The sequence below is a fragment of the Oxyplasma meridianum genome (genome assembly GCF_038024865.1).
Lineage (GTDB): Archaea > Thermoplasmatota > Thermoplasmata > Thermoplasmatales > Thermoplasmataceae > Oxyplasma > Oxyplasma meridianum.
In genome coordinates this window covers 807,401-865,071 of sequence record NZ_CP133772.1, presented here as the reverse complement: position 1 = coordinate 865,071, position 57,671 = coordinate 807,401, and the positions used below count along the sequence as shown (strand labels likewise).

The 57,671-nt window shown below is 40.3% G+C and carries 58 protein-coding genes and 3 tRNA genes (2 of these 61 running past the window's edge); 29 read left to right on the top strand and 32 right to left on the bottom strand.

The annotated features are described in order from the left end of the window. The 5 genes from OXIME_RS04420 to OXIME_RS04400 form a co-directional block, all read right to left on the bottom strand. Positions 1-935, bottom strand: the 5' portion of a protein-coding gene (locus OXIME_RS04420; RefSeq protein WP_393970648.1) for a helicase HerA domain-containing protein. The gene continues 685 nt to the left of window position 1, outside the view; the window shows 935 of its 1,620 coding nt (coding positions 1-935); its start codon is at positions 933-935; its stop codon lies off the left edge, out of view. Positions 936-945: 10 nt separating this feature from the next. Further along, positions 946-1,674 (bottom strand): hypothetical protein, encoded by a 729-nt coding sequence (locus OXIME_RS04415; protein WP_393970647.1) that lies wholly within the window; start codon positions 1,672-1,674, stop codon positions 946-948. Next, a complete protein-coding gene (locus OXIME_RS04410; RefSeq protein WP_393970646.1) occupies positions 1,661-2,713 on the bottom strand; it encodes a hypothetical protein in 1,053 nt (350 codons plus the stop codon). The genes OXIME_RS04415 and OXIME_RS04410 overlap by 14 nt, the downstream gene beginning before the upstream one ends. A gap of 4 nt (positions 2,714-2,717) precedes the next feature. Beyond that, positions 2,718-3,008 (bottom strand): hypothetical protein, encoded by a 291-nt coding sequence (locus tag OXIME_RS04405; protein ID WP_393970645.1) that lies wholly within the window; start codon positions 3,006-3,008, stop codon positions 2,718-2,720. Positions 3,009-3,277: 269 nt separating this feature from the next. Next, positions 3,278-3,778, bottom strand: coding sequence for an acyl-CoA thioesterase (locus OXIME_RS04400; RefSeq protein WP_393970644.1), 501 nt, complete (start codon positions 3,776-3,778; stop codon positions 3,278-3,280). 155 nt (positions 3,779-3,933) lie between these two features. Here OXIME_RS04400 and rpiA point away from each other — a divergent pair, with 155 nt between their 5' ends. Beyond that, positions 3,934-4,608 carry a ribose-5-phosphate isomerase RpiA gene (rpiA, locus tag OXIME_RS04395; protein ID WP_393970643.1) on the top strand — a complete coding sequence of 225 codons (675 nt, stop codon included), beginning with the start codon at positions 3,934-3,936 and terminating at the stop codon, positions 4,606-4,608. Positions 4,609-4,626: 18 nt separating this feature from the next. On the opposite strand, the gene OXIME_RS04390 is transcribed toward rpiA, so the two are convergent. From OXIME_RS04390 to OXIME_RS04380, 3 genes are all read right to left on the bottom strand, one after another. Next, on the bottom strand, positions 4,627-4,992 hold the full coding sequence (locus tag OXIME_RS04390) for an SMC-Scp complex subunit ScpB (RefSeq protein ID WP_393970642.1): 366 nt from the start codon (positions 4,990-4,992) through the stop codon (positions 4,627-4,629). A 144-nt stretch (positions 4,993-5,136) separates the two neighbouring features. After that, positions 5,137-5,394, bottom strand: a complete 258-nt coding sequence (locus tag OXIME_RS04385; RefSeq protein WP_393970641.1) for a UPF0147 family protein — start codon at positions 5,392-5,394, stop codon at positions 5,137-5,139. 4 nt (positions 5,395-5,398) lie between these two features. Continuing rightward, positions 5,399-5,716, bottom strand: a complete 318-nt coding sequence (locus tag OXIME_RS04380) for an Lrp/AsnC family transcriptional regulator (protein ID WP_393970640.1) — start codon at positions 5,714-5,716, stop codon at positions 5,399-5,401. A gap of 416 nt (positions 5,717-6,132) precedes the next feature. On the opposite strand from OXIME_RS04380, the gene OXIME_RS04375 reads away from it, so the two are divergent. After that, positions 6,133-6,237 (top strand) — tRNA-Tyr (locus tag OXIME_RS04375). A 75-nt stretch (positions 6,238-6,312) separates the two neighbouring features. Continuing rightward, a complete protein-coding gene (locus tag OXIME_RS04370) occupies positions 6,313-8,322 on the top strand; it encodes a M13 family metallopeptidase (RefSeq protein WP_393970639.1) in 2,010 nt (669 codons plus the stop codon). 69 nt (positions 8,323-8,391) lie between these two features. On the opposite strand, the gene OXIME_RS04365 is transcribed toward OXIME_RS04370, so the two are convergent. From OXIME_RS04365 to OXIME_RS04355, 3 genes are read right to left on the bottom strand one after another with little or no spacing between them, the layout of a single operon-like run. Continuing rightward, positions 8,392-8,607 (bottom strand): LSM domain-containing protein, encoded by a 216-nt coding sequence (locus OXIME_RS04365; RefSeq protein ID WP_393970638.1) that lies wholly within the window; start codon positions 8,605-8,607, stop codon positions 8,392-8,394. A gap of 9 nt (positions 8,608-8,616) precedes the next feature. Beyond that, positions 8,617-8,778 carry a hypothetical protein gene (locus tag OXIME_RS04360; RefSeq protein WP_393970637.1) on the bottom strand — a complete coding sequence of 54 codons (162 nt, stop codon included), beginning with the start codon at positions 8,776-8,778 and terminating at the stop codon, positions 8,617-8,619. Then, a complete protein-coding gene (locus OXIME_RS04355; protein WP_393970636.1) occupies positions 8,768-9,364 on the bottom strand; it encodes an exosome complex RNA-binding protein Csl4 in 597 nt (198 codons plus the stop codon). The genes OXIME_RS04360 and OXIME_RS04355 overlap by 11 nt, the downstream gene beginning before the upstream one ends. A 118-nt stretch (positions 9,365-9,482) precedes the next feature. On the opposite strand from OXIME_RS04355, the gene OXIME_RS04350 reads away from it, so the two are divergent. From OXIME_RS04350 to OXIME_RS04300, 11 genes are all read left to right on the top strand, one after another. Continuing rightward, entirely contained in the window at positions 9,483-11,054 is a 1,572-nt protein-coding gene (locus OXIME_RS04350) for a DUF5591 domain-containing protein (RefSeq protein ID WP_393970635.1), read from the top strand. Positions 11,055-11,146: 92 nt separating this feature from the next. Beyond that, entirely contained in the window at positions 11,147-14,083 is a 2,937-nt protein-coding gene (locus tag OXIME_RS04345) for a hypothetical protein (RefSeq protein WP_393970634.1), read from the top strand. Positions 14,084-14,092: 9 nt separating this feature from the next. Then, positions 14,093-14,776 carry a hypothetical protein gene (locus tag OXIME_RS04340; RefSeq protein WP_393970633.1) on the top strand — a complete coding sequence of 228 codons (684 nt, stop codon included), beginning with the start codon at positions 14,093-14,095 and terminating at the stop codon, positions 14,774-14,776. Next, a complete protein-coding gene (locus tag OXIME_RS04335) occupies positions 14,760-15,263 on the top strand; it encodes a hypothetical protein (protein WP_393970632.1) in 504 nt (167 codons plus the stop codon). Before OXIME_RS04340 ends, OXIME_RS04335 begins: the two co-directional genes overlap by 17 nt. Beyond that, positions 15,260-16,228: an AAA family ATPase gene (locus OXIME_RS04330; protein WP_393970631.1), complete on the top strand. Its 969-nt coding sequence runs from the start codon at positions 15,260-15,262 to the stop codon at positions 16,226-16,228. The genes OXIME_RS04335 and OXIME_RS04330 overlap by 4 nt, the downstream gene beginning before the upstream one ends. Continuing rightward, on the top strand, positions 16,225-17,538 hold the full coding sequence (locus tag OXIME_RS04325; RefSeq protein WP_393970630.1) for a DUF58 domain-containing protein: 1,314 nt from the start codon (positions 16,225-16,227) through the stop codon (positions 17,536-17,538). Before OXIME_RS04330 ends, OXIME_RS04325 begins: the two co-directional genes overlap by 4 nt. Beyond that, a complete protein-coding gene (locus tag OXIME_RS04320; protein WP_393970629.1) occupies positions 17,539-18,408 on the top strand; it encodes a hypothetical protein in 870 nt (289 codons plus the stop codon). A gap of 116 nt (positions 18,409-18,524) precedes the next feature. Beyond that, positions 18,525-19,790, top strand: a complete 1,266-nt coding sequence (locus OXIME_RS04315) for an amidohydrolase family protein (RefSeq protein ID WP_393970628.1) — start codon at positions 18,525-18,527, stop codon at positions 19,788-19,790. Positions 19,791-19,865: 75 nt separating this feature from the next. After that, on the top strand, positions 19,866-20,255 hold the full coding sequence (locus OXIME_RS04310) for a translation initiation factor IF-5A (protein WP_393970627.1): 390 nt from the start codon (positions 19,866-19,868) through the stop codon (positions 20,253-20,255). Further along, positions 20,213-21,115 carry an agmatinase gene (gene speB / locus OXIME_RS04305; RefSeq protein WP_393970626.1) on the top strand — a complete coding sequence of 301 codons (903 nt, stop codon included), beginning with the start codon at positions 20,213-20,215 and terminating at the stop codon, positions 21,113-21,115. The genes OXIME_RS04310 and speB overlap by 43 nt, the downstream gene beginning before the upstream one ends. An 81-nt stretch (positions 21,116-21,196) precedes the next feature. Continuing rightward, positions 21,197-22,237 carry an NAD(P)/FAD-dependent oxidoreductase gene (locus OXIME_RS04300; protein ID WP_393970625.1) on the top strand — a complete coding sequence of 347 codons (1,041 nt, stop codon included), beginning with the start codon at positions 21,197-21,199 and terminating at the stop codon, positions 22,235-22,237. 42 nt (positions 22,238-22,279) lie between these two features. Here the strand turns inward: OXIME_RS04300 and OXIME_RS04295 are convergent, their stop codons facing one another. Beyond that, complete coding sequence (locus OXIME_RS04295) at positions 22,280-23,269, bottom strand: hypothetical protein (protein WP_393970624.1); 990 nt, start codon at positions 23,267-23,269, stop codon at positions 22,280-22,282. A 721-nt stretch (positions 23,270-23,990) separates the two neighbouring features. Between OXIME_RS04295 and ftsZ the strand changes: the two genes are divergently transcribed. The 4 genes from ftsZ to fsa all read left to right on the top strand — a co-directional run bounded on the left by ftsZ (position 23,991) and on the right by fsa (position 27,628). Next, on the top strand, positions 23,991-25,070 hold the full coding sequence (gene ftsZ / locus OXIME_RS04290; RefSeq protein ID WP_393970623.1) for a cell division protein FtsZ: 1,080 nt from the start codon (positions 23,991-23,993) through the stop codon (positions 25,068-25,070). Between the two features lie 116 nt (positions 25,071-25,186). Continuing rightward, positions 25,187-26,017 carry a transketolase gene (locus OXIME_RS04285; RefSeq protein ID WP_393970622.1) on the top strand — a complete coding sequence of 277 codons (831 nt, stop codon included), beginning with the start codon at positions 25,187-25,189 and terminating at the stop codon, positions 26,015-26,017. Further along, positions 26,014-26,973: a transketolase family protein gene (locus OXIME_RS04280; RefSeq protein ID WP_393970621.1), complete on the top strand. Its 960-nt coding sequence runs from the start codon at positions 26,014-26,016 to the stop codon at positions 26,971-26,973. The genes OXIME_RS04285 and OXIME_RS04280 overlap by 4 nt, the downstream gene beginning before the upstream one ends. Then, positions 26,957-27,628, top strand: a complete 672-nt coding sequence (fsa, locus tag OXIME_RS04275) for a fructose-6-phosphate aldolase (RefSeq protein WP_393972224.1) — start codon at positions 26,957-26,959, stop codon at positions 27,626-27,628. Before OXIME_RS04280 ends, fsa begins: the two co-directional genes overlap by 17 nt. Positions 27,629-27,659: 31 nt before the next feature. On the opposite strand, the gene OXIME_RS04270 is transcribed toward fsa, so the two are convergent. The 5 genes from OXIME_RS04270 to OXIME_RS04250 all read right to left on the bottom strand — a co-directional run bounded on the left by OXIME_RS04270 (position 27,660) and on the right by OXIME_RS04250 (position 32,200). Beyond that, a complete protein-coding gene (locus OXIME_RS04270) occupies positions 27,660-29,582 on the bottom strand; it encodes a beta-CASP ribonuclease aCPSF1 (RefSeq protein ID WP_393972223.1) in 1,923 nt (640 codons plus the stop codon). 58 nt (positions 29,583-29,640) lie between these two features. Further along, entirely contained in the window at positions 29,641-30,288 is a 648-nt protein-coding gene (gene psmB, locus OXIME_RS04265) for an archaeal proteasome endopeptidase complex subunit beta (protein ID WP_393972222.1), read from the bottom strand. 244 nt (positions 30,289-30,532) lie between these two features. After that, complete coding sequence (locus OXIME_RS04260; RefSeq protein WP_393972248.1) at positions 30,533-30,754, bottom strand: DUF2249 domain-containing protein; 222 nt, start codon at positions 30,752-30,754, stop codon at positions 30,533-30,535. Positions 30,755-31,267: 513 nt separating this feature from the next. Further along, on the bottom strand, positions 31,268-31,594 hold the full coding sequence (locus tag OXIME_RS04255; protein WP_393972221.1) for a cupin domain-containing protein: 327 nt from the start codon (positions 31,592-31,594) through the stop codon (positions 31,268-31,270). A 420-nt stretch (positions 31,595-32,014) separates the two neighbouring features. Beyond that, positions 32,015-32,200, bottom strand: a complete 186-nt coding sequence (locus tag OXIME_RS04250; protein WP_393972247.1) for a carboxymuconolactone decarboxylase family protein — start codon at positions 32,198-32,200, stop codon at positions 32,015-32,017. A gap of 466 nt (positions 32,201-32,666) precedes the next feature. Here OXIME_RS04250 and OXIME_RS04245 point away from each other — a divergent pair, with 466 nt between their 5' ends. Then, on the top strand, positions 32,667-33,092 hold the full coding sequence (locus tag OXIME_RS04245; protein WP_393972220.1) for a cyclic nucleotide-binding/CBS domain-containing protein: 426 nt from the start codon (positions 32,667-32,669) through the stop codon (positions 33,090-33,092). Here the strand turns inward: OXIME_RS04245 and OXIME_RS04240 are convergent, their stop codons facing one another. Continuing rightward, complete coding sequence (locus OXIME_RS04240) at positions 33,093-33,743, bottom strand: 3'-5' exonuclease (RefSeq protein WP_393972219.1); 651 nt, start codon at positions 33,741-33,743, stop codon at positions 33,093-33,095. Between the two features lie 56 nt (positions 33,744-33,799). Between OXIME_RS04240 and OXIME_RS04235 the strand changes: the two genes are divergently transcribed. Then, positions 33,800-34,195, top strand: a complete 396-nt coding sequence (locus OXIME_RS04235) for a hypothetical protein (RefSeq protein ID WP_393972218.1) — start codon at positions 33,800-33,802, stop codon at positions 34,193-34,195. 3 nt (positions 34,196-34,198) lie between these two features. Here the strand turns inward: OXIME_RS04235 and OXIME_RS04230 are convergent, their stop codons facing one another. Next, positions 34,199-35,089: a phosphoribosylaminoimidazolesuccinocarboxamide synthase gene (locus OXIME_RS04230; protein WP_393972217.1), complete on the bottom strand. Its 891-nt coding sequence runs from the start codon at positions 35,087-35,089 to the stop codon at positions 34,199-34,201. A gap of 188 nt (positions 35,090-35,277) precedes the next feature. Between OXIME_RS04230 and OXIME_RS04225 the strand changes: the two genes are divergently transcribed. The 6 genes from OXIME_RS04225 (at position 35,278) to OXIME_RS04200 (ending at position 41,190) form a co-directional block, all read left to right on the top strand. Next, positions 35,278-36,429: a hypothetical protein gene (locus OXIME_RS04225; RefSeq protein ID WP_393972216.1), complete on the top strand. Its 1,152-nt coding sequence runs from the start codon at positions 35,278-35,280 to the stop codon at positions 36,427-36,429. A 61-nt stretch (positions 36,430-36,490) separates the two neighbouring features. After that, on the top strand, positions 36,491-37,069 hold the full coding sequence (gene ribA, locus OXIME_RS04220; RefSeq protein ID WP_393972215.1) for a GTP cyclohydrolase II: 579 nt from the start codon (positions 36,491-36,493) through the stop codon (positions 37,067-37,069). A 59-nt stretch (positions 37,070-37,128) separates the two neighbouring features. Then, positions 37,129-38,229, top strand: coding sequence for a glucose 1-dehydrogenase (locus OXIME_RS04215; protein ID WP_393972214.1), 1,101 nt, complete (start codon positions 37,129-37,131; stop codon positions 38,227-38,229). A gap of 4 nt (positions 38,230-38,233) precedes the next feature. Next, complete coding sequence (locus OXIME_RS04210) at positions 38,234-39,073, top strand: bifunctional 5,10-methylenetetrahydrofolate dehydrogenase/5,10-methenyltetrahydrofolate cyclohydrolase (protein WP_393972213.1); 840 nt, start codon at positions 38,234-38,236, stop codon at positions 39,071-39,073. Positions 39,074-39,163: 90 nt separating this feature from the next. Next, positions 39,164-39,904 carry an NAD+ synthase gene (locus tag OXIME_RS04205; RefSeq protein WP_393972212.1) on the top strand — a complete coding sequence of 247 codons (741 nt, stop codon included), beginning with the start codon at positions 39,164-39,166 and terminating at the stop codon, positions 39,902-39,904. After that, positions 39,901-41,190, top strand: coding sequence for a cation:proton antiporter (locus OXIME_RS04200; protein ID WP_393972211.1), 1,290 nt, complete (start codon positions 39,901-39,903; stop codon positions 41,188-41,190). The genes OXIME_RS04205 and OXIME_RS04200 overlap by 4 nt, the downstream gene beginning before the upstream one ends. A gap of 17 nt (positions 41,191-41,207) precedes the next feature. Here OXIME_RS04200 and OXIME_RS04195 read toward each other — a convergent pair whose 3' ends face one another. The 4 genes from OXIME_RS04195 to OXIME_RS04180 are packed head-to-tail and all read right to left on the bottom strand — an operon-like array spanning position 41,208 to position 46,020. After that, on the bottom strand, positions 41,208-42,695 hold the full coding sequence (locus OXIME_RS04195; RefSeq protein WP_393972210.1) for a type II/IV secretion system ATPase subunit: 1,488 nt from the start codon (positions 42,693-42,695) through the stop codon (positions 41,208-41,210). Then, a complete protein-coding gene (locus tag OXIME_RS04190; protein ID WP_393972209.1) occupies positions 42,696-43,529 on the bottom strand; it encodes a type II secretion system F family protein in 834 nt (277 codons plus the stop codon). Continuing rightward, complete coding sequence (locus tag OXIME_RS04185; RefSeq protein WP_393972208.1) at positions 43,526-44,470, bottom strand: type II secretion system F family protein; 945 nt, start codon at positions 44,468-44,470, stop codon at positions 43,526-43,528. The genes OXIME_RS04190 and OXIME_RS04185 overlap by 4 nt, the downstream gene beginning before the upstream one ends. Beyond that, a complete protein-coding gene (locus tag OXIME_RS04180) occupies positions 44,467-46,020 on the bottom strand; it encodes a type II/IV secretion system ATPase subunit (protein WP_393972207.1) in 1,554 nt (517 codons plus the stop codon). The genes OXIME_RS04185 and OXIME_RS04180 overlap by 4 nt, the downstream gene beginning before the upstream one ends. Positions 46,021-46,200: 180 nt before the next feature. Between OXIME_RS04180 and OXIME_RS04175 the strand changes: the two genes are divergently transcribed. Continuing rightward, positions 46,201-46,272: transfer RNA gene (locus OXIME_RS04175), tRNA-Ala, on the top strand. Positions 46,273-46,438: 166 nt separating this feature from the next. Here the strand turns inward: OXIME_RS04175 and OXIME_RS04170 are convergent. Continuing rightward, positions 46,439-47,548 (bottom strand): NYN domain-containing protein, encoded by a 1,110-nt coding sequence (locus OXIME_RS04170; protein ID WP_393972206.1) that lies wholly within the window; start codon positions 47,546-47,548, stop codon positions 46,439-46,441. A 775-nt stretch (positions 47,549-48,323) separates the two neighbouring features. Here OXIME_RS04170 and OXIME_RS04165 point away from each other — a divergent pair. After that, positions 48,324-48,737, top strand: a complete 414-nt coding sequence (locus tag OXIME_RS04165) for a hypothetical protein (protein ID WP_393972205.1) — start codon at positions 48,324-48,326, stop codon at positions 48,735-48,737. Positions 48,738-48,747: 10 nt separating this feature from the next. Here the strand turns inward: OXIME_RS04165 and OXIME_RS04160 are convergent, their stop codons facing one another. From OXIME_RS04160 to OXIME_RS04130, 7 genes are all read right to left on the bottom strand, one after another. Then, on the bottom strand, positions 48,748-49,674 hold the full coding sequence (locus OXIME_RS04160; RefSeq protein WP_393972204.1) for a hypothetical protein: 927 nt from the start codon (positions 49,672-49,674) through the stop codon (positions 48,748-48,750). Positions 49,675-49,740: 66 nt separating this feature from the next. Further along, positions 49,741-50,094: a hypothetical protein gene (locus tag OXIME_RS04155; RefSeq protein ID WP_393972203.1), complete on the bottom strand. Its 354-nt coding sequence runs from the start codon at positions 50,092-50,094 to the stop codon at positions 49,741-49,743. Between the two features lie 202 nt (positions 50,095-50,296). Next, the gene (locus tag OXIME_RS04150) at positions 50,297-51,049 is read right to left on the bottom strand and encodes a tRNA (adenine-N1)-methyltransferase (RefSeq protein ID WP_393972202.1); all 753 of its coding nucleotides are present in this window, start codon (positions 51,047-51,049) and stop codon (positions 50,297-50,299) included. Further along, entirely contained in the window at positions 51,046-52,356 is a 1,311-nt protein-coding gene (locus tag OXIME_RS04145; RefSeq protein WP_393972246.1) for a DUF4147 domain-containing protein, read from the bottom strand. The genes OXIME_RS04150 and OXIME_RS04145 overlap by 4 nt, the downstream gene beginning before the upstream one ends. A gap of 117 nt (positions 52,357-52,473) precedes the next feature. Continuing rightward, entirely contained in the window at positions 52,474-53,292 is an 819-nt protein-coding gene (locus OXIME_RS04140) for an ABC transporter substrate-binding protein (protein WP_393972201.1), read from the bottom strand. Positions 53,293-53,328: 36 nt separating this feature from the next. Next, positions 53,329-54,564 carry an MFS transporter gene (locus tag OXIME_RS04135; protein WP_393972200.1) on the bottom strand — a complete coding sequence of 412 codons (1,236 nt, stop codon included), beginning with the start codon at positions 54,562-54,564 and terminating at the stop codon, positions 53,329-53,331. 54 nt (positions 54,565-54,618) lie between these two features. Further along, positions 54,619-55,953, bottom strand: coding sequence for an NAD(P)/FAD-dependent oxidoreductase (locus tag OXIME_RS04130; protein WP_393972199.1), 1,335 nt, complete (start codon positions 55,951-55,953; stop codon positions 54,619-54,621). A gap of 229 nt (positions 55,954-56,182) precedes the next feature. Between OXIME_RS04130 and OXIME_RS04125 the strand changes: the two genes are divergently transcribed. Continuing rightward, positions 56,183-56,256: transfer RNA gene (locus tag OXIME_RS04125), tRNA-Arg, on the top strand. A 366-nt stretch (positions 56,257-56,622) separates the two neighbouring features. Here the strand turns inward: OXIME_RS04125 and OXIME_RS04120 are convergent. Further along, a protein-coding gene (locus OXIME_RS04120) for a hypothetical protein (RefSeq protein ID WP_393972198.1) crosses the window boundary here: on the bottom strand, positions 56,623-57,671 show its 3' portion. The gene runs 55 nt beyond the window's last position; the window shows 1,049 of its 1,104 coding nt (coding positions 56-1,104); the start codon falls outside the window, past its right edge — the gene reads right to left on this strand; it ends in the stop codon at positions 56,623-56,625.

The following is a 57,671-nucleotide window of genomic DNA, read 5'->3' as shown; positions in this document are numbered from 1 at the left end:
ATGGAAGCCAGAGGAGAAATAAGATCATTATCCAATGGCCCCTCCCTGGAAAGTTCCAGGATATCCCCTTTCCTGAAATTTATTTCCACCGAATTTGGACCGAACATATCCGCGCTATATTCATTGAGGGGGTCTACAATGAAGATCTTGTCTGCATTACCGGAAGAAATCGATCTTCTCAGAAATACCTTTGAGAAGAATGACTTCCCCGAACCGGTTTCCCCCAGTATTACAGAATTGAAGGACTCATTCTGAAAACTATCAATGAAAACAGGTTTTTCATCAATAGAATCCATCCCAACAAATACACCTTTTCCAGGGCTGGGAGTTGAATATACTGGCAGTATGGAAGAAACTGATCTTGAATCAATGATATAAGGAGTATCTCTCCTTCTGTTCAATGAAAAGGAATTTTTAATGGTTCTGTAGCTGACGTTGTTGATTCTGCGATTTACAATTCCAAGATAGTTCATGGCAGTCTCAAACCTGTAAGCATTATCCTTAAGATCCAGAGGGTCCTTTCCACTGATCCTGAATGAAAGGTCCATATGGAACAGAGAATTTCCCTGATTCCTCACACGATCTGAAAGAAACTCTACCTCTCCAGATTCTCTTTTGAGGTCCTCGTATAAATGACTCTTTTTTCCATAGTGGAACTTCATTTCAGCGTGTCTCGAGGCCAAAAGACTCGCAATAATTCTTTCAGTTTTCTGTTTGTCTATGGGTTCAAGTTTAAGCCTGGTGATAACTGGAAAATCAAAGCTTTCAATTATGGATTCAAATGAATGGCCAAGGGAATAAGTCATATCTACTGTGTTATAGGTGGTTTCATAGTTCCTATTTCTGAAATAGTTCCTTCCAACCCATAAATCATGCCTGGATTGAAAGGTTTCAGTTAATTTTTCAGAGGGTTTTTCAATATGGTATTCACTCATGGCAGGTCACCTAGACAATTCCTGAAAAAATTTCTTCAAACTCCCGCTTAGAGGAAATCTTTCTTACAGAAAAACCAATGGCTGTAATATTACGTCTCAGTCTATCCATTTCCTCGACTACCTTTAAAGCAGCATTTTGGAAACCTGTGTTCCCCGATGGGTAGTGCAAAACTGCATAACTGTTAAAATAGTATGCGTCCCTGAAAGCGTATTTCAGGAGTTCCGCGTAATCATTTTCCAGATCTCCTTTTTTGCCTGGCAGATAGGATGTCAAATCCAGACTGCGAGGTATGGATATAAATTCAATGTTGCATTCAATTTTGTTAAGAAGAAGACGAGTGCTTTCGTCAACACTTTTCAGATCGCCAGGTGGAATGCTATGAAACTGTTCTGATCCAATTTCAAGTATTCCTGCTGCCTCATTTTCATAATAAGCAATAATGCAATCGTTAATTTCATGCATATCATACGAGTTTATCACCACCACTTCCGATTTGGATAAAACGTGCTTAAGCCAGCGCCAAGTAATTGTTCCTAATACTTCACCATGTATCCTGCCTAAAATGAGAACTGAAGAAACCAGGAGAAAAATTACTGAAATATAGAGGTTGAGATTGAAAAGAAGTGCAGATACTATTATGGTCAGGATAATCAGCATAAACCTTCGGTATTCAATTCCAAAAATATTGGACTCATATCGCAGAACATTCCTTGTAACTCGTTCATTATAGCTTTTCATGATCATTTATTCCGGATCTTAATTCACTCTGTTCAATTGCATTAAAATCAATCTCTCCTCTGTCATTATTCCCCGAAGGAGAGAATTTGATGTTTCTCATTAGAGGTAGTGATGCTGCCCCCATAACGGAGTTTATATCTGAATTTCCCATGGCAATTGATGCAAAACCCTGCGCAGTCGCAGTCCCGTACTCAATTGTTGATCCAATGGATGCTCCTGATAGGAATGAGGTAATAGTACTGAATCTGAATATAGGCGACTGGCTTAATAGAAGAATGGGCATCATGGCCGCAAGGCTGATCAGTGCAAGCCTTAGAATAAAATCATTGGGGAAAAGAGTGGAAATATATATGGGAATAAGTACGAAAAAAGGGAGAACACAAAGCCCAATGAAAAATTTCCAGAAATTTATGGCAGTCTTTTCCATTCCGGGTACAGCGGAAAGCACTGTAAACACTGGCAATGTAACCATGAAAAAAAGGATAAGTGCCTGTCTCAGTGCAAGCATGCCAAGAAGAGCCATGGTGACTGCAAAATAGCCAGAATAGAACACAAGATTCAAAAGAAGGCTTCCCAGGTTATTTCCAGAGATATTCTGGGTAATCTGCGATGGTATATTTATGCTGATCATCAAGGCATACCAGTTAACGTTTCCATTCCATAGGACCAGAAAGATGGATCTGGAAATGTCGAGAACTGCAAGAGATATCTGGTAGGCCAGAATTCCAACCGAAACAGAAACTGCCAGTCTGACTATGAACTTCCCTGACGACGTTGGTTCCAGAAGAGAGTTTCTCACCACGTATACAAATGATGATAATATCAGTATAAGAGAAATAATTGGGATATAGAAATTACCCAGTAACGTGTTATAAAGCCCAGAAATTCCTGCTATCTTGAATATTCCAAACGAATAATGCGGATTAAGGCCATAATATACCGCATAGTACCAGAAAAGTGAAATAAGTGGTGAGAGGGCATCTTCAATAACAGTCAGGACAGCTGATATCAGACCTTCCGCTTCCGAAAGACCAATCAATGAATCATGCCCCTGTGATTATATAGTTAAGAACTGCGTAAAGTGCCCCGCTCATGGCAAAAATATAGATCAGAGTACCTATAAGGGCATTTTTTGTTCGTGTGCGAGCTTCAAACTTTCTGTTCTCGTCAGTGCTGAAATATCCAATTGCTATGGGAATCCAGAGGAGACCTATAAGTACTGCAGAAATGGAAGCAACAACAGCGTAAACACGGTTTATCATAGCAGAAATTTGCTGTGTATCTGTACTAACTGCATTTATTACACTAAGTATATGTATAGCATTAATGACCATAAATACCATAAGTACACACAATATATAATTTTTCTAATGGGAAGTCGGAGGAATCAAGATATCATTGAGCATATACCATGTAAATGGAACCATTCTATTTCGAGGGCTTTGTCTAACATTTATCTAATCAAAATATTTCCATTCTCCACAGTTGGGCAAATGTAGATTTCAAAAAGGAAAATAATAACATAGCAGGCTGATAAAATTAAATGATTGAATACGTTTAAAAAAAACTAAGTTTTATTCCTAGTTCAGGAATCAAAAGAATGTTAATAGGTATCTTGCTTCTTAAGATCCGCCTTGATCTTTGCCAGCAGGGCAAGTCTGTTTTTGCTTCTAATTTCTGCTTCCTCAAATATCCTCTTATCCTCTTCAGTTTCAATTTTCAATCCAGGTACATCTGTTGGTTTTCCATCCTGGTCAACTGCCACATATGTCAGGAAGCTCTTTGTGGCTACTCTTCTTGTTCCTGTAAGGCCTTCCTCGGTGGTAACATTAACCTCTATTTCCATAGTCGATCTGGTTACATAGTTTAGCTTCCCAGTTATTGTTACTATATCTCCCAAATGAATTGGGACAAGAAAGAAAAGACTGTCAATACTTCCTGTGACATTTCTGCGTCTGGAATGTCTTGTGGCGACGATCCCAGCCACATTGTCGATCCATTCAACCAGTCTTCCACCGTAAAGTGCATTGAAAATATTTGTATCAGGGGGGAGAACCAATCTTTCCAATTCAGTGTATGATTCTTTCCAGGATTTGGATTCCATGAAAACTTGATTGCTAATATATATAAGGTTTTTACACAACTTTAATTTGTAAAAATACAAAATAAGATCGCTAAGCTGTTGAAATAGGAAGATTCGTCTTTATGGCAAAGGTTTTTCAACTTCTGAAAAATATTTACAGAAAGGAAGGAATTAAATTGCAAAACACTGATAAAGAAAAGAAAATAGCTGCAAAAGAGGCAGTGCAGTTGATAAAGGACGGAATGATCATTGGCATCGGGACAGGATCTACTGTGAATTATTTCATCGAGGAACTTGGAAAAAAAGTAGCATCAGGTCTGAAAGTTAAGGGGGTATCAAGCTCAACAAAGTCATCTGATCTGGCAAGAAGTTATGGAATAGAAATAATGGATGATTTTGAAGGGACAATGGATATTGACGTCGACGGAGCGGATCAGGTGGATGGAAACGGGAATCTTATTAAAGGTGGTGGAGGAGCACTTTTGAGGGAGAAAATAGTAGCATTCAACAGCAGGAGAGTATGCATAATAGTGGATAGAGAGAAGATGGCGGGTGACAGGTTTGGATCGTTTCCACTGCCCGTTGAAGTGACTCCTTATTTCGCGTCAGGAACAATAAAACATATAGAAAAGCTGGGTTCTCATTGCAAACTCAGGCAGAATGGCAATTTCGTCACAGACAACGGAAATCTTATAGCCGACTGTGAGTTTGGAAAAATCAGTGATCCTTGCATCCTGGAGAAGAAGATTAAATCAATTCCCGGAGTGGTAGAAGTGGGGTTGTTTGTTAATATGACTTCAGAAATCATAGTTGGATCTGAAAACTCTGCCAAATTTATAAAATTGAAATAATGGTATTTCAAAAACCCTTTATTTTGACGATTCTTGAAAGTTCCTTAACTGATCTATGTCCATGTTTATTTCAGCAATCTTATTTGACAGGTCATGGATAATCTCCTCAAGAATCTCTCCAAAACTCTTGGAAAGTTTATAGCCGTGAATAGGTCTTCCTTTACCCTCCTTTTTCATGTTTCGCTTGTTAATCCAACCCTTCCTTCTTAGCCATTGCATGGCAATTGAAACCTCAGGTTGTCTTAAACCCGTTTCCCTTTCAATTTCGACGCTGGTAATCTCGTCTTTGTTTCTTATATATGCCAATGTATAAGCAACGCTTCTTGGTATATCGGATGTTATGAGATATTCAGCTAATTTTTCATTTTCTTCAGACATTACCATTTCAACCCACCTAATTATTATTTTCTATTTAATATTTCTCACGACTTAATAAATATTACCATATCAATATTTGTAAAATTTATCCGGAAAAAATCTAATCGATATAAAAATTCTTTGTCATTTATCTGTGATAAATAAGAAAAATCAAGATTTTGCCAACGCTTCCAATTTGCTTATTATTGTATACAAAGCTGCTCTACCGTGCGAGGGAACATTGGGGTCGTTTGCCATTTCATCTAATGCAGAAACGGCACCTGCGCATCTGAGATCAAGAGACTCACGCCCATTCGATAACCTAGTTTTGGAATCAGTGGCACTCTTTCTTACATTTCTTGGTACAGACGTATCTTGAGCCAGTTCGTCAAGTAAATAATTTATCTCATCATACAGTTTCTGGTCCATCCAATCACGCTCCCATATCCTTTCCCATTTCTTTCTTAATGGAGAGAACCATCATTGTTTTTGATCCTTTTATTCCACTCATCCTGCTCAGTCTGTTCACAACAAATCTCTGGAATTCCTCATAGTCCGGAAACCTGACTTTTATCACTATGTCAAACTGTCCTGTAACAATTAGAACATCCTCAACATTGTTCTCATTTGACAGTTCCTTTCCTATGGCCTCCACAAGATTCACATCAGTCTCTATTCCTATAAGCGCAGTAACTATTTTATTGCCATAATATTTCCCCAGTGTCCCCTTCATTTCGGTCTGTACATCCATATATCTACACTCCCTTTTCTTAACTTGAACTTCTGGATATCAAGTTTCTATATTTTACCGTATGGCTATTTTTCTTAAAAATTTTGCATTGTAGTGAAAATTTAATCCTTTCTAAAATGTTGTTATATTTTGAATAGATTATATCTAATTATATTTCTTGTTTCCATACTTATAAAGATTTAATTTTTTTTAATAAAAAGGATTTAGAAAGAAAGTATGATCAACAAATCCAGTTAATTCTCATCCCAAAAGTTGGAACAGTTTCTCACCCTGACTCACAAAAACTAACAAAAAATTGACCTTACTATTTTCTGTTTAAATGAAAAAAATAATAAACACCAGTCATATCAACTTAAACCTACTGATATCTAACAAAATCGTCAGGCATACCCTGGAGAAAAGTATCAGATGGAAAACCCGGCTTAGCTCAGTTGGTAGAGCGGCGGACTGTAGAGGGTATCCACGGCAACAGGAAAACCGCCGTTATCCGCAGGTCTCTGGTTCAAATCCGGAAGCCGGGACATTTTACAATGTGTTATATAAAGTATATTCTAATCTGAAAGAAAGGCTTATGCCGGTTTATCGGTTCACGCTTTATGAGAATCGACCATTTGAAAGGAAAGTTCCCTCTGATCGGGGAAGACGAAAAACCGGAAGATCCAAAGTTTTCAGTTGAATATATGAATCATTCAGTAGACCCAGCGGAGAACTTTTATGAGTATTCCAACGGAAAATGGCTAGAAACCCACCCTATCCCACCTGACCATTCCTACTGGGGGGCTTCCTCGGAACTCAATGAAAGGAACAGGTATATTCTAGGAAAAATACTGGAAAGATGCGCATTAAGCGCGGATAAAGAAGCTGATCCTGTAAGGAGGATGGTGGGGACATTCTTTATTTCCGCAATGGAAAGGGAGAAAATTGACGCATTAAAATTCAAGCCAATTGAAAAAATAATCAATGTTGTTGAGGGTATAAATTCCTCTGAAGATCTGATAATCGCTTTGTCTAAAATCCATTTGATGGGGATTCCCGGGATGTTTTCTGCGGATTCTGAGATTGATGAGAAAAATAGCTCAATTTATTCTTTCTACATTGAACAGGGGGGTCTAACCCTACCAAACAGGGAGTACTACCTGTTGGATTCATTTAAAGAGATCAGGGAACAGTACAGAAAACATATTGAAAATATGCTGGTTCTGTACGGTTATGATGATGCTGAGGGAGAGGATTTCTCAGCCAGGATACTGAACCTGGAAACTGGACTGGCCAAATCAAGCAGAAGTCCTGTTGAGCTTAGAGATCCCGAAAAGAACTACAATAGAATGGGAATGAAAGATATTGAAGAGAAGTTTCCGGAAATGAAATTCAGGACTTACTTTTCAGGAATTGGTCTGGGAGATCTTGATTATGTCATCGCTGGTCAACCCGAGTTTTTCCAGAATCTTGGAAGAATGTTGAAGGAAGTGCCACTTGAAGACTGGAAAATATACCTTAAATGGAAAATTATCAGTGCAACAGCACCCTATCTTCACTCCGAGGCGGAAGCTGAAAACTTTGATTTCTTTCACAGAAAACTGTTCGATCAGAAGGAACCGGAAAAGAGGTGGAAAACGGCGGTGTCAGTCATAGATTCTCACATTGGCGAAGCAATTGGAAAATTATATGTGGAAGAAGAATTCGGGGAGGATTCCAGGAAAAGAATGAACGAAATGGTGGAGGACCTGAAAGAAGTATTCATGGAGAGACTTAAAACACTGGAATGGATGAGCGATGCTACAAAGGAAAAGGCAATCGAGAAGTTCAAAAAGTTCAGAACAAAGATAGGCTATCCTTCAAAATTCATAGATTATTCTCCCATAAGGATTGAAAAGGATGATTACCTTGGGAACGTGCTGAGATCCAATGAGTTCAAGTTCAGAAGGCGTATGGTAAGGGTAAATAAACCTGTGGACAGGGAATTATGGGAAATGACACCACCCACAGTCAACGCGTATTTTTCTCCCACAGAGAACGAGATAGTTTTTCCTGCCGGCATTCTCCAGCCCCCATTCTTTGACAGCACTCTCGATGATGCCGTAAATTATGGTGCAACAGGTGGGACAATTGCTCACGAGATCACTCACGGCTTCGATGACGAAGGGCGAAAGTACGACGCTGAAGGTAATATAAAGGAATGGTGGACTAAGGAAGACGAAAGTGAATTTATGAGAAGATCAAAAAAGGTTGTTGAACTGTACAGTGCACAGGAAGTACTCCCCGGTCTTCATGTAAATGGTGAACTTACCCTGGGGGAAAATATAGCGGACATAGGCGGAGTGAGCATTGCTTACGAAGCCCTGAAAAGGAGATTAAGAAAACATCCAGAGATGAATGTAAAGATTGATGGACTAACACCAGAACAGAGATTTTTTATCGGTTGGGCTCAATCCTGGAGGATGAACATTAGAGACCAGACGCTTAAGTGGCAGGTTTCAAATGATCCCCACTCCCCTGATAATCTCAGATCTGAACTGCCAGTCTATGTGCATGAGGATTTCGAAAAGGTGTTTGGCGAACTATCAAAGAAAGGTCATTCAAAAGTTGAAAAGATAAAAATCTGGTGAAACCAGATCATAATTTTTGAAAATAATTTCAATTCCGCTACTTTAAATTTCAATTCAAAAAATGAGGGTTTACTTTGCAACGATCCTTACAACGTTGCTGCCCCTAATGACCACAGTACCAAGTTTTCTTGTAAGGCTCTCAGCATTTTCCTGTACCTCATCAAGAACCATGTTCATGTATTCATCATAACCGGTGAGCCTTCCTTCCAGAATACGGTTATCCTTCAATAGCAAAGCTACCTGCTTGTTTAAATTTTCTTCCAGCATTTTCATTGGCATTATCATTTCTTTACCTCAGTTATATTCGTCTTCGTCAAGATTTTCTTCTCTACCCATAACAACCTGTATAAGTCCCTTAAGGACTTCCTTTACGTCCTCAAGTTCCTTGCGCATGGTTACTACTTCTCTGGAAAGCTGTTCCACATTTTTAATCTTATCTGCATTATTATCTTTCATATCCATCACCAAAAGTTAAAACTTCTCCATAATCATCGGCAATTTTTCTCAGATCAGTCATCTCACAGTTGTCGCAGTAAAGTGTTCCATTCTTCAGTATCATTGGGTTTCTGCACCTGTCGCACAGTGTTTTCAGTACACCGTAATGTTTCCCAGTTATTGAAATATCAGGGGTTCCCCGAAATATCTTCACAACCCTTGCTCTTACAAGGTCACCGATTCTGAGAAGGTTTCTTCCAATATCTCTCCTGTTTCCGCTATCTCCAAGCCTGAGATTTGATTCACCATGGTAATATATAAGTTCATCGTCCTTACGGCATATGGCACCTATGCTGACTATTGCAAAACGCTGATCCAGTTTTACTACCTGCCCATATACAATATCACCTGGCTTGGGAACTACCTTAGTTTTCATCTTCCTTACAGACACTATAAGATCTTTTTCATCCCTCTGGACAGTTCCACTAATGGTTGCAATTACTTTACCATCTTCCTCCAGTGTGTTTTTTCCTGGCACATATTCTTCCGTTGTAGATAATTCCTGGCCGGGGGTTGCAATCTCTATTTTCTTGGTGTTTGTTCTCATTATGTCTACTTATCCCAAAACAGTTAATTTATTGACCTATTAAACCTTTGACATTATACATCTCAAATTATTTCTATTCGACCCTGGCTTAGATTTAAGAAAGAACATACTATCTCCGATGGTGTTCAAGGACAACAACTTCTTCGGCTTTGCCAGAACAGGCATTGCAGGCGAAAGGTGGGAATACCCCATTATTTTAAACACGCAGAATCAGGAAGAGTTTCTCAACTCTGGAGAAGAACTCATTATTCTTGGAAACAGATTCAAAAAAGTTATCACTTATCCGGAGACAATAAGAAGCATTGGAAATAGGGGATTTGAAGAATCTGAAGATATGGTGATGATGTTAAATACTCTGGAAATTATAGAACGTCCAAAGCAGTTTGTAAGCAGGATTATTTCTATAAGGAACGAAATTGGGTGGAAGAAGTTGATCTATGCGCCAGGAATAGGTGATCCTTTCCTGATTCCTGTCCTTGTATACCTGGGGATAAGCGTGTTTGATGATATATTTCTGCGGAAACAGAGTTACAGAGGTCTCAGATACACTCCGGTAGGAGTGATAAAGGATGGGTCACCACTGGAATCCAACCAAAATTTTGTTAGAGGTGAGATGGCAGTTATCAGGGAGAGCATAAGGAACGGAACATTGCGGGAGATGGTTGAAAAGGTCCAGTTTTCTTCAAAGGCTCTTGAGATCCTGAGAATCCTGGATTTTTCAAGCTATGAAATCATTGAACCTGTTTTTCCATCCAGAACCCCATACATAATGGCAAATAGCATAGAATCACTTGAAAGGCCAGATCTTAAAAGATATAGGGAAAAAATTACAAACAGTTATGAAAAACCAGTGAACAGGGAAGTAGCCCTGATCATGCCATGTTCTGCCAGAAAACCATATTCAACTTCAAGAACGCACATGGAAATTCTTTCCCGTATAGGTGAGTTCAGACAATATATCCATGAGCTCATAGTTACCTCACCAGTAGCCCTTGTTCCACGTGAATTGGAAAATATATACCCGGCAATGTTTTACAACATACCTGTTGTGGGGCACTGGTATGAAGACGAGAAGGTCATTATGAAAAATACCCTGTCAGCATACCTGAAAAGAAATACTTATAAAAAAATCATAGCATATATAACTGAAGATCTCGAATTCATTTCCGAAATCCTTCCGTCGGATTCTTTAATAATGGCGGGGGACATTAAATCTGAGTCAAATCTTAGATGGCTATATTCAGCCCTGGAAAGCACACTTAAGGAAACTGATCTGAAAAGAGGCAGCAGGATGGATCAGCATGTGTCAAGATCCAAATTTCAATTCGGCAACTGGATTGAGAAATATATTGAGGGTGCAAAGGTAATCAATAATTATAACCAGGAGATGCTGGTTGTTGAAGGAAAGCCTGCAATAGTTTTCAATGAAAACCTTGGAAAATATACAATAAACAAATCATCTGCAAAGTGGTTCATTGAGAATGGAAAGTTTTTGGTTGAGATAGATGATTTCAAGCCAACCTCCAACGTCTATCCGGTGGGTGTAGTGGATGCAACTGAAGACATAAGAACTGAAGATGAAGTTGTCCTTCATCATAAGGGAGAGGTTAAGGGTGTTGGTATTGCCAAAATGCCATTCAGAGCCATGAAGGAACTTAAAAAAGGTATTGCAGTAAAGGTCAGAAATTAATCTATTTACATTGCTAAATTATTTATAGTACATGGGACTGAATCATGATATTGTCACCAAAATCTCTGGCTCTTTTAGTGGTAGGGGCGTTAATGATTCCTACTGTCTTTGCCGCATTGCCCATGACCTATCCCAGTTCAAACCCTGTCCCGGTTGATCATGTTTTCGAGAATCAGAAAATTGAATCAGGTTTATCCCAGCTTGAAGGAGTAGCAAGCTCCACAGGATTCGGCAATAGTGGATTAAACACTTCAAACGTTCCAAGCTTCCTGTTATCACTGATCCATTATCTTGAGGATTTGATTAAGGATTTAATTGGCAACATTCGTGGGCTTTCAAACGGTGTTCAAACCACCGGCTTTTCGTCAACAAGCTCTTCTTCTGTGGTAATTCAAGGCTACATTACCAACGCCTCATCCAGTAACCTTCCTGTATCAAATTCAGGGTTAACCGTTTCTGAGAACCAGTATTATACCCAGATATTTACAGATTCAAATGGTTATTACACATATGACATGGTTCATCAGGGAAAGGGAGATCTTTCATACTTTGTGCAGGGTTACAATGCTAAAATTGTAGCCATTGACACAATTGGCCTTTCAAGTGCCTGGGTCAATGTTTCAATAACCCCTGCATCCAGGTATATTATCAATGGGTTGACTGAATTCAGCAACAAAACATTGGTTCCTGATGTTAAGATAGATTTTTCCAATAAATTTGGAAGTTTTACAACATATTCGTCGCAAGATTCCAGGTATTCCATCAATGTTCCAAACGGTACTTACGGAATAACCATATCCAAAAGTGGAATGAATCCAATTCCCAATCCTTATTATATTATAGTGTCCGGAAAATCAATCAATGATTTCAATCTCATCATAAATGTTTCTGCGAAGGATCAGTTCAATGTTTCCGGTTTCATATTTAATCGCGAAAATAAAACTATTTCCGGAGCAACAGTGGGTCTATATGGAAGCCCCTCAAGCAACACCACCACAAATGGCACCGGTGCTTACAGGATAAGGGTTCCATATGGGTTGGACATAATCACCGCAGTGGATGCCGCCTATGGTTATAATTACACAGAAAGAGATGTTACAGGCAACCTCACAGATGTGAATATCACTCTCAACCTCAAGGATCCAATGTCTGCCGGGTCCACTGTTGGGCAGCAGAACAGTACAAACGTATCAAAAAATATACCAGGAAACATTACAAAATACCTCAAGGGGAACAATTCAAGGGTAAATTATTCCAACAGCACTCTTAATCTCACCATGAGTGGAAACATAACAAATTCCATGGACGGAAAGCCTCTGTCTGATACAGAGGTCATATTCTATACCGACATAAATGGAACTGTATTTGCTGAAAATGTCAGTACAAATGGCACGGGTTATTATAAGCTGGGTCTCTCCTACACGGGAAACTACTCTTTTGCGGTGAATGCCACTTTCTATCACCCATATTTCTTCAATATCAGCATAACAGCAAATACAACCCATAACTTTTCCATGGTTCCACTTCAGTCCCATATTTTCTATGTAAGCGGCTACGTTAAGATATTTGGTCCAAATATCGGAATTTCCGGTTCCACTGTCAGCCTGTATTCAAGTATAGGGGAACTTGTGGAATTTAACTTAACCAACACCACCGGATATTACCGCATATACTCCATAAATGGCCTTTATTCAATAAATGCATCGGCCTATGGCTTTACAGGGTCAAAATCAGTGGGCATATCACTTAATAGAAACATAACTGACGTGAACTTCTCCATGAACATTTCAGCTGACTTGGGAAATGGAATAGGTCAGCTTCCCCCAGGTTCCGGAACAGGAATACCCGGATTGAGCGGACCGTCAGTATCATCACAGCTGAACGGTTCCTCTGCATCTTCCAATGCAACAGGTTCCGGCCCTGTTAATCTTACCATCCACCTGGAGAACCTAACAGGATATCTGTCAAATACGCAGTATGAAATATATTTCATGATTGACGGAAGCCAATACAGGTCAACAGGAACCACCAATGCTACGGGAAACGTTACCTTCAAATTAAACGTTAAGGGCAACTTTACAGTACTGGCAGAAACACTTTACAATCATGGGAATGCAACAGTTGTGGATGTTGAAAAGAATACAAACAGAACACTAAAGCTTAACCCTGTACCTGTGTTCACTGATATACTTGAGATTCACAATGCATTCAATTCAACCTATGCAAACAACAGTGTACCTTTGAATTATCTGAACCAGACCCAAAATTACATATTCAGTATAAGTTACAACGGAACAAGGATGGTTGGAATAAACAGGACCTATTATTTCAGGCTGCCTGAAGGCAACTATTCATTCCAATACTCCAACAGCTATTTTGTCCAGAAGAGTTTCTGGTCAAATGTAACCACAGACAACGTAACTTCAACCGTATATATTTATCCTTATCTGATAATAATTCATGCAAACTCGTCAGGGGAATGGTATTATAATATTAATGGAATTGATAGCTCTGTAATGAAAGGGGAGAGAAAGGAACAGATCAATATAACAAGAGAACAGGCAGGATCCAACAGTATTCAGGTTGGTATAGTGCTTAACGGGAGTTTCTCATCTGTATATTCAAAAACCGTTTATCTTTCTCCGGGTAAAAATATATTCAACGTCTATTCAAACATGACCAACGGGGTATACAGCACAGATAATACAACGGAATTTATTTCCGGAAATGATATCTACGTGAATGGCACCTTAAATCTCAGCAGCAACGACTATCTTTATTCAGTGAATCTTTCAATAAATACAAGTTCCTCAAATATAATCAACGCAAGTATGAGTATTGCTGGTTCAAAGGTTAATGTTTACCGCAATGACGGTTTCATCAATCTGACATCATATATGAAAATCACATCAAATCCGGAAAGCGTAAATATAAAACTTGTGAAGAATACAAATTTCTTCAGTTTCAGCAGCCCTGTGACATTGCATGCATATTACATGTATGTCACAGTTAATGGGAGTTATTCCTGAGGTGAAAAAATGGGCATATTAAATAGAAAACCGTTAAAGAAATCAAAGGTAGCAAAGCCAGAAAAGGCAGCTAAGCAAAAGAGAGATAAGAAGAAGAACTCAGTCTCCAGTCCAGTGGAAAGGATTGTGGAGGTTAAGACAATTGGTGACATAACACCAATAGTAGAAACAAGGAAACTCATAGGGAACCAGCAATACAGGGAGGCTGTAATACTTGCATACAATTCTGTAAAGAACGACTACATAAGGTATTTTTCTGAACCTTCAGTTTCAAATGAGAGCAATAGATACTTCTTCATAAGATCTCTGAAAGCCTTCGGAATTGAAATACCTGAAACAGGCTATGTGGACAACCATGCAATAGTGGAGGCAATGGCCTCTGCTCCGGAACCTGAAGAAAAACTGGCAGAGAAGTTAAGCGCACTGAAAAAACTCACCCTATTTTATCTGGATCTTTATGAAAAGGCCAGATTCTCAAAGGATTATGTTGTAGATGAAAGCACCATAGTTAACAAACTTATTGACATATATAACTACATGGATATCGCGAAACTCTATTTCCCAAATGTCGAAATAAGGAAAGTTAAGGAAAACATTGAGACAGAAGCAGAGGACAGCCAGAAAGAAAGATTTGAGGAAAAAGGGCAGGAAAAAGAGGGCAACGGGGAGAGTGAAGTTGTCAATCCTGAATAGTGTTATAGGTACTTTTTTAAGTATCTGGGTAAATAATATCCGGGCATACCCACTTCTTCTATTCAGATTCCTGATCCCTGTTATACTCATATTCGGAGCCACATTCTCACTTCAGAGAAGGTCAAGAAAGACCAAACTTGACAGTCTGCCAACTATAGAGCAGAAAAGGGAAAAATTCCTTGTTCCAAAAGATTTCTTCAACAAGGAGCTGGAGTTTATAAAAAATGATGATTACAGACATTACCTCAATCCAATACTCAAGGAGATGGAAAACATGGAGACCATAAGGCGGAATCTCAAGATACTCATGAAGAGATACTCAAAATACGAAAACATGAGCCAGTCCTCATATTCAAGAAGAAAAAAGAAGGGGCTGCAACTCAGAAACGAAACGTTCAACCAGATACTGGAAACATACGGACATGTTAAAAAGATGAAATTTAGCACAGTGGAGATAGAACAGATGGAAAAGGAGAGGGTCCTATGACAGAACTTGATTTGACAGATCTGCAGGATGTAAGAAAAAGCGTAAAGGATATTGAGATGGCAATTGGAAAGAGAGTTATCGGTTCAGAGAAGATCATCAGGTTCATGTTCATCTCCCTAATGAGTGGAAACCATATTCTTCTGGAGGGGGTTCCAGGACTGGCAAAAACAATGCTGGCCAGCGAATTCGCGAGAAATCTCTGCATGGATTTCAAAAGAATTCAGTTCACACCTGATATGCTTCCATCAGATATTACAGGAAGCATAGTTTTCAACCTGGAAACAAGGAAAATGGAATTCAGGAAGGGTCCGTTATTCGCCAATGTTCTCCTTGCAGATGAAATAAACAGAACACCTCCAAAGGTCCAGTCGGCTCTTCTGGAGGGCATGGAGGAAAAGCATGTATCTGTTGGAGGTATTATAAATCCACTTCCAGAGCCTTTTCTTGCAATTGCCACACAGAACCCAATTGAGCAGGAAGGGACATTCCCGCTGGCTGAAGCGCTCATGGACAGATTCCTTTTCAGAACCATCCTGACCTATCCTACAAGGGAGGAGGAGCTGAGAATACTGAAATCAATAACCGATCCTCCACATGAAGAAGAACCCGTTCTTGATGGGTCGAAGATAATAATGCTCAGGGGGGAGATGAAAAAAGTCTATGCCAGCGAAGAGATCATTACTTATGTCGTGGACATAATAAGAAAGACAAGAGAACATAATCTCATATTCGTAGGTGCAAGTCCAAGGACAACAACAAAGTACCTGAATGCAGCAAAGGCCAATGCCTTCCTGAATGGCAGGGATTACGTCATTCCTGAAGATATAAAATACATGAGCCGTGAACTTTTGAATCACCGCCTCATACTCAGGCCTGAAGCTATGATCGAGAACGGGAATGATGTATTGGGTACACTCAACAGAATTATTGACGAATTAATTTCGGAAGTTGATACGCCTAAATGATAAGAAAATCAGGATATCTTCTGCTGGCCATACTTTCTTACGGAATATTCGAGGCAATCCTTCTTGGATATCCCTACTACATAGCACTTGCAGTTATCCTGTTTTTCGTGGTTTCGTCAGATATAATTTTATTCAACAGGGGTCCTGCTATTGATCTTTACAATGTTGACACAGAAAGAATCATACCTGGAAAAACATCCAGAAAGTTTCAGAAGGTAAACATAGAGATAATTTTCAGAAATAAGGGTAAAAAAAGAGTCTATTTTCACTACTTTGATACGCTTTCGGATGTCTTCGAAAGCTCAGGTGAATACGAGGGTTTTCTTTCCCTTGAACCAGGGGACGAAGTAAAGAGGCATTATTTAATAGAATCAATAGCCATTGGGAAATACAAGATTGGCCCGGTTAAGGTTTACACACAGGATCCAATGAAACTCTGCCTTGTGGAATACATTATACCAAGAATAGATGAAGTGAGCGTGGCGCCGGCAATATCTGATATTCATACACAGAGAAGTGAGAGACTCAGCAACTTCATATTCTACATGGGTGTTCACTACTCAAGAAAAGTCGGTCAGGGATATGATTTCTATGGTGTCAGGCAGTACACTGAAAGCGATGATTTCAGGTATGTTGCCTGGAACCGGTACGGGGCTATAAATGGTGAAGATCTATACATTAAGCAGATGGAAGAGGAGAAACCCATTGATGTGATATTCGCTATGGACTACAGCTGGAACGTCAATCAGGGTACAGCAGAGAAGAGGATGTTTGACAGGATAGTCAACGTGGTTATCAATGCATCCTATGCAATACTCAAGAATCACGACGGCGTTGGTTTCATGGTGGATTCCTCCGCACACGACCATTTTATCCCGCCAACAAAATCTGAAGAATCGGTAAAGAATCTTGAGAAGCTGGTGTCAGAAATAAGGCCGGACGGAACATTCAATATTCTGCCGCTTATGGATAAGCTGAAGAAAAAGATAAAAAAGAATGCCCTGATTTTCCTGATAAGCCCATTTTCATATCCTGAAGCATTTCATGGAGGAGATCCCAGGGATTACAAAATAGGGAAAAGAGTGTTTATGTTCCTTGTGGATCCAAGAGATTTCACGGAATCCAAAGAGGATCCGGTCTATAAGAAACTTCTTACCAGCGCAGAAATCGTGGAAAGAGGATACCTGAACAATGCTGCTAAATTCTTTCAGAGCATAGGACTGAAGAGCTCAGTGGCAAGGGAGAATGATCTCCTGATGAGGATCATGTCGGAATACAGATACGGAAAGATGACAAACGAGGGGTATTAAATGGATCAGTCTGCTAAAAGAATTCCTGTCAATCTTCTTATAATCTCCCCTGCCATACTCCTTATCTTCTACATTGTACCAAAAATAGACACTTCTCTATACCTATCCATGCTTGCAGTCATTATGGCGATACCATTCATAAAACATCTTACGCCGTTGAAAATATCCAGATTTGTATACCCTGTATCAGTGATTGCCGGGGCACTTGTTTTCTTAAACACTATACTCATTGGAACCGGTATAATTTCTCCAATATTCCTTTTGGGAAGAATAAGGATTCCACTTACCCTCACCAGCTCAATCACTTTCTTTTTCAGCCTTGGGATAATTTTTGCAGTTGAGGGGATATTTGCAAAAAGAATTCATGGATCAATATCATATCTTTTCCTGTCACTTGGAACTTTTCTTGACCAGCTTGCAATAGCGCACACCATGACATATACCGGTGTAAGCTATTTTACCGCTGCCTACTCCGTTTACCTTAGTGAAGCAATGGCAATTTTTACGCTTATACTTAACGGATACCAGCTGGCCCTTCCTCTTGCTGATACACGTTTCAACATCGATCCGTTTCTGCTTCTTACATTTTCATTTGTTGTGGTGGGTTTCATAGCTTCATTCCTTATTGAAAAGGATGAAGATCGTTCCGTAAGGGCCAACTCCCTCCCATATCCAATTATTACAGGTGCAATGATTGGATTTGCAGTTTTTGTTGGAGTAGACGTGCTTTCCAGATATGGTCTTCAGATATTTGGGGTATCGGTTGCCATCCTCATCATGATCATAGTTGTGCGAAAAAGTTCAAAATCTGCTGACAACCTGGCAAAGAGGAAGATGAAGGAGACAGAGGCAAAGTTGAAAGAAGGATGAGTTATCTGAATCGTTTAATTGGCTTTTTAGACAGAAGCTGAAAACCATGATAAATTAGACGCATTCAAAGGGTTTCAAGTCGGGCAAAGATATAAATGATCCTGCCATAACCTCTTATGCAAAGCACTCTAATCCGGGATGCAATTATAGTTACGCAGAACAGCAAAAGGGAGGTCAGGAGAGGAAATATTCTCATTAAGGGCAATATAATAAGCCAGGTTGGAGAAACTTCCCATGATGCTGATATGACAATAGATGCCGGAAAAAATATAATCCTGCCCGGCTTCATCAATACTCATTGCCATGTTGCCATGTCGCATCTCAAAAACAGGCTGGACGATGTCCCTCTGCAGAAGTTTCTTGATATGACATTCAAACTTGATTCAGGACGCACCGCGGAAGGCCTATATAATTCATCCATGCTGGGAATCTCCGAGATGATAAACAACGGGATAACCTCATTCGCAGATCTCTACTATTCAGAAGATATTATAGCCAGGGCTGTTATGGATTCAGGCATCCGCGGCTACCTGTCATGGGTTACACTGGACAGGAAATACACAACACAGGAGGGCGACACAGTTGACAACGCTGAGAAATTTATAAAAGAATTTACGGGAAAGGACCGAATTACCCCTTCTGTTGGCATACAGGGGATATATGTCGCCGGGGACGATATCTATTCTTCGGTCTCAGAGTTGGCAAAAAGACATGGCACAATTATTCACACTCATCTTGCAGAGACAAGGGAAGAAGTTTACAACTTTGTCAAGACACACAACGGGAAGAGGCCGATTGAACATCTTTCGGACATTGGGTTCCTGACTGAAAACGTTCTGGCGGCACACACCGTCTGGGCAACTCTCAGGGAAGTAAAGCTTATAGCAAAAGCCGGAACAAAAGTCTCGTGGAATTCCGTTAGCAATTTCAAGCTTGGTGTTGGCGGTGTACCTCCTATACCTGAGATGATGACGAATGGAGTTACAATCTCAATGGGCACTGACAGTAACGGAAGCAACAACTCCTTGAATATGTTGGAAGCCATGAAATTCTCAGCTTTATCTGTAAAAAACGAGCGCTGGAATCCTTCTCTCCTAAAGGCACAGGAGATACTTGATATGGCAACTGTAAATGGTGCAAGGTCACTTGGTGATGAAACAATAGGATCAATTGAAACAGGAAAAAAAGCCGATATAATCATGGTGGATTCCACCATGCCAAACATTTTCCCGGTTACAGAAGAAAATGCAGTGAACAGCATTGTATATTCTGCAAATCCATCAAATATCAAGATGGTTATGGTGGATGGAAAGATCCTTAAAGGGGTTGGAAAAGACTTTCCAGTAGATGGAAGAACTATGAAAGATAAGATATTCACTTAATTTTTACTAAAAATATAAATATAAAAATCCCGGATAAAGTATATAAATACTTGTCACATAACCATATTGAATTTTATGAGCTGGCAAGAAGCCGAAGTAAGAGAATTAAAAGTCGGAAGATACATGCTTATTGATGATGCTCCGTGCAAAATTTTGGAAATAACCATGTCAAAACCCGGAAAACATGGAGAAGCAAAGGGGCGAATTGTAGCAATTGGCATCTTTGATTCACAAAAAAGGAGTGTTGTTTACCCTGTTAAACACAAGGTAAAGGTTCCCATTATTGAAAAGAAGAATGCCCAGGTTTTATCTGTGGGAAGCAACGAAGCACAGTTGATGGACAGCGATACGTTTGAAACTTTTGTTATTCAGTTTGACCCGGAAGATGCAGGAAAGATAAATGTAGGAACAGAGGTATCATATTGGGAAGCAATGGGAAAAAGGAAGATAATGTTCCAGAACTGACCCACCTGTTCTACCTTCCAACTCTTCCGGACGCCCATTCAACATACAGTGAATCCAGATACGTTATTTTTGGTGTTCCCTTCGATAACACATCCAGTTACCGCAAAGGTTCAAGGATGGCACCGGACTCCATAAGGTATGCCTACAACAATCTGGAGTCATTTGATCCATGGTATAATGTAAATTTTCCAGATATTCCAATCTGCGACCTTGGGAACCTTGAGGTTGGAGAAGATGCGGAAGAGGTTATCCATACAGTAGAACAGGTAGGCTCCAGACTTTACATGGACGGGAAGATTCCCATCATGCTGGGGGGAGAGCATTCCCTTACCAGTGGAATGGTGAGAAACATTCCCAATGCAAACATGGTCATAATAGATGCCCACTCTGATTTCAGAGACACCTATATGGGGAGCAAATTCAACCACGCCTGCATTACAAGGAGATGCCTTGAAATTCTGGGGAAGGGAAGAATATTTTCAGTGGGTACCAGGTCAACATCCAAGGAGGAGAGGGAATCCGGGATCATGGACGAGGTTTCCTTCTATTCCGCTCGCTATGTGAAAAAACACGGAATAGAGGTGGTTCTGGACCAGATTAAGGAAAGTATATCGGGTCCGGTATATTTCTCCATTGATATGGACGGCTTTGATCCCTCATTTGCACCCGGTGTAGGAACACCTGAACCATACGGGCTTTCAGATACAGACGTCAGGACACTGATCAACGGGTTGGGAAAAAAGATAATCAGTTTTGACATTGTTGAAATGACTCCGGTTTATGATAACGGCAACACATCCATGCTTGCTGCAAAACTTATACAGGACTTTATAGGAAGCAGGGAAGGAATAGTGGAATAATGAGGATTTTTGCCTGCAGATCATAATTGAGATGGTCAAAATCTTTTTAAGCTGCAATAAATGGCTGGGGTATCTGATTAAATGGAAAAGGATTACAATACAGTCATAGTTGGGGCCGGCACGGGAGGACTTTCAGCCGGAATAGCACTGAAGAAAGCAGACAAATCATACATCATCCTGGACAGGAAGAAGGAGATCGGTTTGCCTGTAAGGTCTACAGGGGCAGTATCTCTGGAATGGGTGAAAAGAATCGGTATGCCAACAGATGATAGTATTGTGGCATCAAAAATATATGCAATGAAGTTCCAGACAGACAAAGGAAGAAGCATCTCTCTCAGCTTCGACAAACCTGTGGGGCTTGTTTATGATTTTACGAAATATGAAAAATATCTGGCTAGGGATTTCGCTGGAGACCTCAATATCAAAATGGAAACTCAGGTCATATCTATTGACGGCAATATAGTTAAAACCACAACAGATGAATTTGAGTGTGAGAATATAGTTATGGCCAGCGGGCCTCAGTCCGCCTTTGGCCAGAAACTGGACAAAAACAACGTCCTTGTTGCTTATGAGGAAACCAGGGAACTGCCCAGAAGGGATGATTTTCAGATGATCCTGTGGTTCAGTGATATGGCTCCAGGTGGGTATTTCTGGGACTTCGCAGATAGTGACTCAACAAGGAAGATAGGTGTATGTTATTATCCTCTTTCTGGAGAACAGCCCAAGGCAGTCCTTGATAGATTTACCAGGAAATTTCCTGAAGTGGATGGAAAGATGGTCCACACAATGGCACACCAGATTCCGCTTTCAAGGCCATCTGATAAGGTGATAGATGGCAACAGGCTATATGTCGGGGATATGGTAAATGCAGTACTGAATACAACTGCTGGTGGACTGCAGGGGGCCTTCTGGACTGGAAAATATGCAGGAGAGGCCATATCTAAAGGTGATCTGCAGATTTACCAGATGGGATGGGACAAAGAGATAAAACCATGGCTGATGAAGCATCATAACCTTCACAGGAAGATGCACAGAAATGGATCAAAATCAATCGGAAATCTTATGCTCCTGGCAAAGATGATGCCCAAATCCATGAAAAAGAAAGTTTTCGGTGGACTATGATAATGAATTCCGGTATCGTAAAAGGACAACCTATCACTATTTTCATTTCATTTTTATCTTACTCTCAAGTTTCTCTATTTTGTAAAGATATTTCCTGAGTGCTTTTCTCCCGGGCATTTTCCAGAATCTGGAAAGCTCCTTTAGAAAGACTGGCATCAAATCAGTATTGATCACATAGTACCTCATTGATTTTCCATTTAAATTTTCTCCACCGTAAAAAAGAGAACCTGAGGGTCCCTTAATAATCTCGTTAAGAAGATCCGAAAGAAAACCTGATTTAATTTCAACCTCTGCAAGTCCGCTTTCATGGTCATGACAGAGTATTTTCAGATCACCCCTGATTTCATTGCTGCCCAGTTTTATTATAAATACGTCGTTTGATTTTCCAGACAGTAATTTTGGCACAAATTTCCCCTGATTAAGGAAAAATCCACTGTAGTCTGATGAAACAGATTCAGGATTTGGTTCCATTACAGTTGTTATTGACATAAAGTCTCTTATGGGAAACCCCAAATCAAAATATTTGTGAAGAAGGAAAGGAACATCTCTCGGGCTATCTCCAAAATATTCAAGTGTATTTATATTAGACGGGTCATCATCCAGCATTTCGAAAATCACCCTGCTCATTTCAGTGCTTGAGTAATTGCAGAACTCCAGACTCAAATACATATCAGATCCCCTTCTCAATATATTTGGCGCAACTCGTGCAAGAGGGATTTTATTTACTTTATTTACAAGATTCTCTACAATGACCGGTACTTCCATTTCAACTATGTTTCTATTTATGTTAATTTTCCTACCAAAATGAGTAATTTTCCAGAAATCAACAAACTTGTTGGTCTCTGCCTCTGAAAGATGGGAAATGATGCTCATATATAGATTCAGATTTTCTTGGGACATGGCCAGCATCATGAACATTGTATTAGGTTCATGCTTCCTGTCCGAGACTCTTATATTCTTGGGGAAAACATTCTCAATTTTGATTATTGCGCAGAGAGGTAGTACATTATTGCTAAGAGTTAGTTCAGTCATATGTATACAATTATGCCATGCAGGAATTTGTTATAATTAAGATTTTGGTGCAATAATACATGCGAAAAAAATCCGAATATGATCTTCAAATGGGCTAGAACAGCAATCGTGAAATAACTGTATACAGTTTTTGATCTTTGGGCAGACTGGTATGCCTTAAATGCCAGAACAGCGGATCAGGGCTGAAAGCATAATTTAAACTAAAATAGGATCTGTTAGGGTCTATTTGGTTATGTTCAGGAAGAAAGCATAGTGCATATGGAAATTAACGCAGTTATTCTACTTTGCCTTTATGAATTCTCACTTCTTAAGGCATTGGAAGTTTTTTCTTCTTATTATTCTCTTTATCCTTTCCAGATTATTTTTCATTGTTTTGTTTTCTTCTCTTCCACTAAATTTTTTTTCTTTTTTTCTTTTCCAACTATTTAGTTACAAAATGTCCACCTGTCAACATGCAGTATCCTTGAGATGACAGAATTCTCAGCACCAGTATCAATCATCTCATAACCATGCTTTCTCTTCTATTCCTCAATGACAACTTTTTCATCTGTTTTGAAAGCAGCGTTTTCAGTCTTTAAATGATGAATACAACAAAGCATTTGCATGTTACTGTATATACAACACAATATTCAAAATGAATTAACCTAAAGGGCAGTAATGCAGGGATATCAGCTGGAAATCGTAACCTTAATAAGCGTCCCACTTCTTTTCAACCGGGATTATGCTAACTGAATCTTTTGAGAGTGGCTCTTTCGGCGATAGTTACGATTCCAGCGAGACTTCAGACGAAGAACTCCGAAGTTTTCTTGAAAGGCTGAAAATAAGAATCAAGATATTTGGAACCGGTGGTGCTGGATCGAACACCATAAACCGGTTGATGAAGGAGAATATAAAAGACGCAGTGATGATAGCGTGCAACACAGATGCAGCCCATCTTCTCAGAATAAGGTCAAATAACAAGATTCTAATGGGCAAAAACCTCACCAGAGGGCTTGGTTCAGGAGCAGATCCAAGAATAGGGGAACAGGCTGCAAGGGAAAGTGACCAGCAGATAATGAAATTTGTATCAGGTACCGATATAGCATTTGTCACCGCAGGACTTGGGGGAGGAACAGGAACAGGATCTGCCCACTACGTGGCAAGCAGGGCAAGGGATAGCGGTGCTTTGACAATATCGGTTGTAACAATGCCCTTCAAATCGGAAGGGACTATAAGGATGAAGAATGCGAAATGGGGGCTTGAAAGGCTATCAAAAAGCTCTGACAGCGTCATAGTAATACCAAACGACAAGCTTTTGGAACTGGTTCCTAATCTCCCACTTGAAAAGGCATTCAGGTTTGCAGACGAAGTAATCGTCAAGGCCATCGCTGGTATCAGTGATCTTGTCACAAATCCTGGCCTCATAAACCTTGATTTCAACGATCTCAAGACTGTTATGAAAGATTCAGGTCTGGCGATGATTGGTATTGGTTTATCCACAGGTGAACCGGGAACCAGGATTTATGAGGCTGTAAAGAAAGCTGTTAACTCTCCATTTCTTGAAGTTGACATGTCCACGGCTACAGGTGTTATAATCAATGTAACAGGCGGAAAGGATCTCCAACTAGAGGAAACAAATCTCGCTGCAGATGAAATTAAGAATCATGTGGGTAAAAATACTCGAATTATATGGGGTGCCACTGTGGACAGTAAATTCGACAACAGCGTCCAGATTCTCATAGTTGCCACAGGTGTCAAGTCACCCTTCTATCCTTCGGGAGAAAGTTCAAAGGCGGATGAGGATCACATTGATGTGGTTTAGAATGATCCATAAAGGATCATCACAGTGATACAGATGAATATTTTTAATCCTGGATGGTATGGGGAAAGGGAAGGGTATAAACTATAAAAGGCAGATTTCATATCGAGGCGTTTATGATGGAAGATGAGAATATTTCTAATTTAAAAAAAATTGCTAGGAGAATCAGGAAACATATAATTGAGATGGTATATGAGGCTAAAAGTGGACATCCAGGCGGTTCGCTGAGCATAACTGATATACTAACCGTTCTCTATTTTAAGGAGATGAACATTGATCCTTTGGATCCAAACAACCCTGACAGAGACAGGCTGATAATGAGTAAGGGGCATGCATCACCTGGACTTTATGCAACACTTGCTGTGAAGGGGTTTTTCCCAGAGGATTTTCTTAAAGATTTCAGGAAAATCAACTCAAAACTTGAAGGGCATGTACACAGAGGAATTCCCGGTGTGGAAGCTTCAACAGGTTCCCTGGGCCAGGGCCTGGGGATTGGTGTTGGAATGTGCCTCGCAGGAAAACTAGACAAAAAAGACTACAAGGTCTTTGTCATACTTGGCGACGGTGAGATAGAGGAGGGAAATGTATGGGAGTCGCTTATGGCTGGGAACAAATACCATCTATCCAATCTGATTGCCATCCTTGACAAGAATGAAATCCAGCTCGACGGATTTACAAAGGACATAATGCCAATGCCAAATCTGCCTGAAAGATTCAAGAGCTTTGGATGGAATGTGATTGAAATCAATGGGCATAATTATGAAGAGATCATAAATTCCATTGAAGAGGCAAAAAAGTACAGATCCGGGCCTACCATTATTATTGCCAATACAGTTAAGGGTAAGGGGGTAAGTTATATGGAAAACAATCCAAAATACCATGGGGCTCCACCTGCTTCGCAAGAGGAATACGAGAAGGCAATTGCAGAACTGACAGGTGATGCAGAGTGACTAAAACTGCCAGCCTTAGGGAAACTTACGGGGAAAAGATCACAGAAATAGGGCGAAGAAACAAAGATCTGGTGGTTCTTGATGGCGATCTTTCAACCTCCACAAAAACAGCTACTTTCGGGAAGGAGTTTTCTGACAGATTCTTCAATATGGGAATATCGGAGCAGTCCATGATCACTACCGCAGCGGGGCTTGCTTTGTGTGGGAAAAAGGTTTTTGCCTCCACATTTGCGGTTTTTCTTACACGGACATATGAACAGCTGAGGCAATCTGTGTGCTACAACAATCTGGATGTTAAACTTGTGGTTACTCATGCAGGTTTAACTGTGGGAGAGGACGGGGCCACCCATCAGATCGTTGAGGATGTTGGAATAATGTCCGGACTTCCCAATATGAAGGTTATAGTCCCAGTGGATTCAATAGAGACCGCTTCTGTAATGGATTTCCTGGTGGAGAAGACAAGGACCCCATATTATGTCAGATTGACCAGGGAAAAATTCCCTGTACTCAATCAGCCTGATTATGTTTACAAACCGGGGAAGGCAGTAACATTTAAAGAGGGATCAGATATAACGCTGTTTGGAATGGGTGCAATGGTATCTTATGCTCTTGATGCTGCCGCAGAGCTCAAGAACAGGGGAATAGATGCCAGGGTTATTAACATGTCATCAATAAAACCCATAGATCGTTATGAAATTATTAAGGCGGCGCGGGAAACCGGAAGGATTGTAACAGTGGAAGAGCACTCGATCTTCAACGGACTTGGCAGCAGGGTGGCGGAAGTAACATCCGAGGAATATCCTGTACCGGTCTTCAGAGTTGGAATGCAGGATACATTCGGAAAGTCAGGAAAATCATGGGACCTTTTCGATTACTTTCATATTGGTGTAAATGATATTGTAAGGATATCTGAACAGTGCTTCAGGGAGGAAAAAAGATATGAAAATATTTCTTGATACAGCAAATGTGGATGAGATAAAGCAGGGAGTGGATCTGGGGTTGGTAGACGGAGTTACAACCAATCCGTCTCTGGCACAGAAGGAAGCCGCAAAGGGGAAGAGTTTTGCAGACGTTGTAAAAGAGATAATGAGAATAACTCCAGGACCTGTAAGCGTAGAGGTTGTAGCTACAGATTATGAGAACATGATGAAACAGGGGCTGAAGATCTCTTCCCTTGGAACCAATGCTGTGGTAAAGATACCAATGACACTTGATGGTCTGAAGGCAATTAAAAGCCTGAAGGAGAAGAGGATCGCAGTGAACTGTACACTCATTTTCAATCCCATACAGGCTCTTCTTGCAGCAAAAAGTGGAGCGGAATACGTATCCCCGTTTGTGGGAAGGCTTGACGACATTGGTGAAGATGGAATGTCGATTATAGATGAGATCAAAACTATCTTCATGAACTATGGAATGGACACAAAGATACTGGTAGCTTCAATAAGAAACCCTGTTCATGTACTGAGATCAGCCATAATAGGGGCAGATGTTGTAACGCTTCCATTCAGCGTATTGAAACAGCTTCCATCCCATCCAAAGACCGACGAGGGCCTTGCAAGGTTTCTGGACGACTGGAAAAAGGTCTCTCAAGACGGGGGATTTCCTCTTTAACATATTTTTATTTTTTTTGTTTCAGCAAGAATCAGTATACTCTTGTAGTTTCCAGATTTTTCAATGCAACGGCATCTATGCCGAATTTTGATCTGATAAGTCTAGCGAATTCAACAGTCTTGTCCCCGTCCCCATGATTTACAAGTATCCTCTGTGGCCTTGGCTGCATTCCTGCTATGTATGAAAGAAGTTGTTTCTTGTCGGAGTGGCCCGAAAAACCTTCAGCAATTTCCACATTAATCTTTACCTCGTATTTTCTCGCCTGGCCGTTGTCGCTCAGCGTTATCTCGTTGGCTCCTCTCTGTATTCTCCTACCCATTGTTCCATCAGCCTGGTACCCGACAAAAACAAGTGAATGCTTGGGGTTGTCTACCCATGCCTTGAAATATTCCATTACCGGTCCACCATTCATCATTCCGGAGGTTGCCAGAATAATGTTACTATCGGTTGTATCACACAGATCAGTTCTCTGGTCACGGGATTCCACTTTCTTGAAAATAGGGCTAAGGAATGGATTCTCCCTCTTTATCATTATGCTCTCCCTAAGATTCCTGTTTAGGTATTCTGGATAGGCTGCATGTATGGCGGTTGCCTCCATGATCATCCCGTCAAGGTAAACATTGGTCTCCTTTATTTTACCGGTTCTGACTGCCTCTTCAAGAACCAGCATGACTTCCTGGCTCCTTCCAACTGCAAATACGGGGATAAGCACTGAACCACCCCGTTCGTATGTCCTGTTTATGATATCGACAAGTGTGTTGGACGCATCGGATCTTGAATAAAAATAATCATCCCTTCCAGCATAGGTACTTTCTGTCATAAGTGTCTCTACCCTGGGAAATTTATTGTTTGCAGCATTGAAAAGCCATGTTTTTTCATATTTGTAATCGCCGGAAAACACTATGTTGTAAAGTCCTTCGCCAATATGGAAATGTGTGGATGCAGATCCAAGTATATGCCCGGCATTATAGAATGTGAGTCTTATATCTCTGGTAATATCGGTTGTCTCATTATATCTCAATGTTATGGTGTGCTTCAGCTCTTCCCTGATATGCTTGGATTCATATGGTCCTTTGTGGTTTTCGGAATGCGCCACTTTAATATAGTCATTCTGAAGAAGAGCTATCATATCCCTTGTGGGAGGTGTCATATAGACCGGACCTTCATATCCATATTTGAAAAGTATTGGAAGGAGTCCGGAATGATCAAGATGCGCGTGGGTTAAAACCACAGCGTCTATTGCGCTAAACGGTTGTATTTCTGGAATATAGAGGTATGGTGCACTTACCCATGGCTGATCTTCTATTTCAGAAGTGTTAAGCATCCCGCAGTCCACAAGAACTCTTGAATTGTTTGTTGAAATCAGAGTTGCGCTCCTGCCCACTTCTCTGTGGCCTCCGATTGCAGTGATTCTTATCCATGTTTCACCGGGCATGGGAGGTATGTTGAGTTTCTCTCCAAGTGAATGAAGAAATTTCTTCCTTTCCTTCTTTGTTTCCAAAAGGAATTCTCTCATCTCTTTCACGTATCGTGAGTGCATAGGTGGTGCCCTTACAACCCTTGGAGACCATTTAGTGCGATTTTTTATCTCATTGATTACAGATGAATTGTGAGTGGCAAAAATTGTAGGTTCGTCGGCTTCTATGACCACTTCCCCGGTATCTGATTCAAAATATATGTCCTTTAAACCAGCCTCTTCAGGTATTACCTTTTCAATCTCACTTCTAGCCTCTTCCTCAGGAAGCATTATAGAAGTGTCCGGACGTATTGCAACCCTCCTCCTCATTTCCTGTGCAATCTGCCTGGCAAGATCATCTCTGTTTGCAAAGAGTTCAAGATTCTTTGTATAAACAACTATGGTTGAACCTTCATAGTCAACTTCTGTTATCTCGTTGTCTGGATATAACCTGTCGAATATAGCACGTGCTTCCGATAAATAGTCTTTAAAAGACATAGCTGAATCCTCTGATAAAATTAACCTTGATAATGTAAATTTAAATTTTTATAAATAATTAGATTTGAAGCTTAAGCTTCTTTATGCGGTCCATTACTTCTTCTGTAGGGACCTGCCTGAAACCAGTCTTCATGTCTATGACTGCTACATCAATCATTCCGCCCGAAGCAGAATCTCTCTGTTTGGCAGCAGATATAGCCTTTATGACCAGATCAATGCCGTCGTCAACTTTCATGTCTTTTGTATACTGTGTCTCAAGTACACCATATACAAAGGGTGAACCAGACCCTGTGCTTGCGAATATGTCCTCAACAGATCCACCAGCAGCGTCTACTGAATATATATGTGGTGCGGTATCGCATCCCCCAACAAGTAACTGCACCATGTAGGGGTAAAATTTCGACTGGTTCAGTATGTTTGAAAGTATTGTTGAAACGGCTTCAATTGGCATGTTGACTTTCCTTTGAAGTCTGTAAAGCTGGATCTCTGCAGACATATACCTAACTAGTACCTGGGCATCTCCCACAAGACCAGCAATTGTCATGGCCACGTGTGAATCAATCTGATGGAGTTTCTTCCCGTCCTTGTGCATGATGAAGTGGTCCATTGTGACCCTTCTTTCAGTTGCCATTATTACGGCATCCTTGACTATAATTCCAACCGTTGTCGTTCCTGTTTGTAACATTTGATTCTGATTTTGATTCATATATACACTCTCTTGAAAATTACAACTCTGCATTAATAAATTGTATTAAAGGATTTCCTACCTGGAGATTGCCAATGGAATCCCGGAAGACTGTAGAAAGCCATCTTAATATCTATATATATATTAAAACATAAAAGATTAGAGGTGGGATATAAGCAGTCTAAAGTTCATCTTCTCTAGCATACTTTTTTTGGCAAGTGATTGTAGTTTCTAACTTTTTCCCCTTTTTATCTTCAACCCCACACTAAACTGACCCGGATTTCTGTTCAGGAAGACAATAATTCTGAAAAAAATTTGACCACCATTTACAGACGTCTATTGGTAAGCCCATATTTTCCATATGCATCAGGAGATGATCCGGCACTTGATCAACCACAACTTTCAGAGTCATTCCCTGATCAATTTTTGAAAATTTATCGAAGATGATCTCATGCCTTACTCTTGCATCTATACTTCTTGCATCTATACTTTTAACTAATTTTTTTCTGATCTGTAGATCTCCAAGTTTTCCTCATTAAATAATCATATACCTATTTTTTCCAATATGGGCATATCATGGCTATCAAACGTTAAGGTTTGGGAACCCCAAAAATTTAGATCTCAATCTTAATAATACCGTTATCAATATGTTACTACTGCAAGATCTAAAGAAATCGATAATTTTCAATTTGCCAGTAGTTATTGTCCTATGAGAACACCACGAGATAGGCTGTTCATAAGTTGTTCATGTCTTTTTTTATCTGCATTATTTCCATTTATCATGCAGTCCCCTTGCTATTTTCTGATCATATTTATGACCAACTTCCTTTTGTCCAAATGCACATATACCAATCTGCAAATCATAACTCGCAATTTCCTAGAATCAATAGGAAAAAATGAAGGATTGTTGTCGCATTATATATCTCGGAAATTATGTTACAGGTAGAAGGGTTAACAAGCGCACTGGCCATTTATGGATTGATCAGCTAAAAAATTGAAATCAGGTTGTGTTAAAAGCAGAGACAAGAACAACCGCCCCCTTGTCCCCTGCCTTAAGGGAATGATTCGAGTTTACAGGGAAATCCTCATACTCACCAGGGTTTAAAGTTCTTATTTTTTCGTCAACATTTACAGTGATTTGCCCTTCTATAACATAGATCCATTCATGCCTGTCAGGGTGGTGATGAAGTGGGTAATCAGCGTTTTTTTCAAATTTTATGAATTTCTCAGTGCCCCCTCTGGCACTAATTAATAAACGCTGGTAAATTCCATTTATGGCTGGCGATATCCTGATCCATTCAAAGTCTTTCTGGTTTGGGTTTTCCATATTACACAATAATAGCCCTCCTTATATACTATATGAAAAAGTAGGATATGTTATATTCAAATAGCTGAAAAGCCTCATTCAGTAGATCATCTATTGACTGATCAACAGACCTTAATTCTATTAAATGAACAACACATCTCCTTTTATTACTGGATGAGGTTGGAAAACAGATTATTTTTATGAATCCGGAAATTCATTGCATCAAATATTGAGGAAATCTGTGTTGCCAGGCCTGATAAGCTTTCTTTCCCCAGTTGTTAAGTTGGGTTTATAAGTTCCTTGAGGTACTTTGAAAGATACATTAAGCCTTTTCTAGGAGTTTATGGCGATTATGGTTCATGTAAGGACCTCCATCTACCCATTAAAAAGTATTTTTGTAATTTATTACATATTTCTGAATCCTCCACAGACTTAGATATTTTAGTTATTCCATCTGTCCATGCAAGATCTGCTTTTCTCTTTCTGAAAATTGGAGGCATCTCTCCAGGTAAACAATAATATCAATCTCTGCAGGGTTTCTCTCTCTGTCAATGCATCTTTTGCGTGCATATCCAGACACCACATGCATTTGTTGATCTGTGAGGCTTCCATTATAATCAGATGCAGGATCCTTCTGTCAAAATATGATTCCTATATAGCTTTTTCAAGCTGGAGAAGCCATCTGGAAGCTTGAGGCAAATAATCCATGTAATTCACTCTTTCATTTATAAAAAACAAAATGATATAAGTAATAAATATAATTTAGCATATGGAAACATGGTTTCAGCAATGAAACGAAGGGGAATTTAATTGCTATTGTTGTTCCAGAAAAGACTTGCTTTCAATCACACAGTTTTTGAAGGATTATGATCTTCCCGTTTTATCCCTTAAAAAGATAAAGCAGTGCAGTTCTATCCTACATCAGGTACCTGCATCTTATAAAGAACATTGTCAAAATATTTTCATCTTGATTGTTATGAGTTTGAATTATTCCTTTAAGAGGCAAAAAACAGGCATAAGCTATTGTAATTTCAGCCATGGGGAAAATTTAGACTCAGATAAATAACTATATATCCAGAATGAATACTTGATCATGGTCCTGTATGCAAAGGATATAATGAAAAAATACACAAACATGCTCAGTGAAGAGACCACTGCGCTTGAGGCTTCAAAAATAATGAGTAATGACCATGTTGGATTTGTTGTGGTCAAGGACAGAGAAGGAAAGCCCATTGGAATGGTAACGGAATGGGATTACGTAAACAAAGTTGTTTCAAAGGATGTGGACCCCTCAAAAATAACCATGAGAGATCTGATGGCATCACCAATTATATCAGTGGATCCAAAAACTCCTACGGATAAGATAACAGTTATGATGAGCAAAAACGGAATAAGAAGGATACCAGTAATAGAGAATGGAAAGCTCATCGGTGTAATAACCTCAAGAGACATAATAAGGATATTCAAGGACTACATGGACAATCTTTCCGATGTAATAGCTAGATTTGGCACATTCTGATCATGAATTCAGAAATATCTGCCTGAATATATGTAGAATGTCCTCGGTATCTCCTCTGCAGTACAGCAGGAACTCTTCAGTCTTGTTTTTCCACAAAAATTCTATGGCCTCCCCAACACCTTTTCCCTTCACCTGAACAAGATTTTTTTTCCTGTTAAGTGGAAGCCCTGAATATTCATCCCTCAGCACGACTTCACTAAGTTTTCTTATTCGGTATTCCCCATTTTTCATTTCCAGATCCCTGGCTATGACGTACATCATGTCAACAAGAACAGTTGATCCCAGGTAGTTTCTGATGTTCCATGGTACTTCAGTAAAGTTAAGTCTCCGGAGTTTCATCTGAATTAATGGTATATCGTAAGCTATGTGGTTATAGCCTATTATGCAGACCGGATCTATTTTTTTCAGATATCGGTCAAGGTCAAGCAATATTCTCCTCTCTTCAGATTCAGTTTCAGCAACTGCCAAAAATATCTTAGTCTCGGGGTTCATGTAATTATTGCTCACGGTAATTGCAATCAAGGGTTCACCTGTAAGAAAACCATCCCTTCCTTTGACAAGCGTTTCTATATCTATGGATACAAACCTGGACGGATCCGTTTCCTTCAAAAGGTGCCTGACTGAAGAGAAATACTGTTCTGATGGAATCATGGGTTACATTAGACAAAAATACAGATAAACCTTAACAGGATAGGGAATGGAATCAGATGAAATACACAATGAGAGAATACATAGGAAAAAGCGTAAACATTTCAAAACTGGCTGATGCAATAGAGGACTTCTTCAAGGAGGAAAATTTTAAGACTCAGATACTCCATCTGCAAAGAGGTGCGTTCATACAGGCAAGAAAGGGCGGGGTTTTCAGATCCATACTGGCAAGGGAGGGGGCATTTACAATAACGGTTGAAGGGACTCCTCTTGCATTTAGGATAAGGATGGGCGTTTCTAAATGGAATCAGTTTCCAAGTGAGTCTTCGGTTGAACCTTTATTTTCAAAGCCAATGCTTACATATGATGATATACCGGAATCACTGTGGAGCTATGAACTGGAGCACCATTTGTGGCATTATGTAGAGACGCAGGTGGAACTTGGGATACTGTAAATCCTACCATTTTTCTCCGGTGATTCTCTCATACATGTTCATGTAAAGTTCAGATGTCTGTTTTATAAGTTCAGGAGGAAGAGGCGTTATATCAGGTTCAGGGAGATTCTTCTCTCTCGCAGCATAGAGCTTATCATGGTATCCTATTGACCTGTAATACTGCCTCACTGATTCCTTGCTGAGATCCTTTATTATGCCTTTGTCGTAATCTTTCTTCTCCCAGAACCTGTCCTCATCAAGGGTTCCGAATGTATCAACAAGTACAGGATCACGGCCTGCATCAAATGCAAGCTCCTTCTTGCCATCTACATGTATTAGGCCGTTTTTCAGAACATGCTTGTTTATCCTTCTGTCAACCTTAAAAAGAGTCTCCCTTATGTTTAAAAGTTCCATTTTTGTCATTCCGCCTATTTCAATACATTCCCCTGTCGTAAGTGGCCTATCGAATTTCTCAAATTTCGTGGTGACCTCAAAATATGGGTCATCAAGTTCGTCTCCGTATTTGGGCATGCTGTTCAAGCCCAAATCCTCAGGTTTGATTTTTCCGGATTTGATCCTATCATACAGAGTGCCAGCTACATAATACCTTGTTATAAATTCCAGTGGGATCAAGTATTCAATCTCATCTGGATTCCCCTTCCCCTCCGGAATAAAGAATTTGGTTACCCTCATCTGGTTTTTGGCAGGCATCTCGATAAAATCCGTCTTAACATGGGCAGTTTCCTCAATGTATTTGAACCAAAATGCAGAGGTCCGGCAGAGCGATTCCCCCTTTCCCGGAATCATGCTGGGTATGATCTTGTCAAACACGGAGATCTTGTCTGTAAACTTGAATAACAGGGTCTCTCCTTCATCATAAACTTCCTTGACCTTTCCGATCCTTATGGGTTCCATGACCCTCTATCCCATTGATCGATTATTATCTTTCCCTCACATCTATATAAGAGAATTTTTTAGCCCCTATAAAAGGAAAGTTGAATAGGACTTTTTAAATTGCCTTTGGATTAAATACGAAAGCGGAACAGGTAAAATTACTGTCAAAATTGAGAAAAAATCCTCAATTAAGGGAAAAGGCCAATTCAGTGATAGATGAAATAATAGATCTTATGAGATCCGGCCACAACGCCTCGACAATAAAGAATCAGATAAGATCTTCAAAGTCAGCAGTTAATCTCTACACTGAAATTGCAAAGGCAAGAATAAACATAGAGAAGAAGTTCAGGAAATGGAACAGACTCTGGATGGATCTCTACTCCTCAAGTTTTTCCACACCAGAAATTGTGGGCGACTACCGATCAGGTAGAATTAAACAGAATAATATTCTTGACGTGGGTTCAGGTTCCGGAATGCAGGCAATAAGCTTCTCAAAATTTGCTGAAAGGGTAACTGGAATCGAAATAAACCGGGATCGGTACGAAATGTCAATTATGAACGGGGAAGTTTCAATGGTGAATAATATAAAATTCATCTGGGGAGACTATTCTGAAATCATCCACAACACCAATGTGGATGTTGACAGTGCTGTTTTTTCAGATCCCTTGCGGATTAAGCCAGGTACAGATGGGAAAAGAAACCTGATACCATCCCCGGAGATAATTTATACTACCTTGAAAAATAAAACTGAAAATTTCATATTCGATCTGCCTCCACTGATGAAAAAGGATGATATTACAATAAAAGGAGAGAAGGAGTACATATCTGTTGAGGGCAAATTGCAGAGACTTACTCTTTATACGGGGGAAAACGCCGAAAGTGAAACATCCGCAGTCTTACTGCCGCAGGGAAGAAGATTCACAGGCAATCCCATGAATATAGATTTCGTTTCCGCCCTTAACGTTGGGGAATTTATCTATCTACCGGATGTATCGCTCATATATTCAGGCCTTCTTTGTACATCCATTCCAGGTGATCTCAGGATCATTGGGAGGGACAGCAGAAGAATACTCCTTACAGGCAATGAGGATTACAGTCATGATTTTCCCGGAGAATCTTATAATGTCCTATGCAAAAGCCAATTCTCTGATCTTGAGAGAGATGTAAAAAAATTCGGAGGCAGGCGTGTATATTTCAGGTTTGAGATAGAAACTGATTCATACTACCAGCTGAAAAACAGCATTGAAAAAAATCTGCATGGTGAGAAAGATGTTTATGTTTTCATGGATAGGGAAGGATTGATTTTGGCTGAAAAGATCCTTGACAATGGAAATTCAGATGAAACATTGCAATCATTGTAAAAATATATTATTTTGTTTGATATCTCCTTTTATACGAGAATGAATTTTAAGGTAGGAAAAGATGATAAAACTATACTCAAAGGCTAAGCTGCCCACACTGGCGGGTGACTTTGAAATATACACTTTCACAAACGACGAAAATAAGGAACATGCCGCACTTGTAAGGGGTCAGATAGATGGAAGAAATGACATACCGGTGAGAATACACTCGGAATGCCTTACAGGAGATGTTTTCGGTTCCAAGAGATGCGATTGCAGGGATCAGCTTCTGCGTTCAATGGTGTATCTTGGAAAACAGGAATATGGAATGCTGATATACCTTAGGCAGGAAGGGAGAGGCATAGGTCTCCTGGATAAGATCAAGGCGTACAGCCTCCAGGAACAGGGCTATGATACGGTTGAGGCTAATTTAAGGCTGGGGCTACCGGCGGATAAGAGGGATTATACCTTCGCAGTTGAAGTGCTGAACTATTTCCATATCACCTCAATCAAACTAATGACAAACAACCCATCCAAAATAGATTTCCTGGAGGGGAACGGAATCAGGATAAGCGAACGCATCCCGGTTAAGAGTGAACCAACACCTTATGACGAATTCTACCTGGACACAAAGAGGGTCAAAATGGGCCACCAGATATGATCATTGCAGTTTCTGGCGGGTCATCCAAACCTTAATACCAACAATTTAATCAGTTCTTCATGTCGAAGGTAAAAGCCATAACTACAGACGCACCAACCGGTGGTGTGGTCTTTGGAGATTTTGAATTACCGGACCCTGAACATTACTCGGCGAAACTTAAGACCATTTACAGTGGAATATGCGGCACTGACCGTGGCATGGTTGCAGGTTCGCTATCATTTGCCTACAATCCTGAAGGCTATAGGCAAATGGTGCTTGGGCACGAGGGTCTTGCACAGGTTCTGGAGATAGAAAAGAACAATTTTGGAATCAAGCCGGGGGATTATGTTGTACCCATAGTAAGAAGGCCTGGAAAATGCGTCAACTGCAGGATGGGAAGGATGGATAACTGCACAGACGGAAATAAACATGAAGCCGGAGTAACTGGAATGCATGGCTTCATGAGGGGGTATTTTTACGACACACCCGAAAATCTTGTCAAGGTCCAGGATAAAGGCATGTTTGATGTGGCGGTACTGGCAGAGCCCCTTAAGAACGTAGAGAAAGCATTCGAGGTTTTTGACAAAGTTTCGGAGAGAAGTATTTTCTTTAATGATTATGGTACCTATGAGGACAAGAAGGCGGTTGTTATTGGCACCGGAAGCGAAGCATTCCTTTTTTCATTTTTTGCAAAAGATTACGGTTTTGATACAGTACTGACAAACCGACACCCAATACCTGACCTGAAGAAAGGGATGGTTGATATGATTGGCGCTGAATTTTATGATTACACAATGGACATGGATAAAATAGCGGAAGGTGGCATAGATCTCTTAATAGATACCAGTGGGCATCCAGGCACTATTTTCAAGTTTGCCAGGAAACTCAACAACAACGGAATAGCCATACTATTCGGGACAAACGGGAAGGCTCCGCCAACAGGTGTTGATGGATCAGATATTGATTACATCATTGAAAAGAACATAACTCTGCTTGGATCTGTCGATGGGGCAAGAAATCACTATTTTATGGCACTGGAACATCTCAGGAAATGGCGGTATGTTTACGGAGACAGAATGAAGGAATTTATTACAAAAAAGATCTCACCCTCTGATATTGATATATTCACCAACAAGCCGGAAAACGAGATTAAGACGGTTATAGACTGGTCTAGGGTGTAAGTCCATGACCAGGATTATCAATGTGGATGAAATTGTAAAGCGTATCAAGGAGGACCTTACAGAAGGATTTTCAGAGTTTTTTTCAAAACATGGGCGAATGCCCTCCCTTGTATCCATTATCATAGGCGATTCAAAGGAGGCCGCAGTCTATGCCAATGCAAAGGCCAGATCTGGAAAGAGAATGGGTGTGGATGTTTCAATAAAAAACATAAACCCATCAATTGGGCAGGAGAAAATAGAGGAAGAGATAAGGAAGATATCCTGGGATCCCGGTGTTGATGGGATAATACTGGAAAATCCTGTTCCCAAAGGGTTGGACTATATCTCTCTCCTGTCATGCATATCCCCACTGAAGGATGTGGACTGCATGACGCCCTACAACCAAGGGTTGATCGCCATGAAATCACCAGTTGTTCTTCCTGCAACAGCTGGTGCAGTTAACCAGATATTATTGGAAAATTATCCTGAAATACGGGACGTGGTAATAATAAACAGATCCGTGGTGGTGGGAAAGCCACTGGCAATGATCCTGATCAACAGGGACTGCACCGTAACGGTTTGCCACAGTAAGACATTGAACATTAGGGAAAAGACAAAAAATGCAGAAGTTGTTGTTGTGGCAGTGGGAAAAGAGAATTTTCTAGGTGCTGATTATGTGAACCAATCCTCTGTGGTTATAGATGTGGGTATAAACAGCACTGAAGACGGAATAAGGGGTGATGCGAACTTCGCCTCCCTGAATGGTTTCGTGACGGCAATAACTCCAGTTCCGGGAGGGGTTGGAAAACTGACATCGGTGAAGATTTTCCAGAATCTTAAACATCTCATGGATTTCAGGAAATGAAAAAACCCTCAATGCGAAAAATTCGTATATGCAGAGTTTTCTTGAGGAATATTTATTTAATTTTTTAATATAGTGTTGGGTGTGCACTCTATGGATTTTTCACTGGAACTTGAAAAAATAGGTCATTTCATTACTGAAAAACTTGCAGGAAAAGACGCTGTGTTGGGCATCAGCGGAGGCGTTGACAGTGCACTTGTTCTCTCCATTCTTGCCAGGGTCCTTCCCAAGGAAAGGATACGCGCATTTTTTATGCCTGACAGCAACACACCAGAAACAGACCTGGATGATGTGAAGAAGTTATCTGAATCAACTAAAATTGAGATAAAGATTATAAATATTGAATCAGTGGTTGAAGCTTTCAGATCACTCCTCTCCATAGAAGACAGATATGCAATGGGGAATGTGAAGTCCAGAACAAGGATGATTATTCTCTACTATTTTGCAAACATAAATAATGGCTTGGTCATAGGGACAACAAACCGCACGGAACACCTCATTGGATATTACACAAAGTTCGGTGACGGAGCCTGCGATATTGAGCCAATAATGCACCTTTACAAGCAGGAGGTCTGGGACTTTGCAACCTTCATGAAGGTGCCGGACAACATAATAAGGAAAAAACCCTCTGCAGGCCTGTGGGAAGGCCAGACTGATGAGGATGAAATTGGAATGACATATTCCGATCTTGACAAGGTCCTGGAGGATGTATTCGATCTCAATTTAAAATCACTTACCGATAAACACAAAAAAGTCGAGGAGTTGCATGAAAGGTCTGAACATAAGAGAAAGCTACCGGAGTTCATAAAAGCTGGAGAAAATAAGGACAGATGATCACATCATTCGCTGCAGAGTATTATGAAGTAAGCTTCGTTCTCATACTTGCAGCCTTTGCAATACCAATTTCAAGAAGGATCGCAATAGCAGACATACCCATTCTTATCGTTCTGGGAATAATTTTCGGTCCTGTACTTGGGATCATAAACCACGATTTTGCCATAAATTTCCTGACAAATTTCGGTTATGTCGGTGTGGGTCTGCTTGGCGTGATGATAATTCTCTATTATGAAAGCCACCACATGGATCTGAAGGTAATAAGGAGGCATTTCTGGAGAATCCTGTCGCTTGATACCATAGGTATCATTGTTACTGCAGTCGTTGCAGGTGTGATATTTTCAGCACTCACCGGTGCACCATTCACAATCGGCTTCCTCTTCGGGGCAATAATATCTCCAACTGATCCTGTCACCCTTATACCACTGTTCAGAAGAATACGGATAAAGGACGACATCTCGGGAACACTTATCGGAGAGAGCCTTTTCAACGACCCACTTGGAATAATACTAGTAACAATAGCAATAGTTATCATAGATCCCACGGCAAGTTACGTCAGTCTTTTCACCTCCATATCATCACATGTTGGGATGTATGCCGGTGTGGTGGTTTACTTCTTCGCCCAGATAATAATATCATCTGTTATAGGAATTATAATAGGATTTTCAATGATCTTCCTAAACAGGTTCCTGAATTTTGAAAACCTGCTTGTTGCAATTCTTCTTGGCGTGGTTATACTGGAATTCACAATACTTGAGGCTGCTGGGTTTACCCCTTTTCCGGCAATCATCGCAACTGGGGCAATAGTGGGAAACTTTTCAGATAAGAGCATATTCTGGAACAGGGAGCAGAATTTTCAGGAAAATCTCTCATTCCTTTCACAAGCTATCATATTCCTTCTTCTGGGAAGCATTCTCACAGCATTCCAGATCAGGAATTACATAGTGCTGGGGTTAATACTTACAATCTTCATGCTCCTCCTCGTAAGGCCGGCAGCAGTACTCCTCTCCCTTGCCGCAGTAAAGAGAAAAGGGTCCAAGCTGAAGACGCCAAACAGTCTAAAGGCGTTCTTCTCGCTTGTTGGCCCCAGGGGTGTGGTTCCTGTGGTCATGTCAACCGTTCCTTACAGTGTGGGGCTTGCAGATAATGTTCCCATACTGATCACTTACGGTCCCCTTATAAGCGTAATGGTTTCCTTTGTCGTGCTTTTTTCCATAATTCTTCAGACAATATATGTTCCATTCCTGGCAAAATATCTTTCATCCGACTGGATAGATACATTGTGAGAAACAAACTTTCAATTTTAGATCTCTATTCCAAGATCATGGAGGACACTTTCCCGTGCCTTGTAAAACCTCTTGATAATCCTGCCAACCTCCCTGAAATCGTAGGTATGTTTTTCCTGCAATTTTGACAGTATCTTTTCCCTTAATAGAAGTTCATGTTCCATCTCAGCCTCTGTCTTTCCCTCTTTTTCAGCAATTCTTTTGAGTATATAGCTAAATCCAGATGTGTCGTAGCCATTTCCGTTAAAAGAATAGACTTCATTTATGATTAGATCGTTGGTAAGCGGATCGATCTCCTTGATCTCACTGATGCTCTTCACCCTTCTCTCGGTTCCCGATTTTCCCTGGAATGCTTCAAGAAGTACTATGGCATCTATGGAAATTATAAGATTTCTTGGTATGTTTATGGGTTTTGCTTCCAGACGATGTACAAATGTGTTCACGTCATCTGCATGAAATGTGGTATATCCATACCTGCCCACAGACATTGCCTGAAAAACCGTAAACGCTTCCCTCCCCCTCACTTCACCTAGAACAATGTAGTTGGGCCTTTGTCTCAAAGAAATGGTAAGGAGATCAAACATATCTATCTCCCCTTCCACCTTTCCATCCGGTCCAGGCATTCCATATCCGGGTCTGGTAACAGTTGATACCCAGTTTTCATGGAAAAGATTCAGCTCCTTAGTATCTTCGATTGTGATGATCTTCTTTTCCGGAGGGATAAAGAGAAGAATGGAATTGAGGAATGTGGTCTTTCCAGTTGCAGTTCCACCAACAACCACAATGTTCGATCCATATTCAGAAAGAATCCAGAGGTAGGCGAAAATTCTGGAAGAAGTAGTCCATGTGGAAATGAGATCTATGGGGCTGAATGGAACAGACCTGAATTTTCTTATGGTGAAGCTTGATCCGTTAGTGGTGACCTCCTGGCCGAGAGAGGCCTGAAGCCTTGAACCATCAGGGAGATTTGCATCTATGACCGGAGTTGACAATGAGAGGCTTTTTCCTGACTTCTGGCTCATCATCTTCACAAATCTTGAAAGTTCAATTTCATCTTCAAACATTATATTCGTTGGTATATATCCATATTTCCTGTGGTATATGTAAATGCCCAGACCCGCCCTGTCGCAGGATATATCCTCTATATCTCCATCCCTAAGAAGAGATTCAATGCGTTCCATGCCGAAGAGATCTCTGCCGAAATAGTATGCAATGTATCTCTTCTGTTGGGTGTCCATGGTAAGATTCATATTCTTTGCCATCGCCTCTATCTGGGAATCAATCTCCATGGAAGGGTTTCCAATGGATCTGCCTTCAAGTGCATTCTTCTTCATCTTTTCAAGAATGAATCTGGAAGAGTCTGAAAGTATTGGTTCATGAAGAAAATAGTATATGGATCCGTCCGACTTTTTGCGGCATATCTGGTATTTTGAGAAATTAGGTATAAGATCCTTTTCTGATAGCAGATCATAGTTTTTAAAAAACGAGTCGTCACCAGCTTCCATTCAGGCAACACCTGCCCCTATGAGTATAAGTGCAGAAACAAGAAGTATTGCACCGGTTATCAACATCCCGGATCTTAACCTTCCATCCCTCAGCAATCCGGCTATTCCCCCTATCCCAACACCCTGTACATATATCCCCACATCAAAAATCCTCTCTATAAGTGGTCTGATGTTTGTGTTTCCCGGCAAACCTATAGAACCAAAGTTAGTGACCTTTATCTTGGGGAAAAAGCCGATGTCGATTATGAGAATCACAAAGATAAATACGCCCAGGGCAATCAGAAGAACAAGGATGTAGTTTTGCATCTCTGATCTTCTTGTATCCCTCATAAGAGCCATCTGTGCATTGAAATCTGATATGAGTGTGACGACATCATAGGTATTATTTCCGGATTCACTTGCTTTCTGTATAATCCTGCCAACTCTCCTTATATCTGCTGATCCAGTCTTGTCCCCAAAGGTTTCAAGAGCCTCGTCAACGGGTAGACCCACGGAGATCTTGTTTCCAAGGTCCCTTATTTCAGGAGACAGGTGCCCGTAATCGTTTGACGCAGCCATTTTTACGGCTTCAGCCATGGGAAGGCCAAATATTGAATAGTTGGACAGATCTCTCAAAAAGTCAGGAAGCCGTCTCTCTGCATCCTTGATGGCACTTTGCTGTTTATCGTAAATATACCCAACAGGTATGAGAAAAATGGAAACAGCTATTGCAGACGATGCTATGGGATGCCCTCGTGGATCAACCGCAGGAATCCCAAGCAAGAGGAACAAAAAGAAAACCAGTATGGATGCTGCGGCGGATAACAGGGCAACTTTTCTCAAAACAGGATTCAAAACCTAACCTCCTTCACTATTGAATTGAGGAAATAGATAAAGAACAGAGTCAAGACCGGCATCATCACTGCCACTATGAAGATGAGCACAAGAATAAGGGCGTGGGGATCTGAAGATGACAGGGCAGCGATAACCCCTATTATTATGATCATTATTAGGGGGAACGCAACACCTACGGTTATGTAGCTCTCAGCCACAATGCCGATGGAGTCCACATTCTTCTTCACCTCGTTGTTAAGCTCAGACTGGTATCTTCTAGCCCTGGTTACAAGATAATCCTTCAGGTCACCTCCAGAAGTGACTGTGGTTACAATTCCCTGAAGAAACTCAGAAAATTTTATTGAGGGGGTATAGACAATGGCATTCTTTATTGCCGTTATAATGTCTTTCCCGAACAGGTTGGTTGAGATCCAGATATACTTTGCCTCTCTGGCAACCTCACCGTAGTCTGAGCTTTCGCTCAAAACTTCAAATATACGGTCTATGGGTACATCGGCAGATGCCATTGTTGCGGTAAATCCTATTGTTACAGGAATTAGGGCATCTATTCTTTTCCTTCTTGCCCTTGCAACACTGTGTGGAATATCTGCGTAAACAGCAATAAATAAGGCAAAGATAAGAAATGCGGAAGATGAGATAACAAGGGCGTATCTTCTCAGAACCAGGTCAAAAATAAATGCGGAAATGCCAATGATGATTGCGCTGATTAGGGAATAGAAAAACATCTGTCCGTAGAATTCATAAGGTGTAAGGGGGATCTTTGACCTTTTTAATTCAATCTGGGTTTTATAGGAAACATCTAATCTATCTAAAAACGGCTTGAAAATCCTTATCCCTGCCCTGGCCGGAAATGAAAGATTCATGGTTGCATATGGATTTTCGGCATTACGAATTGAATTTTTCTTACTGGAGAACAGTTTCTTATCCCTGCGGTTTATCAACTGTTTCCCCCGCTTGATATCTTTATAGCTTCCTCATGGTTGAAATAATAGGTCTGTATTACTTTTGATATAGTCCTATAATCTGTTATGCCATTTTTAGCCATATTCTCTATAACGGTCTTCCTCTTCAGGAAATCCTGATCAAATTCCTGTCTGCTCATCCCTGTGGCTGACCTTATTTTTTCAAGAATTGAGCTGTTTCCATTGTAATAGTGCTTATCTGTTGCAGCATCGTAGGAGAAAACATTATTGAAAAGCACATCTCCAGTGTCTGGATCATATCCCATCATTTCGTTTATTTCCGTGATGCGCCTGACAAGATTTCCATCTACCCTAATGAATTTATTGAAAATAACCGTGCTCAGATATGTCATCATAACTCTGGGTATATTCAGTGGTTCAGCCTCTAGCCTGTTAATTAGTGAATCCATGGAATCGGCATGGATGGTGGAATAGGTTGTATGGCCTGTTGACATGGACTGGAAAAGAGCATATGCCTCTCTCCCCCTTACCTCTCCCACCACAATGTATGTTGGCCTCTGCCTCATTGCCATCCTGACCAGCTCAAACATGTCTATCTTCAGATACCCCCTCTCCTTTACAGAGAAATAATTTTCCCTCTCCCTTGTTGTGGCTGGTATCCAGTTTTCGTTGGGGATATTGATCTCCCTGGTCTCCTCTATGCTGAATATCTTTGAGTTGGGGGGAGCCAGCATGAGAAGAGCGTTAAGCGTGGATGTTTTTCCAACTGCTGGTGCACCGGATATCAGGCACGAATTATTGTTTTCAACCAGGTACCACATGTAAGTTATGATGTCTGAATCGGCTGTTCCATTGATAAGGATCTCTGTGGGGGTAAAGGGTTTTTTCCTGAAGAGTCTTATGGTAAAAACTGAACCGTGTGGAGAAATTTCATTTCCATATATAGCCTGCACACGATGGCCCTGATCCGTGATCCCATCCAGAACAGGATTATTTATGGATATCTCCTTCCCACAGAACTGTGAAAGCTTGATTATAAAGGAATCAAGATAAGTGGGATCATTATAGGTGATGTTTGTCTTCATGTCATGGTACTTCCTGTGGTAAACAAAAACATTGCTCCCGTAACCGTCACAGGATATATCCTCAATCTCTGGATCATTTACCGGTATGTTTATGATACCATAACCCGTGTAATCACGGTTTATAAAATACTGCAGCTTTTCACTGTTTCCTCTCTCAAGAACCCTTTTCCTGCTATGGATATAGCTTTTAACTATTTCCTGAAACTGGAATCTGGTAATCCTGCTTGAAATTTCCATGCTGTTTGGTACTATCCACTCCATATCCTTCACAATGTTGTAAAGGTCCTCCAGTTCCTTTCTGGAAATGGTGGGTTCTTCCACCTGGTAGATATATTCCAGATTCTCTTTGTCCCAGAGAATCTTTACAGCCGATTTATCATTGTTAAGTGTGTATCTGTCCACCACTTCAAAGTCTCTAAGCTGAAATGGCTCAATGACTTTGAAATATCCTGCCATGTAGGGGTCAGAATGTGGATTTTGCATTTCCACAATAAAGCACTCTTGGGGTATATAATTTTTCGTGAATCAGGTCGCACGAAAATGATTTTTTCGCAGTTTCAGATGCGCCTTTCCCGTAAAATGTAAGGAAAAAATTTATAGTGGTATTTAAGATAAGGAAAAACTCCCATTGTATAGGAAAAAAGTATTTCTTCCTTGCATAATGGGCCTGTAGATCAGCGGTAGATCGCTTCCTTGGCATGGAAGAGGCCTGGGGTTCAATTCCCCACAGGTCCATACCAATTCTGGAACATATCTCAACAATAATAAAGGGAAAATCAGAAAGTTTTCTTCAATTCTATGCACAAACCAGGACATGTCTAATGTGTAATAACTTTAAGAGTTATTCGCAACGTAATAATTGCAAAAATCCATCTGAATAAAAAGCAAATCCCCAGTATATTCAATGTTGCAGGAGCCTGTAAATCATGTCTCCACCTGATCTTTCTCCCTCAAATACAAGTATCTCCGGATAATTATCTACAAATAAACTCAGATCTATGAAACCATATCTCATTGGAACGAATTCCGGGTTGATCTCTCTAAGTTTTATTCCAAGTTTAGACCCCAGCACTTTTCCGTCAACGTCTGCAACCATGGCGGCAGCTTTTGAAAGTAACGACTTTCCTTCGTCGAAGCTGGTTTTACGGCTTTTCCTCAATTCCCTTACAAATCTGTTCTTCTCGTCTATTGTGAAAACGGTGTAGGGATACTGGTTACCAAAACTGTCCGGTATTTCGGGGGTTTTCTTCTCAGTTAAAAGTAATCCTGCCCGAACCAGAGAAGCAAATATCTTCTTCCTTTCCAGGTGATCCAATTCCGGAAGTGTTTTGATTAGGCTCTCCACCAGGAACACACTTACCTTTACACATCCAAATGCCCCCTTGTATCTGTCAAATGAATCAAGCGCAGCCAAAGCAGCTTTTTTCTGGTTAGGATCCAGATCTTCCATGGGCAGATGATCAGAATTCATTGCATCGCCTGAAACAAATACACCAGGTTTTGTATATGATCCAATCTCCTCGGGTCTTGCATAGGAGTAGTTACCTTCACCCACCAGTCTTTTCAGGTCTCCTGACAGGCTCTTTTCAAAGCCCACAAAGTGAACCGTTTTACCCTTTTCCCTTGTACGGTTTGCAATTGGCATATAGTCTCGGTCACCGGCAAATATAATGATGGTTGCAATATCGTCTCTGGTCAGAAGGATTTCTTGTGCAGCCAGAGAAAGTTCTATGTCTGCACTATTTTTATATCCCGTAGAAAGAATGTCAATAATTCTTATGCCCATTTTCTGTAGCTCGGCCTTGGGAACCTGCATTGATCTCCAGTCCGCAAAAGCCTGCCTGATTATGATCTCACCGCATTTCTCCTTCAGTTTTTCAATTTGGTTGTCAATAAGGGCAACTGCTGTTTCTCCCGGGTCCTCAAAAGACAACTCATAAAGATTTGTTAGTGAGTAGTAAAAATTTTCGAAATCGATGAATACAGCAGCAAAATTCTTCTGATGATCCATACGATAATAGCTCTACTGCATATATTTTCTTTTCCACATTGTCAACAGATAGTTGATTTCTCCTATTATTTCGCAGTTGCCTGTATGATGTAAATGGTATGATAAACTATTTTTTCTTTATAATAAAGCACATATCTAAATATCAAGTGAGAACCTCTTATCTCCCATGTTAAAAACATCCATGTTCAGTTAACTGACCTTTGGATTGGTCCTGATCCCTCCTCCCCCATCTTTTTGCCAGCAGGCTTGAACACTCACAGATGCAAACTAAATTTAAATAGGGTGGCGTTTTTGCAATAAGTGATTCATAAATAATGAATACCTTATGGGATGTCCAAAGAGACATTTCTTTTACAAGGTGATTTTCTTTTGGGCGTATCTGAAAATACCTTTTTGAAGCTTTTCATCAGGATCATTTACATTACAATTGATGAAAGATTTTATTTACTGCTTATTTTAACTACCTCTCATATGCCTGTAACATCATAAAAAGAGATGCGGATAACCCTAAAAGAGGGGAATGGCCTATGTGTTTCTGAAGCTTGCGAATCCCAGTGTAAAAAAGATCACTGAACCAGAAAAAACCACTTTTCAGTACAGAATTTATTTAGAAAATCTTTCAAAACCAATGACGTGTTGCTGAAGACCCATGGTCCATACCACAGGAACATATAAGTTTGGTCTTTAGAGTGTTTCTTAGCGAAATTAGAAATTAAATTAGTTTTGACAATGCCATCAAGTGAAACTTATTCATACGTGTGTATCATTATGCAACATGGGAGACATTGAAACTCTGGAAAGCAAGATCAGGGAGGAACTTTCAAAAAGAGAAAGTGAAATTCCAAGGAGTGAGGTAAAGTTAGATACTGAAAAGGTTCTTCAGATCATCTGGAAAAACGCCCTGGCGTCTTTAGATAAACCAGTAGTATACAGAGGGGAAAAATTCAGTTACTCTGTATCATTCAGCTACGCTGAGAAAAAAGACGAAAAAGGCGAAACTGGGGTATACTCAGACTTGCCTCAACCGGAGGAGGCAGACAGGCTATTGTCAATGGCCTTCAACGTTGACGGTTTCAAAGGGGAGAAGGACACCGAACTACAATTCACAGGCAACTATGTAACTGTAACTCCTAGCAGGGAGTACAGGCACATACTGGATTTCGAATTGGCAGTTCTAAAAAAAGGATAATAGTTAAGGATCAAACTACCAGAAGATCTTTTTCAGTAGCATCTTCCAGTCTAGAGGCAAATGAAATGCGGCAATTCCATTCAGGGAAGGTCCTAAACATTTTTCCCATAACCCTTACAACTTGGTTAACCTGATCCGCTGAGATAACGAAATTCATTCTAAAAAGACTGTCTCTCAAACTCTGGGTCCTTGAAAAGGTAACAATCCCTTTTTCATTGAATTCACGGTTTAAATATACAAGCAGAGGGTTTTTGACACTTCCTAAATAGATTTGCTTCTCCTGGTTTATCAGAGAAAAGCTGGGGATGGAAACTAATTCATCTGTTACACATACTGCACTTATCAGATCATCGGGGGATAGACTCTTTATGATCCTTCTCCAGGATTTTCCCATGGGGTTATTCTCAGGTTGAAGCTCTTCCAGAGGAGGATTAGAAATAACTTCCATAACAAAGAGGGGAATCTCTTCAGAAATGGACTTCATGTCGCTAAAGGTACCATTGGCCTCACCAAGGTAATCAACAGAATACTCTTCCTCCATGGCTATGTTTTCAAGCAATGTTTCCGATACATTATTAAGATCAGAGTTATTGAATCTCATATACGCAATAAATTCTCCACGATAGGCATATATTGCGTCAAGTACAATTGACGGTATCTTAATAAAATCTAAAATTACCCTCAAATCAGTGTTCTCATCTTCGTTCAGTTTAATATTCCAGACATCTGAAATCTTTTTCCCTCCTAGCATCTGGATCATCATAAGAATTTCTCTCTGATTTTCTACCGACACAGGTATATAATAAACAATATCCATCTTGCCTGAGTTGAAGATCTGCGTGCACAAAATTTTATGGTTTACCTTAACAGAAATCTCTCCGAACTTTCCATGCAGAGGTCCTTTAAGTACCAATCGACTGTCCAGAGCTTCCATCATAGTAACACCTTAATCCATCTTATACAACGAACATGTTATTAAACTATTTTGCAGTGGTTTGAAATTTCAGTTGGTTCTTTCCGCAGTTTTCTCATTTATTGTCTTATAAAGCAGGAATATCAGAAATATTCCAACAGCCACTATATGTCCCGTTACCAGGATTATCACACTGGATACCATGCCGATTTTGAAATGAAACTGGAATATAAAAAAAAGAATATAGTAAACAGCCAGGACTCCAATTAGCATGTATATTCCCTTCTTAATGTTCTGTCTTGATGGGTTATTTGCAGGATTTTTAAAGTCCTTCTCATCTACATTTACCACTCCAAGACCGAAACAATCCGGACATATATCCGGATGGCCATTGTTATCAACATGCCCGTCCCCTGAACAGGTATCGCAAATAAGCTCAACCATCTAAATGATTCATGCTAACCTCCTATATATACATTGAATCTTTAGCGGCAATTCAAATCATGCTTTTTTTAGATGAAAAAAATAATTACCGACGCTTTAAAAATGACCGGGCATTTTATATTAAACTTGAGAGAGAAACCTCAATCATGGACAATGGCTAAAAATATGGCGATGCAGCCGAAAGTTCAATCTGTTTCATGAATTACAGCTTCAGGGAAGAACTGCTTCTCTTCACTGCAAATGTGATGAATGCTGTATGCCAGAGGGAGTTATGATCAGGCCTTGTTGATCCCTCCCGGACAAGCATATTTCTCTTTATAAGTTCAGTGTTTTCCAGGACAAGCATCCCATTCTTTTTCATTTCGACTGCAGTTTTTTCCATCTGGTTGAAATTTGGAGAGTAAGTTGTAAGAAAACCGCCAGGTTTCAGGTTTTCCATAACGTTTGAAATCGCATTCCATGGGTCTGGTATATCCAGAAAAATAGCATGGAATTTTCCCTCAATATTTTCCGTCCTTATATCCCCGAGTAAAGGAAGCCAGTTGGAGAGATCATAAAATTTAGAGAGGTTTTCTCTTGTGGCCGCAAGGTTATTTTCATTATTGTCGGCCGTTACCAGTTTACCTGAACTGCCGATAGACCACAATATGAATGAAGAGAGGGAACCGGATCCTGCCCCTGCTTCCAGTACCATGCTTCCGGATTTTACACCTGACCTGAAAATCATGTACGCAGCGTCATGCGGCTGTATTATCTGTGCATTTCTCTTGCAAACATTTCCAAATTCAGGAGGCTGAAAGCATAGTGCGGTATACAGTCCTGACTTTGTGTTTATAACATCACCTGGAGAGATTATAAGATTTGGTGGAACATTTATGGCAGAATTTCCGGTTCCAATTTTTCTATCTTTTTCAGAGTAAGTCAAGGTTTTCTCTTCATTTTTAAGTATTATCAATTCTTATTTCCCTCAGTCTTTCCACCGTAATGCATTATCATTATATCAGAGACGTTTGTCCCTGTGCGTCCCGTGACAACTGCAGATTTATATTTTGAAAGAAGTGTATAACTGTCGCTGTTTTTTAGTGTTTCCAGCAATTCAGATCTGGGAATTGCAGATTTCAGAATATTGTCAGTTATACCACCCATTGCGTCACTGTAACCATCAATTCCATCCGTACCTATGCTTGCGAAGGTGAACTCCTCCCCCTCTTTCATATTGTCCATTACTCTCAGGGCAAGATCCTGATTCCTGCCCCCTTTCCCTTTCCCAGTAACATTCACTGTGGTTTCCCCTCCAAAGACAAGCCAGAATGATTCATTGAAGAGTGCATACATGGAACGCACAGCATCAGTAAGATTTCTGGCAACTTCAGAAACCTCGCCTGTCACCCCCAGTTCCCATGTAATTACCTTACCTCCTCTCTCATGAAGATAATTCCCCACGCATTCCACATAGTCATAGTTTCTTAAAATCAGGAAGTTTTTTACATCCGCTGTAGCATGGTTTCCGGGATTTCCTGCGGACTGAATTCCTTTAATACTTTCTATTTTCCTGCACTTATCCCGGAAAGATGCAATAATCTTCATAGCTTCTTCATTTCCTGATGTCCTTACCAATGGCCCCGAAGCTATGATTGATAGGTCATCTCCTGTTACATCTGAGATTATCATGGATATGACTTTTGCAGGGCTGAGGATATCTGCAAGTTTACCTCCCTTTACGGAGGACATCATTTGCCTTACCCGGTTCAACTGATATATGTCTGCACCGTTTTTCATCAGGCAGTCAGAAATGGAGGCGAATGTATCTACATCAATCCCCTCCTCAGGTATTTCAAAAAGTGCGGATCCTCCGCCTGATATCAGGACTAGAACAAGGTCATCTTTCTTCAAATTCCTGAGATGGCTGAGAAGGTTTTCCGATGACCTTATGCTCAAGGAACTCAATTTAGGATGGCTTCCCCGAAGTATATCAAGTTCCTGAAATTTTCCTGAAACCTCCTCATCCTGAGGAACAATAATGCCTGCATAGGAAAGCTTATCCTTAACCATTTCCCTCACTCCTTCATACATGGAGAGGGACGCTTTTCCAAAGCCAATCACGAATATTCTCTTAGATTCATCCATATCCTTTGACAGTTCATGGGATTTATTATTAACTGCTAAGGATGGAGATACAATGGAAAAAACATGGTTAAGGCTGTCAAGAATATATCTCCGGTCATCTGTTGTATCCAGATCTTTGTAATTTTTCACTATCATTTTGTCCAATTCTTTCACCACGCTTATATGATTTTTGGTTGATGCCAGCCACCTGAAGGAATTCAATTTTTTTCAGTATATGACATTTATGCCTTATGCAAATCTAATAATAACTCTTTACATGATTTCATCAGTTATGTTCTGAATCCAGGGAAGCACCTCCCAGATAAACGAAGGACCATGATGTGCAAAGAAGTCCAGGGTTCCTGGTGTCCTATAGATTCTGTTATTTTTGAATGCGGTTGTCCTGTCCCACCCTCTCTTTTTGATCAGGTCTTTAAACTGTTTTTCTGAAAATTTAGAATACATCTTCGGTTCATAGAATATTATTTCTGGGTCTTTTTCAAGAATGAAGTTATCTGACGGATCAAGCCATTCACTGTTAAAACCAGAATAAATTGTCTTTATCCCCATTAAGGCAAGTGCATCGGTTATATAGCTCTGAGACCCGAAACTCACAGGTCCTCCAAGATCAATCTCAATATAACCCCTGAGTTCAGGATGCTTTCGTATGGAGCTGAATATCTTTATCATCTGAAACTCTAGACCTCTTGCCTCATCCTTCCTGTTTGTTATAACACCTATTTTTGATACCATATCAATGATTCCAGCGACTGATGATGGCAGTTCGAAGATATAAACTGGAAACCTTTCCCTTATCCTTTCATAGAGTTCTCTTTGAAAACCAGATATTGTGAGAATGAGATCAGGCTTAAGTTCTTCCAGAACCTCAATTCTGGTGCTTCCATAACTTCCAACCTTTCTGATGTTCCTGGTTTCCACAGGCCTGGAACAGAAGGCCGAGACTCCAACTATCCTGTCTCCAAGTCCAAGTTCGAAAAGTGTTTCTGTAACGGCAGGGCTAAAACTTACAATTCTTTGGGGGTCATCTGGCAAAGTTACGCTTGACCCTGAAGGAAGAACGAATTCAGGCATGATCAGTAATGTAAAGAAAATTTAAAAATCCATCTCTCAGGAATTGGGTGTTTTTTCAATTTTTTCACTCTTAGGAAGCCGGTTATTCCTGGGTATAAGAGGGAGCATTATAATTGCAGCCAGTGCAAATATGAGCATGAGAGTCAGTGAATCGCCCAGGGAAACAAATATCTTGAATCCATCAATAACTGCTATGCCTACCGCACCTCCCAGGGTATTTCCAAAACCCCATACAAGTCCATTGGCTGTTGTAGATATCTCCCTGGGAACAACCTGGCCAACAAAGCCCAGCAATACAGGAAAACCGCTGTAGGTCACAAAGGCAAACACTGCAAACGAGATCCCGCTAATAAGTATATTTGTTGCAAAAAATATAAAACCTGCAAATGCTATTCCCGATACTATGGTTGTAAAAATTACTATTGTTCGACCTCCATATTTTGATGTAAGTGATCCAAAATAGGGCTGTCCGAAAATAGCTGTAACGAAGCTAATTGTAACAATTGCAACTGCAATTGTCCTGCTATGGTAGACGTTTGTAAGAAAAGTTGGAATAAAGGTTATCGTACCGGTGAGAAACATAGATCTGATAAATACAACCATGGTGAGAATGTAAAGAAATTTTGAGTATTTTTTTACCATTGATCTGTTTTCGCTGATTGATAGGGATTTCTCCTTCTTAGGTTTATTTTCGTTTCTCCTGAAGTTCCTAAGTCCGGCATATATTATAAGAGCGAAAATCAGGAGGTATAGCATAATAAGGAAGAGGCCTTTTGCATTACCTACGAGAAGCATGACTGCCACGATTATGCTTGGCAGTACAGCTCTACCAAGGCTGCCGAATGATCCGTTGATTCCAAGCATTCTGGTGGAAGACTTCTTTTCAAAGCTCTCGTTTATTATTGTTGCTCCAATTGGATGATAGAAGGACTGCCCCAATCCCAGGAGAATAGATCCTACGAGTATTGCAGGGATAGTGAGGGATTGGTACAGAAAGGGAACTGCAAAAGCACCAACCGATATTCCATTAATTCCAATTCCAAGGGCAAGCATTAAAGCGTCCCTGTCCATTCTGTCTGCCATACGGCCAATAGGTGTGCTCAACAAACCCGAGAGCGCATTATATATAATTGCAACAGCACCCAGAAGAACAAGACTGATCCCGGGTATGAGGGAATAATATGTTATAAGTACCGGGAATAAGAGAAAGTTCCCGTCATTGGAAAAGTGTCCCATTGAGGTAAATATCAAAGATCTGATTCCTCTATCCATATGCACCTACATAACAAGTAAATATTTAAATTGAAAAGGCAGATAGTTATGATGTCATAAAAAGAGGTTTTCAAAATTCCATATACTTAACAAACGAGAACTGGGATTTTTTCTTTCACCAAAAACCCCCGCTTCCAGAAGATTGTGAACTATGAGAGCTGAATAGGCTGGAGATCCTGTGGCACCAGGTGAATTATAATTAATTATATGTGTTGACAGCGGCCCATCGATAACCATTGAGTCCTCCAGAAAGCCATCTGAGTCAATAACGGAATGCCTTATTCCGGCAATTCCTCTGTCAAGAAGTACATCATTTTTGAAACCGGGAATGAATTCCTTAACCCTTAGCCCCATCTTATTTTTAATGAGTGAACTCTCCCATTCTGACCAGGCCAGCTGAAGGAATTCTCTGTCTGTTAGAAGCTTAAGCTTTGGCATAAACGGCTTTTCAAACAGTGTTCTTAAGGGATCAAGAAGCCTTTCAGATATGCCTTCATATGCATAGGGGGAAAATACTGGGGCTGCATTTGGTCCTATCTGCCGTGAATCGTCATGCCTGACAATAAAATGAGGATCCAGAAATGGGAACTCTGGATGTTCTGGTATGGTGTATATGTTGTGTCTTATCTCAGGAAAGGCATTTTCTCTCACCTTCCAGTAATCGCCCCTGAAATGAAGCATTCCTTTATCTTTTGCAAGTCCCATTTTATGTGCAATTTTAAGTGAATCTGAACCTGCCGCATTTATCAGGTGGCGGAAACCCAGCCTGAATCGATTCTCTCCATTCACCACAAGAATACTGGAAGATCCGATGTCAATGTTCTCTGGTTCTAAATAAGTCCCGGGCATAAAGGTAAAATTCTCCCTATTTATTGATCTGAAGAGAGTATTTGTGAATATGCCGAAGTCCACAGAGGTATCTGTTTTTGATAGGATTGCACCCTTTCCCGCAAGATATGGGTATTCTTGTTTCATCTCTTTCTCATCGAATATTCTGAACTCATCATTTCCCATTCCATTCTTTACGGCCCAGTTTGAAAAGGCATCAAGCCTCTTCAGGTCCTCCTCCCTTTTTGCAATCTCCAAGGTTCCTGCAGGATTCCATGGAAGGTTGAAGTCAGATGCAAAACTCTTCCACATTGAATATGATTTCTGGGATGCCCATGCAAAAAGCCTCTTCTTATCGGGATTCATGTAAAAAGGTCTGTGAATAACACCCGTGTTTCTTGAGGAAGAGTGCATCGCTACCCTCTGGGAAGCCTCTATGAGGCATACTTTTATCCCAGGAATGGCAGATATCCAGTAAGAAAGTGTAACCCCAAGGATACCCCCACCTGCAATTATGACATCATACTCCTTCTCCGGTCTATTTCCATTTAGCTTATCCAATGGAATTCAATCATTAAGCTTCTTAAATATTTAGCTGCCCAGGATAATGATCAGGGAAAAATCGGTCAGTAAATTTTTTAAGTTTAGGTCAGAATAATCAGGAGAGTTAAGTGAATATTGCGCAAATTCAGTTGAGGAAATCAATAAGGTAAATTATAAAGTTGGAAACAAAAAAGTAATTTGCATCCGAACGTTCAACCATGGCTGGTGTTGTAGTATTGGCATCTTAGCCCGAGTGGGGTAATTTGGATATCCTAGAGGCCTGCGGAGCCTCAGATTCGGGTTCGAATCCCGGCTCGGGCGTAATACGTAATGATTTTTTTCATTGCAAGTGGGGAGAATCATGGTGTTCTTAAATCTCTAAGTGAAATCCTAGAAAGATTCTTGGATACACTCATACCTTCTGAAGAAAAATGCTTTGGTTAAATTACGGTTATAAGGAAGCGGATAGTTCCCCTGTTATCCTCAGGAGTGAAGTCTTCACCCTTTGGTAACTGAATGAACGGTAGAAGGCATAAAAAGAGGACATATATGTCGATAAGACCGATAGTATTTTACCGTAAAGCACAAGGTGGATCAGGATAAGGAAGAGAAGAAAACTCGTCTTTACATCTTTCCAGAGGATGTCGTTACACTAAACTCCAGTGAATGATCAGAATACTTTTGCAATTATCCCGAAAATAACTTATATTTGTAGTTCTTTTTGAGAATTAGAAACTCTTTTATTGATCTTGAGCACTCACCTATGGTCTTCAGAAGCTTGCCGAAAAGCTTCTGCGACTCTCTCATCATTATTGAGAGGAGAGTATAGGCAGCGAAGGAGGTCCTTGCCTGTATAAGTGACCCTTCTCGTCTCCGGACCTGATACTCCCCAATACCCAAGTCCTTTACATCGTTATGAAGTGTTTCTATGGACCAGCGATGGTTCCATGCCTTGATCATATCATCACCTGAGAGATAGTCGGAAATGAGGAACTTTTTCCTTCCTGTCTCAGGGTTGTAAAGAACCATGAGATACACTGCTGCTCCGTTGGTAAGGAGGGCATGAAATTCCTTCTGCAGTTGAAAATCCTTTAGTGTTGCGGTATCCTTCCCATAAAAGAGGAATATGGATTCAAGTATCTCAGCCATGGTGTAGAAAAGATCCCTGTTCTGATTAATCATCCTTCCAAGATCAGTGAAGGAGACTTTTCTGTCGATCTTCAACTCTGTCACAAAATGATCTTCCAGGAACTTTGCACTTGAATACCATGAGTCTATGGTCTTTCCGGTGACATTGAAATCCTCCTCAGCAATGGTGAAGATTTTACTCATAATCTGTATCTTGGTCATGAAATCATCCTTCATGTCATCGGGGAAATAGTCCATCTTCCTGTAGAGTCTCGTGAGGAAAGGGTAGAATATGTCCATATCCATATCATAAAGCCCGGAAGTCGCAAACTGATGTGCAAGCACGTTATTCTTGTCTTTCCCCTCATAGAACCATCTAACAGATTCCATGACCTTTGATCCCGGGTGTTCAAGGAGTGTGTAATCCCCTATGAACTGCATCCTGTGTTGGGCAATTATGGATTTCAGTAAAGTGACATAATTCTTCTCTAAGACATCAGAATCAACGGAGTGAAATGATCTGTTGACAGTGATCTGATCATATTCTGAAACAAGTTCAGAAATGTTTGAGATGATCTTTCTCCTTATCTCAGGCGGTATCATAAGGC

Bases quoted from the DNA above. Each gene is read 5' to 3' on its own strand.
- OXIME_RS04415 (WP_393970647.1), bottom strand. From the start codon at position 1,674: ATGAAAAGCTATAATGAACGAGTTACAAGGAATGTTCTGCGATATGAG.
- OXIME_RS04405 (WP_393970645.1), bottom strand. From the start codon at position 3,008: ATGGTCATTAATGCTATACATATACTTAGTGTAATAAATGCAGTTAGT.
- OXIME_RS04400 (WP_393970644.1), bottom strand. From the start codon at position 3,778: ATGGAATCCAAATCCTGGAAAGAATCATACACTGAATTGGAAAGATTG.
- OXIME_RS04390 (WP_393970642.1), bottom strand. From the start codon at position 4,992: ATGGTAATGTCTGAAGAAAATGAAAAATTAGCTGAATATCTCATAACA.
- OXIME_RS04385 (WP_393970641.1), bottom strand. From the start codon at position 5,394: ATGGACCAGAAACTGTATGATGAGATAAATTATTTACTTGACGAACTG.
- OXIME_RS04380 (WP_393970640.1), bottom strand. From the start codon at position 5,716: ATGGATGTACAGACCGAAATGAAGGGGACACTGGGGAAATATTATGGC.
- OXIME_RS04370 (WP_393970639.1), top strand. From the start codon at position 6,313: ATGAGAATCGACCATTTGAAAGGAAAGTTCCCTCTGATCGGGGAAGAC.
- OXIME_RS04365 (WP_393970638.1), bottom strand. From the start codon at position 8,607: ATGATAATGCCAATGAAAATGCTGGAAGAAAATTTAAACAAGCAGGTA.
- OXIME_RS04360 (WP_393970637.1), bottom strand. From the start codon at position 8,778: ATGAAAGATAATAATGCAGATAAGATTAAAAATGTGGAACAGCTTTCC.
- OXIME_RS04355 (WP_393970636.1), bottom strand. From the start codon at position 9,364: ATGAGAACAAACACCAAGAAAATAGAGATTGCAACCCCCGGCCAGGAA.
- OXIME_RS04350 (WP_393970635.1), top strand. From the start codon at position 9,483: ATGGTGTTCAAGGACAACAACTTCTTCGGCTTTGCCAGAACAGGCATT.
- OXIME_RS04345 (WP_393970634.1), top strand. From the start codon at position 11,147: ATGATTCCTACTGTCTTTGCCGCATTGCCCATGACCTATCCCAGTTCA.
- OXIME_RS04340 (WP_393970633.1), top strand. From the start codon at position 14,093: ATGGGCATATTAAATAGAAAACCGTTAAAGAAATCAAAGGTAGCAAAG.
- OXIME_RS04330 (WP_393970631.1), top strand. From the start codon at position 15,260: ATGACAGAACTTGATTTGACAGATCTGCAGGATGTAAGAAAAAGCGTA.
- OXIME_RS04325 (WP_393970630.1), top strand. From the start codon at position 16,225: ATGATAAGAAAATCAGGATATCTTCTGCTGGCCATACTTTCTTACGGA.
- OXIME_RS04320 (WP_393970629.1), top strand. From the start codon at position 17,539: ATGGATCAGTCTGCTAAAAGAATTCCTGTCAATCTTCTTATAATCTCC.
- OXIME_RS04315 (WP_393970628.1), top strand. From the start codon at position 18,525: ATGCAAAGCACTCTAATCCGGGATGCAATTATAGTTACGCAGAACAGC.
- OXIME_RS04310 (WP_393970627.1), top strand. From the start codon at position 19,866: ATGAGCTGGCAAGAAGCCGAAGTAAGAGAATTAAAAGTCGGAAGATAC.
- OXIME_RS04300 (WP_393970625.1), top strand. From the start codon at position 21,197: ATGGAAAAGGATTACAATACAGTCATAGTTGGGGCCGGCACGGGAGGA.
- OXIME_RS04295 (WP_393970624.1), bottom strand. From the start codon at position 23,269: ATGACTGAACTAACTCTTAGCAATAATGTACTACCTCTCTGCGCAATA.
- ftsZ (WP_393970623.1), top strand. From the start codon at position 23,991: ATGCTAACTGAATCTTTTGAGAGTGGCTCTTTCGGCGATAGTTACGAT.
- OXIME_RS04285 (WP_393970622.1), top strand. From the start codon at position 25,187: ATGGAAGATGAGAATATTTCTAATTTAAAAAAAATTGCTAGGAGAATC.
- fsa (WP_393972224.1), top strand. From the start codon at position 26,957: ATGAAAATATTTCTTGATACAGCAAATGTGGATGAGATAAAGCAGGGA.
- OXIME_RS04270 (WP_393972223.1), bottom strand. From the start codon at position 29,582: ATGTCTTTTAAAGACTATTTATCGGAAGCACGTGCTATATTCGACAGG.
- psmB (WP_393972222.1), bottom strand. From the start codon at position 30,288: ATGAATCAAAATCAGAATCAAATGTTACAAACAGGAACGACAACGGTT.
- OXIME_RS04255 (WP_393972221.1), bottom strand. From the start codon at position 31,594: ATGGAAAACCCAAACCAGAAAGACTTTGAATGGATCAGGATATCGCCA.
- OXIME_RS04245 (WP_393972220.1), top strand. From the start codon at position 32,667: ATGGTCCTGTATGCAAAGGATATAATGAAAAAATACACAAACATGCTC.
- OXIME_RS04240 (WP_393972219.1), bottom strand. From the start codon at position 33,743: ATGATTCCATCAGAACAGTATTTCTCTTCAGTCAGGCACCTTTTGAAG.
- OXIME_RS04235 (WP_393972218.1), top strand. From the start codon at position 33,800: ATGAAATACACAATGAGAGAATACATAGGAAAAAGCGTAAACATTTCA.
- OXIME_RS04230 (WP_393972217.1), bottom strand. From the start codon at position 35,089: ATGGAACCCATAAGGATCGGAAAGGTCAAGGAAGTTTATGATGAAGGA.
- ribA (WP_393972215.1), top strand. From the start codon at position 36,491: ATGATAAAACTATACTCAAAGGCTAAGCTGCCCACACTGGCGGGTGAC.
- OXIME_RS04215 (WP_393972214.1), top strand. From the start codon at position 37,129: ATGTCGAAGGTAAAAGCCATAACTACAGACGCACCAACCGGTGGTGTG.
- OXIME_RS04210 (WP_393972213.1), top strand. From the start codon at position 38,234: ATGACCAGGATTATCAATGTGGATGAAATTGTAAAGCGTATCAAGGAG.
- OXIME_RS04205 (WP_393972212.1), top strand. From the start codon at position 39,164: ATGGATTTTTCACTGGAACTTGAAAAAATAGGTCATTTCATTACTGAA.
- OXIME_RS04200 (WP_393972211.1), top strand. From the start codon at position 39,901: ATGATCACATCATTCGCTGCAGAGTATTATGAAGTAAGCTTCGTTCTC.
- OXIME_RS04195 (WP_393972210.1), bottom strand. From the start codon at position 42,695: ATGGAAGCTGGTGACGACTCGTTTTTTAAAAACTATGATCTGCTATCA.
- OXIME_RS04180 (WP_393972207.1), bottom strand. From the start codon at position 46,020: ATGCAAAATCCACATTCTGACCCCTACATGGCAGGATATTTCAAAGTC.
- OXIME_RS04170 (WP_393972206.1), bottom strand. From the start codon at position 47,548: ATGGATCATCAGAAGAATTTTGCTGCTGTATTCATCGATTTCGAAAAT.
- OXIME_RS04165 (WP_393972205.1), top strand. From the start codon at position 48,324: ATGGGAGACATTGAAACTCTGGAAAGCAAGATCAGGGAGGAACTTTCA.
- OXIME_RS04160 (WP_393972204.1), bottom strand. From the start codon at position 49,674: ATGATGGAAGCTCTGGACAGTCGATTGGTACTTAAAGGACCTCTGCAT.
- OXIME_RS04155 (WP_393972203.1), bottom strand. From the start codon at position 50,094: ATGGTTGAGCTTATTTGCGATACCTGTTCAGGGGACGGGCATGTTGAT.
- OXIME_RS04145 (WP_393972246.1), bottom strand. From the start codon at position 52,356: ATGATAGTGAAAAATTACAAAGATCTGGATACAACAGATGACCGGAGA.
- OXIME_RS04140 (WP_393972201.1), bottom strand. From the start codon at position 53,292: ATGCCTGAATTCGTTCTTCCTTCAGGGTCAAGCGTAACTTTGCCAGAT.
- OXIME_RS04135 (WP_393972200.1), bottom strand. From the start codon at position 54,564: ATGGATAGAGGAATCAGATCTTTGATATTTACCTCAATGGGACACTTT.